The organism is Acinetobacter sp. YH12070, assembly GCF_013419625.1.
Classification (GTDB): Bacteria; Pseudomonadota; Gammaproteobacteria; order Pseudomonadales; family Moraxellaceae; genus Acinetobacter; species Acinetobacter amyesii.
In genome coordinates this window covers 1-44,028 of record NZ_VOZT01000030.1, presented here as the reverse complement: position 1 = coordinate 44,028, position 44,028 = coordinate 1, and the positions used below count along the sequence as shown (strand labels likewise).

The 44,028-nt window shown below is 40.0% G+C and carries 49 protein-coding genes; 38 read left to right on the top strand and 11 right to left on the bottom strand.

Going from position 1 to position 44,028, the window contains the following annotated elements; translation table 11 throughout:
• Window positions 1–136 precede the first annotated feature (136 nt).
• Both FTU17_RS10290 and FTU17_RS10285 read left to right on the top strand, forming a co-directional pair.
• Window positions 137–751, top strand: coding sequence for a molecular chaperone (locus tag FTU17_RS10290; protein WP_180135370.1), 615 nt, complete (start codon window positions 137–139; stop codon window positions 749–751).
• Window positions 752–755: 4 nt separating this feature from the next.
• On the top strand, window positions 756–1,766 hold the full coding sequence (locus tag FTU17_RS10285; RefSeq protein WP_180135368.1) for a hypothetical protein: 1,011 nt from the start codon (window positions 756–758) through the stop codon (window positions 1,764–1,766).
• Here FTU17_RS10285 and FTU17_RS10280 read toward each other — a convergent pair.
• Window positions 1,723–2,545, bottom strand: a protein-coding gene (locus tag FTU17_RS10280; RefSeq protein ID WP_180135366.1) for an IS5 family transposase whose coding sequence is annotated in 2 segments (ribosomal slippage) — window positions 1,723–2,163 and window positions 2,165–2,545 — 822 coding nt in all. Because the reading frame shifts where the segments join, the coding sequence is not laid out codon by codon here. The two genes, FTU17_RS10285 and FTU17_RS10280, sit on opposite strands and share 44 nt — an antisense overlap.
• An 80-nt stretch (window positions 2,546–2,625) precedes the next feature.
• Here FTU17_RS10280 and FTU17_RS10275 point away from each other — a divergent pair.
• The 14 genes from FTU17_RS10275 to der all read left to right on the top strand — a co-directional run bounded on the left by FTU17_RS10275 (window position 2,626) and on the right by der (window position 16,306).
• Window positions 2,626–3,963, top strand: a complete 1,338-nt coding sequence (locus FTU17_RS10275) for a fimbria/pilus outer membrane usher protein (protein ID WP_373684067.1) — start codon at window positions 2,626–2,628, stop codon at window positions 3,961–3,963.
• 7 nt (window positions 3,964–3,970) lie between these two features.
• Complete coding sequence (locus FTU17_RS10270) at window positions 3,971–4,384, top strand: hypothetical protein (protein ID WP_180135364.1); 414 nt, start codon at window positions 3,971–3,973, stop codon at window positions 4,382–4,384.
• A gap of 172 nt (window positions 4,385–4,556) precedes the next feature.
• Window positions 4,557–5,840: a glycosyltransferase family 1 protein gene (locus FTU17_RS10265; RefSeq protein WP_180135362.1), complete on the top strand. Its 1,284-nt coding sequence runs from the start codon at window positions 4,557–4,559 to the stop codon at window positions 5,838–5,840.
• Between the two features lie 190 nt (window positions 5,841–6,030).
• On the top strand, window positions 6,031–6,582 hold the full coding sequence (locus tag FTU17_RS10260; protein WP_180135360.1) for a phosphatase PAP2 family protein: 552 nt from the start codon (window positions 6,031–6,033) through the stop codon (window positions 6,580–6,582).
• 121 nt (window positions 6,583–6,703) lie between these two features.
• The gene (gene iscX / locus FTU17_RS10255) at window positions 6,704–6,904 is read left to right on the top strand and encodes a Fe-S cluster assembly protein IscX (protein ID WP_078189615.1); all 201 of its coding nucleotides are present in this window, start codon (window positions 6,704–6,706) and stop codon (window positions 6,902–6,904) included.
• Window positions 6,905–7,013: 109 nt separating this feature from the next.
• The gene (ndk, locus tag FTU17_RS10250; protein WP_004697669.1) at window positions 7,014–7,445 is read left to right on the top strand and encodes a nucleoside-diphosphate kinase; all 432 of its coding nucleotides are present in this window, start codon (window positions 7,014–7,016) and stop codon (window positions 7,443–7,445) included.
• 123 nt (window positions 7,446–7,568) lie between these two features.
• Entirely contained in the window at window positions 7,569–8,804 is a 1,236-nt protein-coding gene (rlmN, locus tag FTU17_RS10245; RefSeq protein ID WP_078189613.1) for a 23S rRNA (adenine(2503)-C(2))-methyltransferase RlmN, read from the top strand.
• A 15-nt stretch (window positions 8,805–8,819) separates the two neighbouring features.
• Window positions 8,820–9,623, top strand: coding sequence for a type IV pilus biogenesis/stability protein PilW (gene pilW / locus FTU17_RS10240; RefSeq protein WP_078189612.1), 804 nt, complete (start codon window positions 8,820–8,822; stop codon window positions 9,621–9,623).
• Entirely contained in the window at window positions 9,614–10,408 is a 795-nt protein-coding gene (locus tag FTU17_RS10235) for a RodZ domain-containing protein (protein WP_111884744.1), read from the top strand. The genes pilW and FTU17_RS10235 overlap by 10 nt, the downstream gene beginning before the upstream one ends.
• Window positions 10,409–10,431: 23 nt before the next feature.
• Window positions 10,432–11,553, top strand: coding sequence for a flavodoxin-dependent (E)-4-hydroxy-3-methylbut-2-enyl-diphosphate synthase (gene ispG, locus FTU17_RS10230; RefSeq protein WP_078192661.1), 1,122 nt, complete (start codon window positions 10,432–10,434; stop codon window positions 11,551–11,553).
• A gap of 3 nt (window positions 11,554–11,556) precedes the next feature.
• Window positions 11,557–12,852, top strand: a complete 1,296-nt coding sequence (gene hisS, locus FTU17_RS10225; protein WP_180005380.1) for a histidine--tRNA ligase — start codon at window positions 11,557–11,559, stop codon at window positions 12,850–12,852.
• Between the two features lie 30 nt (window positions 12,853–12,882).
• The gene (locus tag FTU17_RS10220; RefSeq protein WP_078189608.1) at window positions 12,883–13,581 is read left to right on the top strand and encodes a tetratricopeptide repeat protein; all 699 of its coding nucleotides are present in this window, start codon (window positions 12,883–12,885) and stop codon (window positions 13,579–13,581) included.
• A complete protein-coding gene (gene bamB, locus FTU17_RS10215) occupies window positions 13,578–14,723 on the top strand; it encodes an outer membrane protein assembly factor BamB (RefSeq protein WP_078192659.1) in 1,146 nt (381 codons plus the stop codon). The genes FTU17_RS10220 and bamB overlap by 4 nt, the downstream gene beginning before the upstream one ends.
• A gap of 173 nt (window positions 14,724–14,896) precedes the next feature.
• A complete protein-coding gene (gene der, locus FTU17_RS10210; protein WP_078189606.1) occupies window positions 14,897–16,306 on the top strand; it encodes a ribosome biogenesis GTPase Der in 1,410 nt (469 codons plus the stop codon).
• Window positions 16,307–16,381: 75 nt separating this feature from the next.
• On the opposite strand, the gene FTU17_RS10205 is transcribed toward der, so the two are convergent.
• Window positions 16,382–16,951, bottom strand: a complete 570-nt coding sequence (locus tag FTU17_RS10205; protein ID WP_111884741.1) for a hypothetical protein — start codon at window positions 16,949–16,951, stop codon at window positions 16,382–16,384.
• Between the two features lie 277 nt (window positions 16,952–17,228).
• On the opposite strand from FTU17_RS10205, the gene FTU17_RS10200 reads away from it, so the two are divergent.
• A complete protein-coding gene (locus FTU17_RS10200; protein ID WP_180135358.1) occupies window positions 17,229–17,870 on the top strand; it encodes a 4'-phosphopantetheinyl transferase superfamily protein in 642 nt (213 codons plus the stop codon).
• Window positions 17,871–17,956: 86 nt separating this feature from the next.
• Here FTU17_RS10200 and FTU17_RS10195 read toward each other — a convergent pair whose 3' ends face one another.
• Window positions 17,957–18,376, bottom strand: coding sequence for a hypothetical protein (locus FTU17_RS10195; RefSeq protein WP_078192655.1), 420 nt, complete (start codon window positions 18,374–18,376; stop codon window positions 17,957–17,959).
• A 165-nt stretch (window positions 18,377–18,541) separates the two neighbouring features.
• On the bottom strand, window positions 18,542–19,318 hold the full coding sequence (locus FTU17_RS10190; protein WP_180135356.1) for an SDR family oxidoreductase: 777 nt from the start codon (window positions 19,316–19,318) through the stop codon (window positions 18,542–18,544).
• A gap of 104 nt (window positions 19,319–19,422) precedes the next feature.
• On the opposite strand from FTU17_RS10190, the gene mazG reads away from it, so the two are divergent.
• The 9 genes from mazG (at window position 19,423) to yjgA (ending at window position 26,096) form a co-directional block, all read left to right on the top strand.
• Window positions 19,423–20,217, top strand: a complete 795-nt coding sequence (gene mazG, locus FTU17_RS10185; RefSeq protein ID WP_180135354.1) for a nucleoside triphosphate pyrophosphohydrolase — start codon at window positions 19,423–19,425, stop codon at window positions 20,215–20,217.
• 37 nt (window positions 20,218–20,254) lie between these two features.
• Entirely contained in the window at window positions 20,255–20,626 is a 372-nt protein-coding gene (locus tag FTU17_RS10180; RefSeq protein ID WP_257227386.1) for a ComEA family DNA-binding protein, read from the top strand.
• Window positions 20,627–20,760: 134 nt separating this feature from the next.
• Window positions 20,761–22,230, top strand: coding sequence for a polynucleotide adenylyltransferase PcnB (pcnB, locus tag FTU17_RS10175; protein ID WP_180135351.1), 1,470 nt, complete (start codon window positions 20,761–20,763; stop codon window positions 22,228–22,230).
• On the top strand, window positions 22,227–22,712 hold the full coding sequence (folK, locus tag FTU17_RS10170; RefSeq protein ID WP_180135349.1) for a 2-amino-4-hydroxy-6-hydroxymethyldihydropteridine diphosphokinase: 486 nt from the start codon (window positions 22,227–22,229) through the stop codon (window positions 22,710–22,712). Before pcnB ends, folK begins: the two co-directional genes overlap by 4 nt.
• Before the next feature lie 46 nt (window positions 22,713–22,758).
• The gene (gene panB / locus FTU17_RS10165; protein ID WP_180135347.1) at window positions 22,759–23,568 is read left to right on the top strand and encodes a 3-methyl-2-oxobutanoate hydroxymethyltransferase; all 810 of its coding nucleotides are present in this window, start codon (window positions 22,759–22,761) and stop codon (window positions 23,566–23,568) included.
• A gap of 3 nt (window positions 23,569–23,571) precedes the next feature.
• A complete protein-coding gene (gene panC, locus FTU17_RS10160) occupies window positions 23,572–24,420 on the top strand; it encodes a pantoate--beta-alanine ligase (protein WP_180135345.1) in 849 nt (282 codons plus the stop codon).
• A gap of 22 nt (window positions 24,421–24,442) precedes the next feature.
• A complete protein-coding gene (gene rapZ, locus FTU17_RS10155) occupies window positions 24,443–25,294 on the top strand; it encodes an RNase adapter RapZ (protein WP_078189595.1) in 852 nt (283 codons plus the stop codon).
• Window positions 25,291–25,560, top strand: a complete 270-nt coding sequence (locus FTU17_RS10150; protein ID WP_067763492.1) for an HPr family phosphocarrier protein — start codon at window positions 25,291–25,293, stop codon at window positions 25,558–25,560. The genes rapZ and FTU17_RS10150 overlap by 4 nt, the downstream gene beginning before the upstream one ends.
• A 2-nt stretch (window positions 25,561–25,562) precedes the next feature.
• Window positions 25,563–26,096: a ribosome biogenesis factor YjgA gene (yjgA, locus tag FTU17_RS10145; protein WP_180065878.1), complete on the top strand. Its 534-nt coding sequence runs from the start codon at window positions 25,563–25,565 to the stop codon at window positions 26,094–26,096.
• A 174-nt stretch (window positions 26,097–26,270) separates the two neighbouring features.
• Here the strand turns inward: yjgA and FTU17_RS10140 are convergent, their stop codons facing one another.
• Window positions 26,271–27,911 carry an acyl-CoA synthetase gene (locus tag FTU17_RS10140; protein ID WP_180135343.1) on the bottom strand — a complete coding sequence of 547 codons (1,641 nt, stop codon included), beginning with the start codon at window positions 27,909–27,911 and terminating at the stop codon, window positions 26,271–26,273.
• A 534-nt stretch (window positions 27,912–28,445) separates the two neighbouring features.
• Here FTU17_RS10140 and FTU17_RS10135 point away from each other — a divergent pair.
• From FTU17_RS10135 to infC, 4 genes are all read left to right on the top strand, one after another.
• On the top strand, window positions 28,446–29,726 hold the full coding sequence (locus tag FTU17_RS10135; protein ID WP_180135374.1) for a D-arabinono-1,4-lactone oxidase: 1,281 nt from the start codon (window positions 28,446–28,448) through the stop codon (window positions 29,724–29,726).
• A gap of 57 nt (window positions 29,727–29,783) precedes the next feature.
• Window positions 29,784–30,935 (top strand): alanine racemase, encoded by a 1,152-nt coding sequence (locus tag FTU17_RS10130; protein WP_168378469.1) that lies wholly within the window; start codon window positions 29,784–29,786, stop codon window positions 30,933–30,935.
• Window positions 30,936–31,262: 327 nt separating this feature from the next.
• Window positions 31,263–33,185 (top strand): threonine--tRNA ligase, encoded by a 1,923-nt coding sequence (thrS, locus tag FTU17_RS10125; RefSeq protein ID WP_180065882.1) that lies wholly within the window; start codon window positions 31,263–31,265, stop codon window positions 33,183–33,185.
• Between the two features lie 5 nt (window positions 33,186–33,190).
• Complete coding sequence (gene infC / locus FTU17_RS10120; protein ID WP_078192643.1) at window positions 33,191–33,739, top strand: translation initiation factor IF-3; 549 nt, start codon at window positions 33,191–33,193, stop codon at window positions 33,737–33,739.
• 711 nt (window positions 33,740–34,450) lie between these two features.
• Here the strand turns inward: infC and FTU17_RS10115 are convergent.
• The gene (locus tag FTU17_RS10115; RefSeq protein ID WP_180135341.1) at window positions 34,451–34,912 is read right to left on the bottom strand and encodes an Hsp20 family protein; all 462 of its coding nucleotides are present in this window, start codon (window positions 34,910–34,912) and stop codon (window positions 34,451–34,453) included.
• Between the two features lie 316 nt (window positions 34,913–35,228).
• Here FTU17_RS10115 and FTU17_RS10110 point away from each other — a divergent pair, with 316 nt between their 5' ends.
• On the top strand, window positions 35,229–35,846 hold the full coding sequence (locus FTU17_RS10110; protein WP_180093395.1) for a glutathione S-transferase N-terminal domain-containing protein: 618 nt from the start codon (window positions 35,229–35,231) through the stop codon (window positions 35,844–35,846).
• A gap of 30 nt (window positions 35,847–35,876) precedes the next feature.
• On the opposite strand, the gene FTU17_RS10105 is transcribed toward FTU17_RS10110, so the two are convergent.
• The gene (locus FTU17_RS10105) at window positions 35,877–36,290 is read right to left on the bottom strand and encodes an energy transducer TonB (RefSeq protein ID WP_180135340.1); all 414 of its coding nucleotides are present in this window, start codon (window positions 36,288–36,290) and stop codon (window positions 35,877–35,879) included.
• Window positions 36,291–36,471: 181 nt separating this feature from the next.
• Between FTU17_RS10105 and FTU17_RS10100 the strand changes: the two genes are divergently transcribed.
• Window positions 36,472–36,756: a hypothetical protein gene (locus FTU17_RS10100; RefSeq protein WP_078189584.1), complete on the top strand. Its 285-nt coding sequence runs from the start codon at window positions 36,472–36,474 to the stop codon at window positions 36,754–36,756.
• Between the two features lie 12 nt (window positions 36,757–36,768).
• Window positions 36,769–37,197, top strand: coding sequence for a YqaA family protein (locus FTU17_RS10095; protein ID WP_078192638.1), 429 nt, complete (start codon window positions 36,769–36,771; stop codon window positions 37,195–37,197).
• 58 nt (window positions 37,198–37,255) lie between these two features.
• On the opposite strand, the gene FTU17_RS10090 is transcribed toward FTU17_RS10095, so the two are convergent.
• The 3 genes from FTU17_RS10090 to FTU17_RS10080 all read right to left on the bottom strand — a co-directional run bounded on the left by FTU17_RS10090 (window position 37,256) and on the right by FTU17_RS10080 (window position 40,467).
• Window positions 37,256–37,990 (bottom strand): energy transducer TonB, encoded by a 735-nt coding sequence (locus FTU17_RS10090; RefSeq protein ID WP_180135338.1) that lies wholly within the window; start codon window positions 37,988–37,990, stop codon window positions 37,256–37,258.
• A 371-nt stretch (window positions 37,991–38,361) separates the two neighbouring features.
• Window positions 38,362–39,102, bottom strand: coding sequence for an energy transducer TonB (locus FTU17_RS10085; protein ID WP_180007234.1), 741 nt, complete (start codon window positions 39,100–39,102; stop codon window positions 38,362–38,364).
• A gap of 102 nt (window positions 39,103–39,204) precedes the next feature.
• Window positions 39,205–40,467 carry an MFS transporter gene (locus FTU17_RS10080; RefSeq protein ID WP_180135372.1) on the bottom strand — a complete coding sequence of 421 codons (1,263 nt, stop codon included), beginning with the start codon at window positions 40,465–40,467 and terminating at the stop codon, window positions 39,205–39,207.
• Window positions 40,468–40,690: 223 nt separating this feature from the next.
• Here FTU17_RS10080 and rpmI point away from each other — a divergent pair, with 223 nt between their 5' ends.
• Both rpmI and rplT read left to right on the top strand, forming a co-directional pair.
• Window positions 40,691–40,885: a 50S ribosomal protein L35 gene (gene rpmI, locus FTU17_RS10075; protein WP_065994397.1), complete on the top strand. Its 195-nt coding sequence runs from the start codon at window positions 40,691–40,693 to the stop codon at window positions 40,883–40,885.
• An 11-nt stretch (window positions 40,886–40,896) separates the two neighbouring features.
• Window positions 40,897–41,256, top strand: a complete 360-nt coding sequence (rplT, locus tag FTU17_RS10070; protein ID WP_004647525.1) for a 50S ribosomal protein L20 — start codon at window positions 40,897–40,899, stop codon at window positions 41,254–41,256.
• 68 nt (window positions 41,257–41,324) lie between these two features.
• Here rplT and FTU17_RS10065 read toward each other — a convergent pair whose 3' ends face one another.
• The gene (locus tag FTU17_RS10065; protein ID WP_180135336.1) at window positions 41,325–42,479 is read right to left on the bottom strand and encodes a hypothetical protein; all 1,155 of its coding nucleotides are present in this window, start codon (window positions 42,477–42,479) and stop codon (window positions 41,325–41,327) included.
• Window positions 42,480–42,550: 71 nt separating this feature from the next.
• Here FTU17_RS10065 and FTU17_RS10060 point away from each other — a divergent pair, with 71 nt between their 5' ends.
• From FTU17_RS10060 to FTU17_RS10050, 3 genes are all read left to right on the top strand, one after another.
• The gene (locus tag FTU17_RS10060; RefSeq protein ID WP_180020967.1) at window positions 42,551–42,931 is read left to right on the top strand and encodes a hypothetical protein; all 381 of its coding nucleotides are present in this window, start codon (window positions 42,551–42,553) and stop codon (window positions 42,929–42,931) included.
• Between the two features lie 70 nt (window positions 42,932–43,001).
• Window positions 43,002–43,553 (top strand): adenylate kinase, encoded by a 552-nt coding sequence (locus tag FTU17_RS10055; protein WP_180020965.1) that lies wholly within the window; start codon window positions 43,002–43,004, stop codon window positions 43,551–43,553.
• A gap of 110 nt (window positions 43,554–43,663) precedes the next feature.
• A complete protein-coding gene (locus FTU17_RS10050) occupies window positions 43,664–43,876 on the top strand; it encodes a hypothetical protein (protein WP_180121632.1) in 213 nt (70 codons plus the stop codon).
• Window positions 43,877–44,028: the final 152 nt, after the last annotated feature.

Below are 44,028 nucleotides of genomic sequence, written 5' to 3'. Positions count from 1 at the left end.
GGATAATCTTTTTCAGATTCAATCAATAATTGAACCGCTCTATCTCTGATTTCAGGGGTGTATTTTACTTTTTTCATCGGGACATTCTCTCAAGAAAAGTGGTCTCCGACAAACCCGGTACGGTTCACCCATTCAAATGTATCTTAAAGACCCTACAAGACAAAAAAGTACAACTGTAGTTGTGGAAAGCACGGGTTTATCGACATCAAAACTTTTTGAGGTTTTAGCTTTTAAGTGGTCTCAAGATAATAAAGGTGAAGATATATTGATCGAAGATGAATCGATCTTATTTAACCCTAAAATTTTTGAACTTAAGCCTGAGTCAAAGCAGTTGGTGCGTGTTGGATTTACTCAGCCACCAGTATTGGCAACTGAAGGTACGTGGCGAGTCATCTTTAAAGAAGTAACGCCAGTTGCTGAAAACACAGCGATTAACTTTTTATTTAACTTTTCATTGCCTTTATTTGTGGGACCTCAAGCAGACCCTAAACTTTCAGTTAATTTGAAAAAGGCAGATGTATCACAAATAATCTATGTTGAAAATAAGGGGAGCTCTCATGTTAAGTTGACTGAGTTACAGGTTATAGATGCTAAAGGTATAACGATGACCAAAATGGCACTAAGCCAATATGTGCTTGGTGGTAATACTATTGAAATACCATTAGAAGGTTTTAAAACTAATGGTGAAATTAAAATTAAAATTAAAACAGAAGATGATGAGAAATACTTAGAATTTATGATCAAAGGGTGATGCTATGATAAAAAGAAATTTTTTTTTATTTATGGTTGTTACTGTAAGCCAAGTGAGCTTAAGTGCTGAAGTGCTTACACCAACGTCAGACCAGCAGCTCAACACAGCCATTGTCAATATTTGGGTCAATGGTGTGGACTATGGAGTGGAAAGTGTTGCTTTTGATCGTTTAGGAAAAAAATTTATTGAATGTACAGCATTATCAAATATTGGAATTGTGGTTGAAAAGTTAGAAAAGGACAGTGTTAAAAAAGATTTTTGTAGTTTGGCAAGCCCTTCCATTACCTTCACTGAAGATCCATCACTCCAGAGCTTAAATATTACCATTCCCGCTGAGTACTTCGCCAATTCGAGCAATAATTTTGTGTACAACACGCCGAGTAAAGCAAGCTTTGGTGGATTTTTAAATTATAGCTTGTTGTACTCACGTGATGAGGTTGAAGAAGAGTTTAATACCTTAGCAGAGCTTGGTATTTTTAAAGATTATTGGTTATTTAAAAATTCATTTATTTATAGAAATAATCCTCTTGATACTGAGAGTAAATTTCTCAGGGTTGAAAGTGTATTTGAATTAGAATTCCCTGATAAATTTTGGCGTTTGACATTAGGAGATAACACGACATCTTTAAACAGTTTAAATAATTCATTTCGCTTTGGTGGGCTTAGTTTTGGAACCAATTATATCGCACGCCCAGACTTTGTGTACTGGAATAGCCCAACATTACAGGGGAGTGCTGCAGTACCTTCAACGGTTGATTTATATTTGAATGGAGTCAATCTGTATCGAGAAAATGTTGGACCTGGAAATTATTCACTACCAACCAGTGGTTTATTAAATAAATCAGGAAATGCACAAATTGTTGTAGAAGATATTCTGGGTAATCGGACTGTTCGAAATTTTCCTATATATATTAATAACCGTTTGTTAAAGCCAAAGTTGGATGAATTTAATAGATCTCTTGCGAAAGTCATTATTGAAAATTTATCCGGTTTACCAGTGCAGCGATTAAGTTAATGCGTAAACCGAATCTTTTCCGTCTATTTCGATAGCGTTCACTTAATATTCTAAATGTCTTCAATTGACTATTGATGTGTTCGATCACAACTCGTATTTTTCCAATCATTTTATTGTACTTTTTCTCAACATCAAATAAGGGTATATTCTTCTTTTTCTTTATTGGCATCAATAATTTAAAGCCATCTTGCTCTAATCCGTAGTACCCTAAATCGGTCATAACATATTCACAATGTTTGAATTTCTTAACCGTTTTTCTTGCCAGTTTAATGTCATGCTGACTGCCATTCGATATATCTAGCCCTATGATTTGTTTGCTCTTCGGATGATAGATCACTTGTGCTTTTAGCGTATGTTTCTTCTTTTTACCACTGTAGAACTTACTCTGATTTTTTTTTCGGGCGTTCTATTGAACATTCTGTCGCATCGATAATGACCCAGTTAAAGTGTTCGTCTGCTGTGGTAATGCTTCGTTTTGGCAGAGTAAAACATCTTGATTTCATCAATGCATCTTCAACCTTTTTAATGGTTCGATTCACATTACTTTCAGCGATATGGTAGTGTGCCGCCAATTCCAGTTGAGTACTGTAGTTGCGTAAGTAATTGAGCGTTAATAACAACTGATCCTCTATAGCTAAAGTATGAGGACGACCTGATTTCTTTTTGAGTGATTCTGCTTTTTCTAAAACCTCTACCATTTCGGTAAAAACTGGTCGAGGTACGCCAACCAAGCGTTTAAATTCAAAATCTGAAAAACGGTTTAAGTTCTGATATCTCATGAAACTTAGATTGAGGTGGTTTTTACTTTCGCAAGAGATCTAATATTTCTATAGGTAAACTTCGGTACGGATATGATGAAGTGGAAAGTGATTATCGAGATTTTTTTACTAAGCTTTTATATCGTAGAGGAATTAATGATTACTCGACGCTTGGTACGGATATGCTATATAGCGATAAAGTCCAAAATGTGAGTTTATTGTGGACTCAAGCCATTAAGAATTATGTTTTATTAGATACGATATTATCAGGAAGTAACGCAGATGATAATAATGGTTATGCAGCTTCTTTAGGAATAAGTCGTGACTTTGCTTGGTGGTCTGTGGGTATGCAAAGTCAAATATATTCAAAAGAATATAGGTATTTAGATCTTGAGGATACTCTAACGTATAAAAAAATGACCAATCTATTTTATTTGACTCTTACAAATCTTAATTATTTGGATAGTGTAGGATTAAATTATATTGATCAGACTTATTATAACAATGATGAAGTGAGTCTTGATGATCGTAAAGTGCTTAATCTGAGTTTAGGTAAGAGATTGACACCGAAGTTAGATGTCGCTTTTGGATATTTTAAAGATTTTGGTGGGGATAGCGATTCAGGATTTAATATTGTCTTTAACTATGATTGGGGTGATCGACGTCGGCTAACTTTGGATCATTATACACAAAATGAAAGTACCCGTTTGAACTATTCTCGAACCACAATTGGTCAAGAAGGGTTTGATTATACCGTGGGTGTTAACCATATGGATAATGAGGTGAATTTAAATGGATACGGACTGTGGAAAACAAATGTTGGTGATTTGAGGCTCTCGCATGATGAATATAGTGATGGACGATTAAGTCAAGTGAATTTTAATGGCGCATTGGTTTGGTTGGGTAATCAGGTTGCTTTAACTAAATATGTTAATAATTCATTTGCTTTGTTAAATGTAAGTGATCATGCAGATTTAGATATTTACCGTTCTTCATCTTTGATTGGGAAGACCAATCAGAAAGGATATATGTTTGTACATAATATTATTCCATATATTCAATATGACTTATCTTTTGATCAGAACCAATTAAATATGGATGAAACTTTTGATTATGCTTCGAAGAAAATAGTTGGTTTAGATCAGCGAGGGTATAAAGTTAATTTCCCAATTTATCAAACTAAGCGAATAGCAGTTCGTTTAATTGATGCACAAAGGCAACATTTGGTTCGTGGTGCTCAAGTCGTCGTCAACGATAAAACTGCAGAACCATATTTTGTAGACAGTAAAGGAATGGTCTATGTTTATGTAACTCAAGCAGCAGCATATAAATTTTTTGTAAATTTACAAGGAGGTCAAACTTGCCAAGCAGATGTGGTTATTTCGCAAAAGCAATTCCTAGACCCGGAACACGAGATTTTGGATGTTTTATGTAAATAGGTGAATTATGAAAAAATATATAATATTGGTGTTGAGTGCGTGGATGGCAACATCAGCACAAGCAACACAACAATGTGCAATTGATGGTTTTTTAAACTCAAATATGCGATTAAGTAGTTATAGGCATAGTCAAGCTGCAACTTCATTTAATGTGCGTTGTGATCAAGGTTATTCGATTGTTTTTAACAGCGAAAACCTTACCAATGCAAGTGGAACAAGCTATGTTTCCAATGGTCCTTATAAGTTGCGGACCCAATTAAATTTGCAAGGTGCTGGGCAAAATTTATGGGGGGTTCAATTAAGACAAGCACCATCTGAAAGACAGAAATATGTAATTGCCGTTCAACTGCAAGATAATCCCTATAATGGTGTGCCTGCAGGTGTGTATAAAGATAGAGTTTCTGTTGATATAATTTTTTAAAGAGAATGGATATGCAGTATTCATTATTTTAGTCCAAGATTTCATATGTGACTCTTGGACTTTTTATTTATAAGTATGTTAATAAGCGGGTTTTCATTAATTTATTGTGGTCATAAAATATTCACATGTGTGTTCTAAGATTGAATAAAATATAACGATATAAGAGTGTTTAATGAATCTGCTCAATTATCCAACGCAGTTTGAACAACGATCGAATAAATTATTCAAATTTTCTTTCAAAAATCAGAACCTCAATCCTAAATTTCAACATAACTATTCAATTCAAACACTAATCCGGCCCCCTCTAAAAATCGCCATTGTTACAGATACGTGGGCGCCAGAAATTAATGGTGTTGCACATTCTTTATTGCAACTGTGTAAGGGCTTGCAGCAACAAGGCAACTCAATATTTTTAATACGTCCTGAACAGTCCGAAAGTTGTCAGGATTTCAAACCTGATCAAGAGTGTTTGGTTCGAGCGCAGTCGATTCCTAGATATTCAGGTTTACAATTTGGCTGGCCGCAATTGATCAAGCTGAGTAAAGCTTTAAAAAAAGCCCAAGTCGACATTGTGCATATAGTCACTGAAGGGCCTTTGGGATTTGCTATGCTTCAACTGGCGCGTTCTTTACAGATTCCTGTGTCCAGTGGTTTTCATTCGGCCTTTCATGATTTTAGTCGATTCTTTGATTTAGCGTTTTTAATGAAGCCTGTACAACATTATTTACGATGGTTTCATAACAATACTCAACTCACCTGTGTCCCGAGCCAAGATACTGCAGATGCCCTGCATCGATTAGGTTTTAGTTGTCCATTGGTGGTGGTGGGGCGTGGTGTGGACCATAGTCGATTTTCTCCCTCACATTATCGAGCAGATCTGAGACAACAGTGGCAAGCAGATGAACATACCCGCGTGATGCTGTATGTCGGTCGGCTATCTCCTGAAAAAGAAGTGGATGTTTTAATTTCTGCCTATCGTTCGATGTTGGCTATGGATGCACGAACGAAATTGGTCATTGTGGGTGATGGGCCTGATCGTGAACGACTAATGCAACTGGCAAAATCCCTAGATGTTATTTTTATGGGAAGTTTAAGTGGTCAGGCTTTATCGGAAGCCTATGCCAGTGCGGATGTTTTTGTTTTCGCAAGTCAGGTTGAGACCTTTGGTAATGTGGTTTTGGAGGCGATGGCTAGCGGATTGCCTGTGATTGCATATAATGCTGCATGTGCCCAACTGCACGTGAGAAATCAGCAAACGGGATGGTTATGTCATTTATCTCGAACCGATGAATTTATACGTCTTATGCAGCAATTGCCGCAACGCGCTAAATTAAAAACCATGGGCATCGAGGCGGCAAAAGACGCTGCTAAAATTGGATGGCAATATCCCGTACAGCAATTTGAGCAAGCGCTATATCGCGTGGTGGATCAAGCCATGATGAGCCAATGGAGCTAGCGCTATTGGTTATATACTGGTTGAGCATCCTCATAACCAATATTCATTGAACTGTCATCAAAGCATCATTGCACTGTCAAAAAGACAACTTAAGCTGAGTCAAACACAGAACTAAACTTGTAAAAATAACAACACAAATCTAGCTCAACCCCAACATAGTCAGACTTTGACTGTAGATAGGAGATTAGCGATGAATTTTAAAAATGCAAAAACAAGAATGCTGCATCTCGATTTAAAAGGCTGTATTTATCTCAATCATTTTTCACATCAACAAGTTGTGGCTGACATATTTAAAATGGTGAGTCGACTTGGTGATGGTGTGTTTTGGTATGTCATGTTGGCGACGTTTTGGATCGTGCAGGGCATGTCTTACAGTGTACAAATCGTCTATGTATTACTGGGTGGTTCCGTCGGGACCTCGATCTATAAACTCCTCAAAAAGAAAACTGTGCGCCCAAGACCGTATCAAGTGCATCAAGTGATTCGCTTAGGTGAACGCCCTCTAGATCATTTTAGTTTTCCATCGGGGCATACTCTACATGCGGTTATGGCAACAACAGTGCTGGGCTATATTCAACCCATGTTGTTGGTCTTAATGTTGCCCTTTAGCTTATTGGTGGCATTATCTCGCATGATCTTAGGTTTGCATTACCCGAGTGATGTTGCTGTCGGTGCTGCTATAGGTGCTGCAGTGGGTGCGGCGATTATTCTCTGTGCACCTCTTTTGGGTTTGGTTTTATAGTTTGATGTGGACACCACAATTGCAAAATCTGGTAATAAAAAAATTAAAAGGGTTTATCACGTCGAATTGCTGAAATTTGTTAAAGTAAGCCATCATTCTATAGACGATGTTAGGAAGACCCATGGGTTTACGCTGGACAGATACCATTGATATCGCAATTGAGCTGTATGAAGCTCACCCTGATGTTGATCCGCAATGGATTCGCTTTACTGACCTACATGCATGGGTATGTGCATTGCCAAATTTCACTGATGACCCAGAAAAGTCGACTGAAGGTCTGCTTGAGGGAATTCAGATGGCCTGGATTGATGAGGCAAGTTAATCCCTACATCGAAAAAAGCAATTTTTTTGTATAGCAAAAGCAGAAAATAGCGCATTATTCGGTATAATGCGGCAAATTTTTCACGTCAAATTGACTTAAGGAGCCTCTCATGGCTATTGAACGTACTTTATCTATCGTTAAACCAGATGCAGTTGCTAAAAACCACATCGGCGACATCTTTGCTCGTTTCGAAAAAGCTGGTCTTCAAATCGTTGCAACTAAAATGAAACACTTGACTCAAGCTGAAGCTGAAGGCTTCTACGCTGAGCACAAAGAACGTGGTTTCTTTGCTGACCTAGTTGCATTCATGACTTCTGGTCCAGTTGTAGTTTCAGTTCTTGAAGGCGAAAACGCAGTTCTTGCTCACCGTGAAATCCTTGGCGCAACTAACCCTAAAGAAGCTGCTCCTGGTACTATCCGTGCAGACTTCGCTGTAAGCATCGACGAAAACGCTGCTCACGGTTCTGACTCTGTAGCATCTGCTGATCGTGAAGTTAACTACTTCTTCGCTCAAACTGAGATCGCTCCACGTACTCGTTAATTCGAAGTATTCAAACCAGATAAGTGGTATACTGCTTGTCTGGTTTTTTTATTCTCTGAATAATTCTTTGCTCAATAACTGAGCTTCTCCTTTGATCTTTAGACATGGTTTAGGTAATTACACATGAGTACTGAAGTAGTCGCTACATCAGCTGTTTCTGATGCACAGCAACAATCTCCATCCGCTCCGACGCAGCAAAATACTGTGGAGAAAGTGAATTTACTGGGCATGTCACGTCCGCAAATGGAAAAATTCTTCGAAGAAATGGGAGAGAAAAAGTTCCGTGCTGGGCAGGTGATGAAATGGATTCATCAGTTCTTCGTGACTGATTTTGCTGAAATGACCAATATTTCTGGCAAATTGCGTGAAAAACTAGAAAAGATTTGTGAAATTAAAGCGCCTGAAGTGGTGCATAAAAATTACTCAAAAGACGGTACTCGTAAATGGGTGTTCCGTGTAGGCGATGGTGCAGGTTCATTGGTTGAAACTGTGCTGATTCCTGCGGAAGATAAAACCGGCGCACGTAAGACCTTGTGTATTTCGTCACAAGTGGGCTGTGCTCTGGACTGTTCATTCTGTTCAACTGGGAAACAAGGTTTCCAACGTGACTTGAGCCAAGCTGAAATTATTGGACAGCTTTGGATGGCAAACTTCTCTTATATGGAAGATGTGCCAGTTGCGGATCGTGAACGTTCAGTGACCAATGTGGTGATGATGGGCATGGGTGAGCCACTATTGAACTATGATGCTGTATTGAATTCAATGCGAATCATGTTGGATGATTTTGCGTATGGTATGTCGAAGCGTCGTGTGACTTTATCAACCTCAGGTGTGGTGCCTAAAATTGATCAATTGGCACAAGACATTGATGTAGCCTTGGCAATTTCACTCCATGCGCCAAATGATGAACTACGTAACGAACTTGTTCCGATCAATAAAAAGTATCCGTTGGAACAATTGATTGCTGCTTGTCAGCGTTATATCGCCAAAGATGGTAATGAAAGTTCGCGTAAACACGTGACCATCGAATACGTGATGTTAGATGGTGTAAATGACCATCCTGAACATGCACAGCAAATGTTAAAGCTGTTGAAAAACCTACCAAGCAAAATTAATTTAATTCCGTTTAACCCGTTCCCGCATGCGCCATATGGTCGTTCAAGCCGTAACCGTATTATTTCTTTCCAAAAAACTTTGTCTGATGCCGGTTTTGTGTGTACGATTCGTCAGACACGTGGTGATGATATCGACGCTGCGTGTGGACAACTCGTGGGGCAAGTTGCTGACCGTACTCGTCGTGCGGAGCAATGGAAAAAGAAAGTTGCGCAGCAAAATGAGATACTGCGCTCACAAGGATAATAAAGAGGCAGCCAATTGAAAAAGTTAACGTATAAGTTCACTTTCGTTTCAGCTTTATGTGCATCGGTTTTGGCATTAACAGCATGTCAAACGCCTGAGATTGGGAAAAAAGACCCAGAGAAAGCCGTAAAAATCAGAACGCAATTGGCTGTTGAACATCTGAAAGCAGGGGATTTGGACTCTGCTAAACGCGCATTAGATCAGGCTTTAGAAGTGGATTCTCGCGATTCCCAAGCCAATATGATGATGGGTGTCTTACTACAACGAGAAGGCAGCCCAGCCAACTTAGAAAAAGCAGATAGTTATTTTAAGCGTGCAATTTCAGCAGACTCAAAAAATTCTCAAGCGCGTAACAACTACGGTACGTATTTATACCAAGTTGAGCGCTATAATGATGCGATTGAACAGTTCAGCATCGCAGGTTCAACTTTAGGTTATGATCAACGTTTCAAAGCATTGGAAAATTTAGGTCGAATTTACCTGAAAGTGGGTGATGTGGCGAATGCTGAAAAATCATTCAAACAAGCTTTGCAGGCTAATCGTGATTCCTATGTTTCAATGTTAGAGTTGTCTGAAATCTTTTATTTGAATCAGCAGTTCCCTGCTGCCACACAAATGTATGAACAATTTGTACGTGCAGTAGGACAAAAAAATCAGGGTGCGCGCGCACTCTGGATTGGCATTCGAACAGCGCGTGCCAATGGCGACAATTTGGGTATGCAAGTACTGGTTAACCAGTTACGTGCTTTGTTCCCAGAAAGTCCTGAATACCAACGCTATTTGCAATTACAGTACAGTACTGAGGCCGTATGGAAGTAAATCCTAATTCACCGCAATCGAATGGTTCGAGCGTAGCTCCAAATGCATTAGGAAATGTACAACGCCCAGGTGAGTATTTACGTCAAGTACGTATTACGCAAAAACTGGAACTTGAAGCTGTCGCATCAGAACTCAATATTCCATTAAAAACACTGACTGCACTTGAGCAAGATGATTATAAGTCATTGCCTGAAGCAACCTTTATTAAAGGTTACTACCGTACTTATGCCAAATATTTAAAAGTTGATGCCACCAATATCATTCAACGTTTTGATGATATTTATGCCAATGATACGGGATTGTTGCCAAATCACGCGTTAAACAATTCACCGATTAAAATTATGGGTAAATTACCCGGTTCTAACCGTGACCGTAATCGTAAATGGATCAAACGGGGTCTGATTGCATTGGCGGTGTTGGTGGTCATTGGTGCGATCGTGGCAGCGATTCAGGGCATGACCTCGGGCAGCGATAATGAAGACGCTGTGACCAGTGATGTCGCTTCAGAAGTTCAAGTCCTCGACATGAATGGCGGGAATGCAGCGGTCAGCGGTGATCAATTGACATTGACCTTTAGTAGCCCGACTTCAGTACATATTGTTGATTCGACGGGTAAGGTGTTGGCGACGGGTCGTCAAGCATCGACGCTCAACTTAAACGGTGAAACACCATTCCAAATTCGTTTGGATGATGCAACAGTAGTGTCATTAAGCTTAAATAATGAAAATATTTCATTGTCACCATATACCGTAAACGGCAAAGCAGATTTCCGTTTATCACGTTAAGGGACAACAGAGCAGACTGAACAATGATTGAAAATCCAATTAAGCGCCGTCCAACGCGTAAAATTAAAGTAGGTTCGGTGTATGTCGGTGGTGATGCGCCGATCAGCATCCAAAGTATGACCAATACTGAAACCTGTGATGTCGAAGCGACCGTGGCACAAATTCAGCGCTGTGTAGACGTCGGTGCGGACATCATGCGTGTTTCTGTACCGAGTATGGAAGCTGCTGAAGCTTTTGGTGAAATTCGTAAACGTGTGCAAGTGCCATTGGTTGCCGATATTCACTTTGATTATAAAATTGCTTTACGTGTTGCAGACCTTGGTGCAGATTGTTTGCGTATTAACCCGGGTAATATTGGCTCAGAAGCTAAAATTCGTGAAGTGGTAGCTGCTGCACAACATAATGACATCTCTATGCGTATTGGTGTCAATGCAGGTTCGCTCGAAAAAGATATTCAAAAGAAATATGGTGAGCCTACAGGTCAGGCCTTGCTTGAATCTGCAATGCGCCATATTGATATTTTAGACCGTTTAAATTTCCATGAATTTAAAGTGTCAGTCAAAGCATCCAATGTCTTTCTGACGATGGATGCTTACCGTTTGTTATCTAAACAAATTGATAACCCATTACACTTAGGTGTGACTGAAGCAGGTGTCTACCGTACGGGTTCAGTCAAATCTGCTATCGCTTTAGGCGGTTTGTTGATGGAAGGCATTGGTGACACCATGCGTATTTCATTGGCAGCAGAGCCTGAAGAAGAAATCAAAATTGGCTTTGATATTTTAAAATCATTGGGCTTACGTTCAAATGGCATTAACTTTATTGCGTGCCCAAGTTGTTCACGCCAAGAGTTTAATGTCATCAAAGTTATGCAAACATTGGAAGAGCGTTTAGAAGATATTCGTACCCCAATGGATGTATCGGTGATTGGTTGTAAAGTAAATGGTCCGGGCGAAGCCAAAGAAGCCGATATTGGTGTAGTAGGTGCAAGTCCGCGTTCACTGGTGTATCGTAATGGCGAAAAGAGCCATTTAATTGACACAAATCAGTTGGTTGACGAAATCGAAGCGATGGTTCGTCAACGTGTTAGCGATCTTGAAGACGCTAAAGCTAAAGAGATTATTCGCACAAGTTTTTCTGAGTAGATCATGAGTTCAATCGTCGCAATCAAAGGTTTTAATGACATTCTCCCTACGCAAAGCCCTGCATGGAGACGTCTAGAACAGCATCTATCTAGCCTGATGGATGCTTATGGTTATCAGCAAATTCGCTTGCCGATTGTGGAGCAGACTCATCTGTTCAAACGTTCTATTGGTGATGCAACGGATATCGTTGAAAAAGAAATGTACACATTCTTAGACAAAGGTAATCCGCCTGAGTCTTTGACTTTGCGTCCAGAAGGAACAGCAGGGTGTGTGCGTGCAATGCTTGAACATAACTTACTCCGTGGTGCTACACCGCGTGTATGGTATGTCGGCCCAATGTTCCGCTATGAAAAACCACAAAAAGGTCGCTACCGTCAGTTCCATCAATTTGGCGTAGAAACTTTTGGTGTTGCAACACCAGATCAAGATGCAGAATTGATTTTAATGACTGCACGTTTGTGGAAACGCATGGGCGTTGCAGATAAAGTTCAATTAGAACTTAATACTTTAGGTGAGTCTGATGAACGTGCAGCTTATCGTGCAGCATTGGTTGAATTCTTAGAGTCACATAAAAATGACTTAGATGAAGATTCACAGCGTCGTCTAACCACGAATCCACTGCGTATTTTGGATTCTAAAGATGCAAAAACACAAAGCATTTTGGAAAATGCGCCAAAACTTCACGACTTTATGGGTGAAGAAACGTTGGCTCACTTTGCTCAATTGCAGCAGTATTTGACTGATGCTGGTGTTGGTTTTGTGATCAATCAAAAATTGGTTCGTGGTCTCGACTACTACAATAAAACGGTCTTTGAATGGACAACTACACACTTAGGTTCTCAAGGAACGGTATGTGCTGGTGGTCGTTATGACGGTTTAGTCGGTCAGCTTAAAGGTAAAGCAGACCAGTCGGTGCCTGCTGTTGGTTTTGCAATGGGTATGGAGCGTTTGCTTCTTCTACTTGAACAAGTGGAAGACAATACCCCAGTGCGTGACTGTGAGCTATTCTTGGTTTCAGATCCTGCAACTCAAGGTAAAGCGTTGGTGCTTGCTGAACAAATACGTGATCAACTTGAAGCAGCGGGTAGTAACATTCGCTTAAAAGTTGGTTCACAAGGTTCAATGAAATCGCAAATGAAAAAAGCTGACCAATCGGGTGCTTTATTTGCTGTGATTTACGGTGAACGTGAGCAAGCAGCAGGGCAAGTGCTGGTAAAAGAGCTAGCGATTGCAGAACAACACGAAGTGAATGTGGCAGACTTTGTTGCCTTCATTATCGAAAAAATTTCTTCAAAATAATCCCTATAACATAAGGAAAAAGGTAATTTCATGAGCGCATTGAGTGAAGAAGAACAACTTGATAATTTAAAATCGTTTGCTAAAAAATATGGCTCTGCCATTGTTAGCGGCATTTTAATTGCGTTGATTGCCTTTTTCGGATGGGAATACTGGCAGAAGAAAACTTTGGCTGAATCGCAAATGCAAACAGCCAAAGTCCAGCAGTTAATGGATGATGCTCAGTCGGCGACGGGTGACGCTTTTACACAACTTTCTGCGACTGCAGATAAAATTGTAAAAGAAGCGCCAGATTCGCCACAAGCCATCCAAACTCAGTTGCTTATGGCAAAATTGGCGTATGATAAAGCGGATTATGCCAACGCTGAAAAAGCTTTGAAAAAAGTTGAAAATTCAAAAGTTGACGATGCGGGCTTAGTTCAATTGGTGAAATTACGTTTAGCGTATGCACAATTGGCACAAAAGAAATTTGATGAAGCATTAAAAACTTTAGAAGCGGTTAAAGAACCTGCTTTTCAAGCAACTGCAGATGAAGCCCGTGGCGATGTCTATGTTGCGAAAAATGATATCGAAAATGCAAAGAAAGTTTATCAAAGTGCATGGGATGCTTTGGTTGAGCGACAAGAAGAACGTCAAATTTTACAAATTAAACTCGAAAGTGTAGGCGTTTTAGTTGATGATCCTGAAATTGAACGTCCGATTATAGATACACAAGTGGAAGCAACTGAATGAATAGAAAATACAAAATTACCTGTGCGCTGACAGTTTTAACACTTGCTTTGGCTGGTTGTGCAAATAAAGGAAAAGTAGAAAAAGTAAAACCAAATCCTTTACCAAAATTGGAACAGGCAAAAACTTTAGCACCTGTATTTTCAAACAGTGTGGCTTCAACTGAAGAAGCAGATCCACTGCGTTTACGTATGGATGCAGATAACGGCGTTGTTTTTAGCGTAAATCCTAACGGTGAAGTTCAAGCCTACAAAGGCAAAGAGCGTTTATGGCAGAAGAAAATCTCTAAACAAGGTTTGACTGCAGGTGTAGAAGCTGCTGACGGTATTGTGGTTGTCGGTAATGCAAAAGGTCAATTATTTGCATTGGATCAGGCAACAGGTGAGCAAAAGTGGACGGCGCAATTAACCGGCGCGTTACTTTCACCGTCGTTGATTCAAGCAGGTCGCGTTATTTCAGTCACCAACGATGGTACGGTATACGCAAACGATGTGGCAACGGGTCAACAAACTTGGACCTATAACTTGCCAAATGTGCAATTTAGTTTACGTGGTATGGCAGCACCGGTATCACTTGATGCACGTCATGTTCTCATCGCTTCTTCAAATGCCTATATCTATGTGATTGATGCATTGAGCGGTATTCCGAAAATGCAGCGTCGTGTTGCAGTGTCAGACGGTCGTTCAGATGTACAACGTCTCATTGATATTGACGGTGAACCGACTGTAGCAGGTCAATTTTTAATTACCACCAGTTATCAAGGCCAAGTGACAGCGCTTGATCTTGCCTCACAACAAGTGATCTGGAGCAATGATGCGAGCAGCATTCAGCGTCCTGAAGTTGCGGGCAATGGTGTCTTTGTGGCACAAACTGATGGTAAAATTGTGGCTTATGAAATTACCACTGGTCAAACATTGTGGGAAAATGACCAATTGCTTAATCGTAATTTGAGTAACCCAGTGATGTTAGGTCAAGACCTTGTGGTTGGTGATCTGGATGGTGTACTTCACTTAATCAACCCAGCGACAGGCGAGTTGGTTGGTCGTTCTAAAACCAGTGGTGAAGTACGTTCACTACGTGTAATTGACAACCAATTATATGTGTCGACACGTAAGGGTGCATTAAGCATTTGGCAGAACCGTTAATTTTTCTGCGGCTTATGTTAAAATAAGCCAAACCGTATTTTTAACGCGGGGGATTGAATCATCAATGCCCCGTGTTTTTATTTATTTTAGGCATTTATCCTATTTCCATTCTTCCTAAGCTTTCTGATGTTCAGACCAGACCAAACTGGCTGATCTGGAATAAAGGTTAATCTATGAAACCCGTAATTGCGCTCATTGGTCGTCCGAACGTCGGAAAATCAACGTTGTTTAACCAGATAACCAAGAGCCGTGATGCTCTCGTTGCTGACTTTGCCGGTCTGACTCGTGACCGTAAGTATGGTGACGCGACTTATCAAAATAAATCCTTTATCGTCGTTGATACTGGGGGTATTGGCGAAACTGAGGGCGGTATCGACTCGTACATGGCAGAACAGTCAAAAACTGCCATTAATGAAGCAGATATTATTGTCTTCGTGGTCGATGCGCGCGCAGGCCTATTGGCATCTGATGAGCAAATTGCACGTGACTTACGTACGCTAGGTAAAAAAGTTTATCTTGTTGCCAACAAAGTTGATGGTGTACATGCCGAAGCAGCTTTAGTTGAATTCTTCAAATTGGGTATGGGTGAACCACTTCAAGTGGCTGCCAGCCATGGTCGTGGTGTTCAGCAAATGCTTGAAGAAGTGTTAGCTGAAGTGCCTGAAGATGAAAGTGAAGAACAACACGATAAAGACACAGGCTTACGTTTAGCGATTATTGGTCGTCCAAACGTGGGTAAATCGACTCTAGTGAACCGTTTGTTGGGTGAAGACCGTGTGGTTGCATTTGACCAACCAGGTACTACACGTGACTCGATTTATATCCCATTTGAACGTGATGGCCGTAAATACACATTAATCGATACTGCGGGTGTACGTCGTAAAGGTAAAGTGGACGAAATGATCGAGAAATTCTCGATTGTGAAAACTTTACAAGCGATGAAAGATGCGCATGTTGTGGTTATTGTTGTCGATGCACGTGAAGGGATCGTTGAGCAAGACTTGCATTTGATCGGTTATGCGCTTGAAGCAGGCCGTGCGATGGTGATTGCCATCAACAAATGGGACAACATGTCTGACTACGACCGTAAACAATGTAAATTAGATGTTGAACGTCGTTTTGACTTTATTCCATGGGCAAAAATTCACTTAATTTCTGCACTTCACGGTACAGGTGTTGGTGATCTTTATCCATCGATCCACCGTGCTTATGATTCTTCGCATTTGAAAGTATCACCTGCGAAAATCACTCAGATCTTGAATGATGCAACTGATGCGCACCAACCACCAATGGTTCAAGGTCGTCGTATCAAAATGCGTTATGCGCATATGGGCGGACAAAATCCACCGACGATTGTAATTCATGGTAACAAGGTCGATAAAACGCCAAATGACTATCGTCGTTACCTAGAAAACGTGTTCCGTAAAGTTTATAAACTTGAAGGTACGCCAGTCAAAATTGAATTTAAAACCTCTGATAACCCATTTGAAGGTCGTAAGTCGCAAATCGATGAGCGTACGGCGGCACGTAAACGTCGTTATGTTCAGAAGTTCAAAAAGGCGGAAAAGAAATTCAAACGCTAAGTTTAGATGAACAAAAAAGCCTGCAGATATGCAGGCTTTTTTATTTCACTTTATTTATCTAAAAAGATGTAGAAATTAGTTTTTACACTTTTTAGCTTGGCGGTAAATATCAATATTATCCAGATTAGCTTGAGCAATTTCCATGGCTTGCTGTGCGCTGCTGCTATCCTGTTGTGTATTTTTATTGCCAGAAAAAGCTGTCGCAAATTGTCCCATACGCGCGGCTGTTTCAGATTGACCTGAAAATGCGGATAGCGCGTTGCCAGCAAGACCAGCCCATTTTGAAACTTGATTATTTTGCTGTGCAGACGCTTGGCTTAATGCCAGTTGCGATGCTTCCAATGTGCGTTCGAAAGTTTTACGTTCAACGCTCAGATCAGTGCAATCTAAGGTTTTTAAATAACTGGTGCTATAAACACTATTGTTGGTTTGGTTAGCTTGATTGAAATTTGAGGCATAGCCACGGTCTGCTTGAGCTACAGCATTGGCAGCTTCTTGACGGCTTTGATTCATACGCGCTTCAGCTTGGTCCATAATCGCGCCATTTTTGGCACCCATTACTGCAACAGCTGCATCCAATAAGCCTGCTTGAGCGAAACATGGTAGGACACAAAGTGAACTGATTAACGTGATTTTTCTTAGCATGTGGTTTACCCCGAGTTTTAAATTAAAGTTATAAGAATCTAGAGTATTTTATCTAATTAAAGATGTATTTGAAATATTTATTATACTTAAGTATTTGAATATATTTATAATATTAAGTATTTCTTAAGTGGTTTGAAATATTTTTAAACTGAGTTTTAAAATCTCGATAAGTCAAAGGACCGATGCGCTCATCTGTATTGTGGTGTATTTTGTGTCGGAGAGTCGCATAGAATATAGCGTCATGGACGTAGTGTAAAAGATATTGGATCAATAACTTATGGCGAAAATTCAGCTTGAATATAGTGCAATTACTGACTTCTTTGTGGAGCCGCATGGCTTGAGTCGTCAAGAGGTAATTGCCGTGCGTAAACAAGCCATTTACCAATATCGCAATCAATTACTTGGGCAGCGGCTAAATAGGTCAGTTGAAAATTCAGATTTTTCAAAGTCTGCATTTGGTAAGCCTTTTCTTCCTGATTTTCCACACTTTCATTTTAATCATAGTCATAGCCAGCAGCATTATGTTTTGGCCAGCAGTGAAAAAATCGCCAATATTGGTGTGGATATTGAAGATTTAAATCGAAAAGTTCGTTTTGAAGCGATGGCTCAACACAGCTTTCATCCCGAAGAATTGCTTAATTGGGAGAGCTGTGAGCATGATCCTGATTTTTGGTTTAAAGTTTGGACCACCAAAGAGGCGGTACTTAAAGCGTCAGGTTTAGGGATTCGAGTGAACCTGTATGAACTGAATACACAGTGTCATCCTGAGCACAATGGTGGGATGTGTAGTCATCCCGCAATTGGCACTTTTGCTTATCAGAATATTCAACTACCGCATGTGATGTTGACGGTAGCATGGCAAAGTGAACAATCTTGCCGAGGCTTTCATTTGCCGAAAATTGAGTTGAATGTCTTATAAATCGGTATGAAATAAAATCATCATGAAAAAAGCCCTGTTCTGGCTGAACAGGGCTTTTTTTTAAATTAATCTAAACTTGCTTTAGATTAGATTTTGCATTTTTTAGAACCTTGGTAGATACCAATGTTGTCGATGTTTGCTTGAGCAGCAGATTTGTTCGCTTGTTGAAGTTCAAGGTTGCCTGCATCAGAAGTATCTTGCTCACCAGCCAAGCTGTTTGCAATGTTGCCTGCACGAGCAGCTTTTTCAGAGTTACCACCGAAAGCAGCAAGAGCGCCACCCGCTAAACCAGCAAATTTGCTCAATGATTTGCCTGGCGCTTGAGCAGATGCTTGGATGTTTGCAATGTTTTTGTCAGCAGCTTCTAAAGAGCGCTTAGCATTCGCTTTTTCAACAGCAAGAGTTGCACAATCCATCGCTTTTAATTCTGAAGATGCGAATTGAGTTGTAGCAAAAGCAGAAATTGAAATAGAAGTAACAGTTGCAAGAACAAGTAATTTTTTCATGAAATAATTCACTTTTATTGTTAGAAAATAAACGCCCGAAAGTAATGGGCCGGTGAATATTATTCAAAAAAAGGAATTTTGTCCTGTTAAAATGTGACAATTGTGTAACTTTGTGTAATTTGCGTACAAATATGATTGCAAAATTAAATGATTAGTAACACGTTGCTATTTGGGTTTTTGTGCAATCCAAATATTACTTAAGCGGTTGACAAATTGCGGGCTAAACTTCGATAAATTAAATAAAAATTTAGCTTTCATCCCCACAGGTGTATGTGTGGCCATTAAGACCGTATCCTTTTTTTGTACCAATGCATAAATTTGCTGAGCGACATCGCTCGGTTGAAGATTGACGCCCATTTTCTTAATGCTTTGGGCATCCATGTCTTGCACCATCGCGGTTTGAACAAATAAAGGCATCACATCTAAAACGCGAATATTGTATTTTTGCCATTCAATATCTAAGCTTTCAGTGAGCCCACGTACAGCAAATTTAGATGTGGCATAGCTGGCTAAATCTGCTTGTCCATAAATAGCTGAAGCCGAAGAGAGGTTAATCACACGAGCAAAATTGCTTTGTTGTAAATAGGGGAATGCCGCATAGCAACCGTTTATCACCCCTTTGACATTGATATCAATCGTTCGGTGGTGTGCAGACAGTTCCGTATGTTCAAAGCTGCCTGAATACAGAATTCCGGCATTATTGACTAAGATATTCAGCTGACCTGCCCAAGCAACAAATTCAGCTAAAGCGCTTTGCCATTGCTCTGGTTGTGTCACATCTAAAAGCCCAGCTTTGGCATGGCTACCGAGTTCAGCAGCTAATGAGGTGACTTGAGATTGGTTAATGTCGTAGAGTCCAACTTTATAGCCTTGTTGTATGAACAGTCGTGCAATTGCTGCGCCAATCCCTTGTCCTGCACCGCTAATAAAAATACTTTGCATGTTATGCTTCCCTGAATTGAGTTGCTCATTCCTTGAGTGAATTTTGAGCATATCAAATTCTGTAATCGAAACAATGTACTGATGAGTAAATAGCTGGAGTTCACATGGAACAATTATTAGCAGTGATGGAAGAATTACGTGAAAAATGTCCATGGGATCAAAAGCAAACCCCAGAAAGTCTGACTCGTTATGCCATCGAAGAAGCCTATGAAGTGGAAGCGGCAGTTCGTTCAGGTCAGAGTGATGATGTACGAGATGAACTGGGAGATTTGTTACTGCAAGTGGTTTTTCAGTCGCAGATGTATAGCGAACAAGGCGCATTTGATTTTCAAGATGTGGTGCAAGCCATTACAGATAAATTAATTCGCCGTCATCCCCATGTGTTTCAGGCAGAGCAGTTCTCAGCACTCAATGCGGATGATGTGGCAACACTATGGAAACAGATTAAACAACAAGAAAAAACAGGGAAATCAGCATCAAGATTAGATGAAGTTAAACATGCACCTGCTTTAAGCCAAGCAGATGAAATTCAAAAAAATGTGGCGAAAATAGGCTTTGATTTTCCAGATATTGAAGGGGCCTATGGCAAGCTTGAGGAAGAGTTGGGGGAATTAAAAGAGGCCTTAGCAGGCAAAAAATCCGACGAAATATTTGATGAATTTGGTGATTGCTTATTTTCACTGGTGAATGTTGGACGTAAGATTGGCATCTCAAGTGAGATGGCACTGTTAAGTACCATTCATAAATTTAGAAGCCGCTTTGCTTATATTGAAGCACAGGCCACATTACAACAAAAACATGTAGAAGACCTGTCTCTGACTGAAATGGATCAGTTGTGGGAACAGGCAAAACAACAATTAAAACAACAGGCTAAATATGTACCACATCCTAAAGAATAAATACTTTACGCAACTACTTGTCTTGGTTTTGAGTTTAATGGCAGATTTAACTTTTGCGCAAAGCCCTTCGGGCTACGCGGAATGGAAAGCCATGCAGCAAGCTCAAGATCAACAATTAAAAAAGCAATCTGAGGCCACTAAGTCCAAAGCGACAACTACACCGAGCAATGCCAACTATTATTTGTCACGCCCCAGCACCCAACAAAATAGTCGAACAGATCAGGTACGCTTAAATACAGCCTCAGTCGATGAACTGCAAACATTACATGGAATTGGTCAGAAAAAAGCAGAAGCCATTGTGCAATATCGTAAAAGTAATGGCTTATTTAAAAGCATTGATGATATTCAACAGGTTAAGGGAATCGGTCCTGCACTGTTTGCTAAAAATAAAGCAAAATTGGCACTTTAAGTGAAGTGTAAAAAAAAGAATTAGGTTAAGCTCAGCTTGAGCATTGAGATAATCAAATTGCCCTTTGATTGTGTTAGAGATATCATTAGCGACATCTTAAGAATTTTACGTTCAGACGTAGGAGACAGCGTCTTTTGCAAACTTTGCGCGCGTCCAAATGTGGTTTATCAACCACACAATTACCTTCTTCCATTTTAGATGTGATTGATGCCTTAACTAAGGCAGGCTATGAAGCTTATATCGTGGGTGGCGGTGTCCGTGACCTAATGTTGGGTCATGCACCTAAAGATTTTGATGCCGTAACTAATGCGACACCAGCTCAGGTGAAAGAAGTCTTCGGGCGACGTTGCCGAATTATTGGTCGTCGTTTTGAGCTGGCGCATGTCTACTCAGGACGTGAACTGATCGAAGTTGCGACCTTCCGTGCGCCACCTAAAAAAGCCGTGACTTCTGCTGCGGGCATGATTTTACGTGATAATAATTGGGGTACGATTGAGCAAGACTTTGCACGTCGTGACTTCTCGATCAATGCAATGTATTACCAACCACGCAAAGGTGAAGTGCTAGATTTTTGTCATGCAGTAGATGACATTAAGCATAAAACGTTGCGTTTATTGGGTGATCCACAATTACGTTTTGAAGAAGATCCTGTGCGGATGCTTCGGACTTTACGTTTTGCAGCCAAATTAAACTTTAATATTGATGAAAAAATTCTGGATGTCTTTACTCCAGAACTTACTCAATTGCTGCGTGATGTGTCTCCACATCGTTTATACGATGAGTCACAAAAGCTCTTTACTATGGGGCATCTAAATCGCGTCTTACCGATGCTGATCGATTTTGGTATTTGGTATCAATTATTTGCAGATATCAAACCAGTCGTAACGCCATTTATTGAGTTGGCTGCAAAAAATACCGATCATCGTATTTCGATTGGGAAAACTATTAACCCTGCATTTTTCTATGCCGTGTTATTGTGGATTCCGTTCCAAGAGCGTTGTACGTTCTATCTAAATAAAGGTGTTGTTCCTGCTGAAGCACGTGCTCAAGCGGGCTTAGATGTATTGAAACGCCAAGCTACACGAACTATTATTCCACGCTTTGCCGAAACGTTTATTCGTGAAGTTTGGGAAATGCAAACCCGTTTGCTGAATCCAAAACCACAGCAAATTGAAGCACTTTCAGGTCATGCGCGTTTCCGTGCAGGCTTTGACTTCTTGCTGCTGCGTGAAAAATCGGGCGATACAAGCACGCAAGGCATGGGGCAGTGGTGGGATGCTTATCAGCAGATGAGCACTGACGAAAAAGAACGAGCAATTAGCCAATACAATCGTCAACGTGCCAAGAGTCGTCGTAAAGCGGCGCATGAAGATGTGGAAGCCAAAACTTCTACTCATCAGCAAGTTGAAATTGAACCGCTGGTGAATGAACCAGAAAGCAGAAGTCGCCGTCAACGTAAGCCTAAATCACATGCCAATAGTCTAGAGACAGTATCAATTGTTGCAGCGTCAGCCAGTGGTGAAATTGGTGCAGATCATCCGATTTTAAAACGCAAACGTGTGAAACGAGATTTGACTCAGGTTATTTTTGGGCCAACACAATGACGCTGACATATATTGGTTTAGGCAGTAATTTAGGTGATTCTCTACAGATCCTCAGTGAAGCGGTGCATAAACTTGCAACACTCGGAAAAGTGAAAGTCTCAAAACTGTATCAAAGCCCGCCAATGGGGCCACAAGATCAGCCGAATTATTTAAATGCAGCGGTTGCATTAGAAACGGATCTAGCGCCTTTGGCTTTGTTGGATGAATTGCAACGCTTTGAACAAGAGTCGGGGCGTGTACGCCTACGTCATTGGGGGGAGCGTACACTGGATTTAGATTTACTGATTTATGGTGAACAGCACATTCAAAATGAACGTTTGACGGTGCCTCATGTTGGTGTTTTAGAACGTGATTTTGTGTTGAAGCCTTTGTTGGATTTAGATGAGAATCTACATATTAAAGGACAACCATTAAAAGATTTACCTATTTTGAATAATCCAAATTTAACTGTATTGGATGCAGGAAACTGGGCCCATCTTTAATTTTTGTATGACCACTTGAGAAAGCCGTCATCTGAGGAATATTGAAATGATTAGTCTAAGTGACTTGAAAAAATTTAAAGCGGAAGGCCGCAAATTCTCCTGCCTGACTTGCTATGATGCGAGCATGGCAAAAGCAATGGAAGTTGCTGAAGTCGATAGTATTCTGATTGGTGATTCATTGGGGATGACCATTCAAGGTAATGACTCAACCTTACCTGTCACTGTTGAAGATATGGCATATCACACTGCGGCAGTGCGTCGTGGCAATAAACATGCGTTTATTTTGACTGATTTGCCATTTATGACCTATGCCACTTTGAATGACGCTTTAGTAAATTCAAAGATCGTGATGCAAGCAGGCGCGCAGATGGTCAAATTGGAAGGTGGTGCATGGTTGTCAGAAACAGTTGAAGTATTGACCCGTAATGGTATTCCAGTGTGTGTGCATTTAGGGTTAACTCCGCAATCGGTTCATGTGTTTGGCGGTTATAAAGTGCAAGCACGTACACGCGAAACCGCGGATCAACTCATTGCAGATTGTAAAGCTGTGGTTGATGCAGGTGCAGCAATTTTACTTTTGGAGTGTGTTCCTGCCCAAGTGGGTAAAGAAATTAGTGAATTATTCCCAAATACACCTGTGATTGGGATCGGTGCCGGTGCAGAAACGGATGCTCAAGTCTTGGTTCAACAAGATATGTTGGGACTGACGTTTAGTCACGTGGCGAAATTTGTTCGCAACTTTATGAAAGAGCAAGCAGGGGAAACGGCAATTGTGAATGCGTTTAAGGCGTATCATGCTGCCGTACTTGATGGTAGTTTCCCTGCCAAAGAACATACATTCCAAATTGAGCTGTAAGACATGAAAACTGAAACAACGATTCAAGGTTTAAGTGCATCGCTAAATCCAGCACGTGCTGCGCGCAAAATCATTGGTTTTGTACCAACGATGGGGAACTTGCATGAAGGTCACCTTAATTTAGTTCGTGAAGCACGTAAACTGTGTGATGTCGTGGTGGTGAGTATTTTCGTTAACCCAATTCAGTTTGGTCCAAATGAAGACTTTGACAACTATCCACGTACTTTGGAACAAGATCAGCACTTATTGGCTGAAGTGGGTTGTGACATCGTATTTGCACCGACTGTTGAACAAATGTATGGCAACAAACCGCGCTTAACCAATATTAGCGTGGGCGGCATTACCAATGATTTGTGTGGCGAACAGCGTCCGGGTCATTTTGACGGTGTGGCTGTTGTTGTGACAAAACTCTTTAATATTGTTCAACCGAATTTTGCATTCTTTGGGCAAAAAGATTATCAGCAACTTGCAGTGATTCGTCAGTTTGTACGTGACTTAAATATTCCACTAGAAGTGATTGGTGTGCCGATTACTCGTGCTGAAGATGGTTTGGCATTGAGCTCACGCAATGGTTATTTAAGTGCGGAAAATCGTGCGATTGCACCAACGATTTACCGAAGCTTGAAAACGGCTGAGGCGGAATTACATGCTGGAACTCAACTGGCAGATGTGTTAGCTAATATTAAAGCAACATTGACAGCAGCGGGTTTTGTTGTGGACTATGTTGAAGCACGTACACCTGAATTACAGAAAATTGAAGAATTTGATCAAGACGTGGTGTTGTTTATTGCGGCTAAATTAGGCGCAACACGTCTTATTGATAATATGCAGGTTAAATATACTGCAGTTTAAAACGGCTATGGGGTAGCAAGCGATGAAGCGCATTTTAATTGTTACAGGACAATCTGGATCTGGAAAGTCATCTGCATTACAGATACTTGAGGATTTAGGCTATTACTGTATCGATAATTTGCCATTGGCCTTACTCCCCGAAATTGTTGAAAAACTTGATTCAGAAAATAATCTTGAACAATTGGCACTGGGTGTGGATGTCCGCAGTACACGTGCAGATTTACAAGAGTTCGATTTGGTTTTTCAACAGCTACAACGCCATGGCTCAGTCGATATTATTTATTTGACCACGCGTGATCAGGAATTGATTGCGCGATTCAGTTCATCTCGACGTCCCCATCCGTTGGCAAGTCGTTTCAAAAGTTTAAATGAGTGCATACAGGAAGAAAAATCTTTACTGTTGCCGATTCAATTACGCTCGACAGTACATATTGATACTACAGATAAGAGTGTACATGATTTAAAACATACCTTGCTGTCTAAACTTGGACAGGCAGATAATTTAATTTTGATCTTACAGTCTTTTGGCTATAAGCATGGTATTCCACTCGATGCAGATTATGTTTTTGACGTCCGTCATTTGCCCAATCCGCACTGGGATATGGAATTACGCAAGTATTCAGGATTAGATGAGCCAGTTCGTCAGTTTTTACAACAAAGTGAACAAACCAATGAAATGTTCCAAGATATTTATAATTTTTTGGATAAATGGCTGCCGGCATTTGCCGAAGGACATCGTCATTACATGACGGTGTCGATCGGTTGTACAGGTGGGCAACACCGTTCGGTATATATCGTAGATAGACTAAAAAAAGCACTTGAGGCAAAATGGTCTATTCAGGTTCTACATAGAGAAATGAAGCACTGGTCATGATCGACACAACTGTTGACGTAATTAATAAACTGGGTTTACATGCGCGTGCATCTGGCAAGCTAATCGAAGTCACGACCAAATTTCGCTCGTCGATTCAAATTGGTAAGGGTGGAAAATTAGTAGATGCCAAAAATATTATGTCTTTGCTGATGCTTGGCGCAGGCAAGGGCACAACTTTACGCTTAGTGATTGAAGGTGCAGATGAAGAAAAAGCTTTATCTGAAATTCAAGCACTGTTTGCAGCAAAATTTTACGAGGCAGATTAAACGTGGCACGTCGACCGAACCGCTATACCGAAGAAGACTTTGAATCCTTAGAAGGACGTGCAAGTAAAACTGAGCAAAAGAAAGCTGTACAACGTATGGCTGCTTTGGGCGAGGAACTTGCAAAACTGAATCCTAAACAGATTAAAAATCTTCCTGTAGAAGAGCGTCTGATCGAAGCACTACTTGATGCACAAACCATTACTTCACATGAAGCACGACGTCGTCAGTTTCAACGTGTAGGTAAATTGCTGCGTAATGAAGATGAAACCATGATTTTATCTTATTTGACTCCGCAGCAAGGTGCGAAAAAAACAGCGCAGCTTCAACGCTGGACTGAACGTATGATTGCCCAAGGTGATCCAGTCATTAAAGAGTTCATGAAAGCGCATAATGCTGCTGAACATCATCCTATTCGTCAGCATATTTTGCGTATTCAACGTGATATGGCAAAAAATGTAAGTGAAGAAGAACTGACTGCGTCGAAATTGAAATTGTTTAACTACATTCAACAAGTGGCTTTATTGTCTGATAACTAATGCATGATTAGATAGCCAAGTGCTTAGATAGCTCAATGATCAGAGATTTCAACATGATCTGATCATTGATGCAAATGTGAAGTTATAGACTTCACATCAAAAAACCGACCTGATCAGGTCGCTTTTTTTTGTTTGAGTGTTGAAAAATTCAAGCTTGGCTTTTGGGTTTTAACATTAACCAAATTCACCAACAGCGCGCTCTTTAGCCCATTCACGGAGAACGAACTTCTGAAGTTTACCTGTCGAGGTTTTTGGAATTTCGGTAATCACCACATCTTTTGGCACTTTGAAACGTGCAAGATGTTGTTTACAGAATTCGATCAGTTCTTCAGGTGTTGCCTCTTTGCCTGTTTTCAATTCAATGAAGGCACAAGGCACTTCTTGCCAACGAGGGTCAGGTTTTGCAACCACTGCAGCGGTCAGTACAGCAGGGTGTTGATATAGAATTTCTTCTACTTCGAGCGATGAAATGTTTTCACCCCCTGAAATGATCACATCTTTAGAGCGGTCAGTAATTTTGGCATAACCGTCAGGTTGGCAGACTGCTAAGTCGCCGGTATGGAACCAGCCACCGGCAAAGGCTTCAGCCGTTGCTTCTGGGTTTTTCAAATAGCCTTTCATTACGATGTTGCCACGGAACATGATTTCACCCATGGTCTGGCCATCATGCGGAACAGGTAACATGGTTTCAGGATCAATGACTTTCATGCCATCTTGAAGCGGGTATGGCACACCTTGGCGAGAATGCAACTGTGCTTGTTCTTGAATGGAAAGATCAGACCAACCTGCTTGCGATGCGCAAAGTGCCGATGGACCATATGTTTCAGTCAAACCATAAACATGTGTGACATTGATACCAATATTACGCATCCCTTCAATAATCGCTGCAGGTGGCGCTGCACCAGCAACCATCACTTCAACGCGATGGTCAAATTGTGCTTTTTTCTCTTCAGGCGTATTGATCATCATTGAAAGTACGATTGGCGCACCGCAGAAATAATCTACTTTGTGTTCTGCGATCAGTTTGAAAATCAGTTCAGGGTCGATTTTACGTAGACAAATATTGGTTCCACCATTGGCTGCCATTGTCCAAGCAAAGCACCAGCCATTACAGTGGAATAGAGGAAGCGTCCACAGATACGTTGCACGTGGCGTCATGCCGCAAGCAATGATGTTACTCGCTGCATTGATATATGCGCCGCGGTGATGATACACCACGCCTTTTGGATTCCCTGTGGTACCCGAGGTATAGCTTAAACTAATCGCATCCCATTCATCTTGAGGTAAGTGCCACTCAAAGTTGGCATCGCCTTGCGCCAACCAGTCTTCAAATTCAATTTGTCCAATCGGTTGTGCTGTGCCTTCAAATTCAGCATCTGCAACATCAATGACATAAATGTCTTGATCGATCAAAGCTAAAGCTTCGGTGGCAACTTGAGCAAATTCAGGGTCAACCAACAGGACTTTGGTTTCTGCATGTTCCAGCATGAAGGCAATGGTTTTCGCATCAAGGCGTGTATTTAGCGTATTTAGTACAGCACCCGCCATCGGTACGGCAAAGTGTGCTTCAACCATAGCCGGAACGTTCGGTAATAACACAGACACGGTGTCGTTTTTGCCAATGCCTAATTGTTGCAACTGATGTGCAAATTGACGACAGCGGTTATATGTTTGGCGCCATGAAATATGACGATTGCCATGGATAATGGCATCCTGATCAGGATAAATATAAGCTGCACGCTCTAAATAACGTAGAGGCGAAAGTGCCACAAAATTTGCCGGGGTCCGTGGCAATTCATCGTATGCGCTAACCATCGTGGTACTCCAAGTCCATGTATATTTGTTTTAAATCTGACTTAACAATAATTCAGTCCGTAGCTTCTCTGCATTTATGCTTTAGTCGAGTATTTACACTAAATTTTTAAGTGATTGAAATTGAATAAAATAAAAACAGTAAAGTGACGAAAATGAACCCTGTGGTTCTCAAAATTGATTTTTTAGCATAAATAATTTAGTTGAAAAATATATAGGTGTTGTTGGTTTTTATACTGATTTGGCAGATATTTCTGTGTGTGATCTTTTTTATTGATTCGGTTTGAATGATGCTTAACGAATAATGTAGAGCGCCTTGAATAGTCTTTGTGGGGATATAAACGAATGATATTTTCTTTAATTGATCGTGGATTATTTGCTGTTTTATAACAATAAACTTAAATTTGAGTAGATGCTGAACTTCGTATAATCTAAGTAAAAAATCAAGATGGCTTGTGCATCAACATTGCAAAAGCGGAAATCAAAAATAAAACAATACGGCTGAATACAATAAAAAGTATGGCGATAAGGATGAATATGACAATTCAACACGACATTGCATGGGAAAATTGGTCAGGTGCTCAGAAGTCGATCCCGAAGTCATTTATACAACCGAAAAATCTTGAGCAGTTAATGGAGGTGGTTCAATCCCAACCTAAGATTCGTATGGTTGGCGCAGGGCACTCTTTTAGCCCTTTGGCAAAAACTACAGATACCTTAGTAAGTTTAGATCATCTCAAAGGTATTCTAGATATCGATGCTGAACGCTGCCAAAGTACCGTCCAAGCTGGCACACGATTATTTGATTTGGGCGAGAAGCTCGCGTCTTTTGATCAGGCACTGATCAATCAAGGAGATATTGATCGTCAAAGTTTGGCTGGAGCTATCGCAACAGGGACACATGGCACAGGACTCGAATTGCCGTGTTTATCGGCACTGGTTAAGGGGTTTGAGTTATTAACCGCGCAGGGCGAGTTACTACAATGCAGTGCTGAACAGAACAGCGAAATTTTCCAAGCAGGGCGTGTTTCACTCGGGAGTTTAGGCGTGCTGACGCATGTACAGCTGCAAAATCGACCGATGTATAAACTCAAAGAACAGACGCGATTATGTCCGTTGAAAGACGTCATGCAGAATATGCAGCAATGGCAATATGAACATCGACATATTGAGTTCTGGGCATTTAGTCATGCCGATCAGGTTATTTTAAAAACCTTAGATGAGACGGAAGATAACCTTCAACCGCGGAAAGAACAGTGGTTAGATGACGACGTATTACTCAAATTTTGTGCAGAATTGACGCGATTCTTTCCACCACTGAATCCATGGCTACAAAAATTATTAGGTGTTTTTGTCAAACCTTCGATGAGCGTAGACTGGTCAAGTCGAATTTTTCCTTCTGCTCGAAATACCAAATTTAATGAGATGGAATACCAGATTCCGCTGCAACACGGGATGAATTGTTTAGAAGAAATTTTGCATACCCTTCGACGACATAAGGTTCCGATGTTTTTTCCGCTAGAATATCGACTTGTACGTGGGGATGATATTTGGCTCAGTCCGTTTTATCAGCAAGATTCGGCCTCAATTTCGGTGCATCAGTTCTATAAGCAAGATTATCAAGTCATCTTTAAGCTCGTGGAGCCGATTTTTTTAAAATATGGCGGGCGTCCGCATTGGGGGAAATTGCATAGCCTAAATGCGCGGCAGCTTCAAAATGTGTACCCCAAGTGGCAAGATTTTTTGAATATTCGACAAGAATTAGATCCTCAGCAAAAGTGGCTCAGTCCAGAGCTACAGCAATTACTGATTGAATAAGCGTCGTGGAAGGTTAAACACTGAAGACCAATTGAACGATATGAAAAAGGGGATGGCATGGATGCATATTTTCAACAGTTGAATACGCTGCTAAAGCAAAACGGGACGGGGATGCCGCAGTTAATCGTGGATGTTGATGCATTAAATCACAACTTGGTGATCACTCAGCAGCAAATACCACATAGTCTGCATCCGCGCTTGGTAGTGAAATCCTTGGCGTGCATGGCATTGCTTCAACACTGTGCTACACAGCTCAAGACACAGCGTTTCATGCTATTTCATTTTGCACATCTGAAAACACTTTTCGAGTCGATGCCACAAGCCGATGTGTTGTTTGGAAAACCGATGCCAATTCAGGCCTTGAAGCATGCAGACAAGGCAGTTTTGCAGGCCACGCAATCGCAAGTGCAATGGCTGATTGATAGTGAACAGCGTTTAGCCCAATACCTCAAATTTGCTGAGCAGCATCAACTGTGTCTACGCATCAATATTGAAATCGATGTGGGTTTACACCGCGGTGGTCTGAAAACGATCGATGAGCTAAAGGCTATTTTGGATGTAATCGTTCAACATCCTCAACATTTAAAATTTTCAGGATTGATGGGCTATGACGCACATGTGGCGAAGATTCCACGACTGATTCAATCTGCTGAACAGACTTATCAACAATCCCAAAAAAGTTATCAACAATTCAAAGCTTATGTACAACAGCGCTATCCAACTTTATGTGATGAACACACCTGTTGGAATGGTGGTGGTAGTCCTAGTTTTAGTTTTCATTATCAGCAGAGCGTCTGTAACGAAGTCTCGTTTGGCTCGATGTTATTAAAACCCGCAGATTTTGAACTGAAAAATTTACAAGCTTTCCAAAGTGCCTTGTGGCTCGCCACACCAGTGTTAAAAGTGTTGCCGCGGACTGAATTACCACAGTTAGAATGGCTCAGTCGTTGGGCAAAATCTCAGGCTGTGTTTATTTATGGAGGCTATTGGCGAGGGGACTATGTTTATCCTCAAGGCAGTCAGCCCCATGCATTATATGGTCGAAGTAGTAATCAGGAACTTGTGCAAATTCCGCAGACAAGTAGCATAGACATAGATGATTATATTTTTTTACGCCCTGCGCAAAGTGAAATGATCATCCCTCAATTTGCACAGCTTTGGTTGTATCAATCAGATCAATTGATCGCCTTAGAGACATTCAGAGAATAAAAAAGCGTCCTTACGTTCTTTGGTTCAATTGTTTCGCAATTTTTTTTTACGTGCGTAACATCAGTTATGAATGAGAACGTGATTATTATGTTGACAGCATAAAGCGCATTTCAGTTGAAATCTGCTTGAATTATCAGGAGTCTTGTAAAAGGCGGTAGAAAAATCAACTTCCATGGGATTAGAGGTTTATTAAAGTTGGCAGGGCGTGTAAAATTTAGGTCGAATTTTATTTATCCACCGTTTTTATCTTTTGGGGGGTCTCCCTCGATCATAATCTCGCGGTGACATGCTCCATTGTACGGGGCATCACTCCTTAAGGATTTTTATATGCCAATTATCACTTTGCCAAATGGCGATCAAAAAGAATTTGATCATGCCGTGTCTGTGATGGAAGTTGCTCAAAGCATCGGTCCTGGTCTAGCAAAAAATACAGTTGCGGGTCGTGTAAACGATCGTTTAGTTGATGCGTGTGATTTAATTACAGAAGATGCAAGCCTACAAATTATCACGCCTAAAGATGAAGATGGTATTCACATCATTCGTCACTCTTGTGCGCACTTGGTGGGTCATGCCGTTAAGCAATTGTTCCCAGAAGCAAAGATGGTCATTGGTCCTGTCATTGAAGAAGGTTTCTACTATGACATCTGGATGCCACGTCCGTTTACTTTAGACGACATGGCAGCAATCGAAGAGCGCATGAAAAAGCTCATCGACCAAGACTACGATGTCATCAAAAAAATGACTCCACGTGATGAAGTGATTAAAGAGTTCACTGCACGTGGCGAAGAATACAAACTGCGTCTGATCGAAGACATGCCTGAAGAAACTGAAATGGGCTTGTACTACCATCAAGATTACTTGGATATGTGCCGTGGTCCGCACGTTCCAAATACCAAATTCTTAAAATCGTTCAAGTTGACTAAAATCTCTGGTGCTTACTGGCGCGGTGATGCGAAAAACGAACAGCTACAACGTATTTACGGTACAGCTTGGGCGGACAAAAAACAGTTAGCTGCCTACATCAAACGTATTGAAGAAGCTGAAAAACGCGATCATCGTAAAATTGGTAAAGCGTTAGACTTGTTCCATATGCAAGAAGAAGCGCCGGGTATGGTGTTCTGGCATCCAAACGGTTGGACTATTTACCAAGTGCTTGAACAATACATGCGTAAAGTTCAACAAGCCAACGGTTACCAAGAAATCCGTACACCGCAAGTGGTTGATTTCACGCTTTGGGAAAAATCAGGTCACGCAGCAAACTATGCTGAAAACATGTTTACGACTCACTCAGAGAACCGTAACTATGCAGTAAAACCAATGAACTGCCCATGTCACGTGCAAGTCTTCAACCAAGGTTTGAAATCTTACCGTGATCTTCCAATTCGTTTGGCTGAGTTTGGTTCATGTCACCGTAACGAACCATCGGGTTCATTACACGGTATTATGCGTGTACGTGGCTTTACACAAGATGATGCGCATATCTTCTGTACGAAAGAACAAATCGGTACTGAAGTTGCAGACTTCATTAAATTGACTTTAGATGTTTATAAAGACTTTGGTTTTGAAGAAGTTCAAATGAAATTGTCGACGCGTCCAGAAAAACGTGTAGGTGATGACAAACTTTGGGACATGGCAGAAAAATCTTTAGCAGATGCTTTAGATGCTGCAGGCCTAGAGTGGGAACTTCAACCGGGTGAAGGTGCATTCTACGGTCCGAAAATTGAATTCTCATTGAAAGACTGCTTAGGTCGTGTATGGCAGTGCGGTACAATTCAATGTGACTTTAACTTACCAGAACGTTTAGATGCGTCTTATGTGACTGAAGATAACGACCGTGATCAGCCTGTAATGTTGCACCGTGCAATTCTTGGCAGTTTCGAGCGTTTTATTGGTATACTTATTGAACACTATGCTGGTTTCATGCCACCTTGGTTGTCTCCAATTCAAGCATGTGTGATGAACATTACCGATTCACAAGCTGAAGCATGTGAGTCAGTCGTCGCTAAACTTAAAGAAAGCGGTATCCGCGCGATTTCAGACTTGAGAAATGAGAAAATCGGCTTTAAGATTCGTGAACGTACTTTAGAGCGTATTCCTTACTTATTGGTTCTTGGAGACCGTGAAGTTGAGGAAGGTACTGTAAACGTCCGTACTCGCTCTGGAAAAAATTTGGGTACTATGTCAATTGATGCATTCGTTGACCTAGTAAAAGCAGCCGTAGCCGAACGCGGCCGGTACATTGTGGAGTAAAAGCGATTAAACAGCCTGACCGTAATCAACAGGGCGGAAAATCAAACCGTCCTGCCTTGAATGATGAAATTCGTGCAAAAGAAGTCCGTCTAGTAGACGAAAATGGCGAGCAAAAAGGGATTGTATCTCTTGCTGACGCTTTGCGTGCTGCAGAAGCAGTAGATCTTGACCTTGTTGAGATTGTTGCTAATGCTGAGCCACCAGTCTGCAAAATCATGGATTTTAACAAGCATTTGTTTGATCTAAAACAAAAGCAAAAAGAAGCGAAGAAAAAACAACATCAAGTACAGGTGAAAGAAATCAAGCTACGCCCTGGTACTGATGTTGGTGACTACAACGTTAAACTACGTGCCATTATCAAGTTCCTTGAAGAAGGCAATAAGGTAAAAATCACGCTTCGTTTCCGTGGTCGTGAAATGGCACACCAACAGTTAGGTTTGGCTCAATTGCAAAAAATTGAAGCTGACGTGGTTGACTATGGTGTTGTTGAACAAACACCAAAAATGGAAGGCCGTCAAATGGGTATGCTGCTTGGTCCTAAAAAGAAAAAGTAAGTATCCATTAAAAAAGCACTGCATTTGCAGTGCTTTTTTTTGCCTATATTTTGGTTTTTTAATCTCAATGATGTTCAAGGGCACCAATAATTTTTGCTGCGTATTGATTGGAAAATAGAGCAAAATTCATGAATGCGAACTTATGTCTGAGGGTATTAAGTAAGTTTCTTTAAGAAAGACAAATTTGATTATATTTTAATTGATATTCAATCGTTGTTTCGATTCAGACGTTTTGAAATGCTTTAATTTAGTTTTAATGTAGGTATAAAGTGAGCAAAGCTTTTTATTGAGCTAACTATGTGAGATCTATTTACATAAAACAGGCTGTGAAATAGGAATTTTCAGTACCCTCCAATAGATTTTCATCTTGGTAATATTAGGTCGTATATTCCATGTCATAAAAGCAATCAGAACAAAGTACATTTCATATAAATAGATAGTAATACAGAGTAGGATTATTTTTTGCAAGATACGCCAAAATTTAAAAAGAGTAGATGAACAGCTTGTAAGCCAGACCCACCAAGGATTCATTAAAAACACCTATGGGTAAGATTAAGTTGAGAATAGATAAAAAACGAAACATATAAATTGGAATCAAGACACTATATTCTTGAGATGGCATGATTTTTTATTCTTGTTTGTCATGTTTTGAATCTAACTAATTTTCTTAATATAAAAAAGACCCCGAAGGGTCTTTTTTTTTATGAGGGTTTACTCAGTGATATTTTCTTGGACAGGACTTTCTATCAATGCCTTTTTGCCAATTGGAATTTGGCGTGGTAGTTTTTCTTCAGGAATAATACGCTGTAAGTCCACTGTCAATAAACCATTTTCATATAGGGCTTGTTGCACTTCTATATGTTCATCTAAGCGTAAAGACAGTTTAAATGTACGACGAGCAATGCCTTTATGCAGGAATTCCACAGTTGTATCTTGCGCTTCAGTTGGTTTACCTGAAATGCTTAGCACTTGATTTTCTAAGTTTAGCGAAAGTTCATCTTCTGTAAAACCTGCGGTTGCCACCACAATGCGATAGCTATTTTCAGCCGTTTTTTCAATATTGTATGGCGGGTAATTTGGTGTGTCGCTTTGCATGGCATAATCAAATAAATCGTTGAAACGATCAAAACCAATGCTACGACGGAAAAGTGGGTTAAGATTTAAACTACTCATAATTAGAACTCTCTTTAATAAGCAAAGTTGTAACAATAAGAAATGTTCAGTGATGCTTGGCATCCACTGTTCACTAACAAGATCGTTTGATCCTTGTACATGTATCAATATCGGTCTGTGCTGATTTTTTTCAAGGGATTTTTATAAAAAAAATTATATTTTTTGAATTTTTGTATCTTAAGTGATTTTAAAAGCAAAGTGATAATTCACATTTTAACGTTACTTTTCAGAAAAACTGACAAGCTTTCACTGGATTAAACATGTTATACATAAAGCAAAATGAGATTGCCTTACTGAAAATTAAAAAGGAATATAGATGATTGATCTCTACTATTGGGGTACACCCAATGGACATAAAATTACCATCGCTTTAGAAGAAATGGGTTTGGAATACCAAATTTTTCCGATTAATATCTTGGAAAATGATCAATTTCAGCCAGACTTTTTGAGAATTTCTCCGAACAATAAAATCCCTGCAATCGTGGATCAGAATGGCCCACGAGGAGAGTCAATTTCAGTTTTTGAGTCTGGTGCGATTCTGCAATATCTTGGACGTAAAACAGGTTTGTTTTATCCAGAAGATGAGTTTGAGCGCGTTGAAGTTGAACAATGGTTGATGTGGCAAATGGGCGGTTTTGGGCCCATGTTAGGACAAAATCATCATTTTAGTCGTTTTGCACCTGAACGTATTCCTTATGCAACTGAACGTTATGTAAATGAATCTAAACGCTTATATAAAGTTTTGAACCATCAGTTGATTGGTCAAAAATTTGTGGCTGGAGAGTATTCGATTGCAGATATGGCTATTCTGCCTTGGGCGCTGCGTCATGAATGGCAGCAAATTCAGTTGGAAGATTATCCATACGTGAAAGACTATATCGATCGACTGACGGCCCGTCCAGCGGTACAAAAAGCCTTAACAATACAGGTTTAAAAAAAAGAGCATGGAAACATGCTCTTTTTTTTATGAAATGAATAGAAGCTTTTTCCACCAAGGTCTTTGGTTTTCTTTCAGGGTCTTGAGTGAAAAGTGTTGTACCGCAATAAAGGGGTAGGCTACGCCATTTTCGGTATAAGGTTTGAGCTTGGTACGTAAAAGTGACTGTTCAATCCGCTTATCAATGTGTGTTAGTCCAGAGCTTTTGATTAATTCAGCTTTTTGAACTTCGCCAGTGGCTAAAACATACAATTTAAAACTAAGGTCACGATTTTGATTGCCCAGATCGTCATTGTTGAAGTTAAAAATAGGTCGCTTTTTCCAAATAATTTGATCTTGTGTAATCACGTGTTGTTTGGCAACTTCAGAAGGACTTTGTGCATATAAAGTGGACAAAATTTGTAATAACACGATAAAACTTAAGCAAAGAATTTTTTTCATAAAGTGAGTTAAAATTATTCAATATTTGCGTGGCAGATTAGAAGTCTCATGTATAAATGTAAAGTGCGGAAAGACTCACCTTAAGATTTTAGATAGGACGGAAGAAAATTCTAACGCTGTGTTAGAATGCGGCGCTGTCGAAAAGAACACGTTGTTGACGGCTTAGTTGGACGATTTTGCGATGAAAGACTTTTTCTTAAATTTTACCCGTATTGTTGAAAATAACCCAAGAATCTATTGGAGTATTATTTTTGGTATTGCAGGCTGTTTAGTGCTATTTGTCGCGGAAATTGTGCATGTGCAAAATATTCTTGCAGATTTACATACCAAGGATCAAAACTTGATGCGGGCTGCGATTGAACCGATTTCTTCACAATATAAATGGTCGAGAATCGTTGTGATTATTGCCGCAGTGCTTTGGTCAAATTTTGAATATTTGAAGTCGAAGAAAAAATTAGGTCTCTAAGCATTCGTTTCGATGTGGTCATTTTTAGTTTTATTCTTCGCGGCATTTGGGGCTGCGACCTTACTTCCTTTACAGTCCGAAGCCGTATTGCTCGGCTTGTTGAGCTATGGTCAACATAATCCATGGCTGCTGATTGTGGTGGCCAGTATTGGTAATATTCTCGGTTCTTGTGTGAATTGGTGGCTCGGTTTAAAAGTAGAACATTATAAAAATAAAACATGGTTTCCCGTGTCAGAGCTGAAAATGCAGCAGGCACAGGGTATTTATCACAAATATGGTTATTGGTCTTTGCTACTGAGTTGGCTGCCGATGATTGGAGACCCAATTACTTTAATCGCGGGTTTAATGAAAGAAAACTTCTGGCGATTTGTGTTCATGGTGACCGTAGCGAAAACCGGGCGTTATCTCTGTATTTATCTTATATTTTTAGGTTTCTTCTGAGATAAAAAAACAGGGCATTGAAAGATTCAATCCCTGTTTGAAATGTTGCATCTATTATTTATTTACAGCCGTTCACTTTAAACTGAATTTCATCTTTAAAGTTCGACTTTTTGTAGACCCATAGGGTGCTCGCAGTACGTTTAACCGAGATTTGACTATTTCTCAATGCTTCAACGACTTTCTGATCGAGTGCATAAATGCCAGAGCCTTGCTTGATCTTGACCCTTTTCACTTGTCCGTGTTTATCCACTTTAAAGTTAAATTTGACTTTACGATCATGCTGTTTCAACTCATGACTAGTGAGATCTAATTTTGGTTGAGATACATATTGGAATGGCGTTTTCTTATCTGCACTTTGTGCATTCCAAACTTTTGAATCAAAGTTGAAATCACATTCAGGCGTATTGCCTTTAACTCTCAAATTAAACGCTTGATAGCCAATAATGGCTTTGGCTTCACCATTTTCTAAATGTGGTTTGACTTTAGCTTTTTTGACAGCAGAAATTAAGATTCGGTCGAGTTGATCGACACCTGTACTTTCTTCAACACTTGCATCGGTAATTGTACCTTTTGCATTCGCTGTGACACGAATAATGGCTGCGCGATCACGTTGCTTGAGGTCTTCATTGGCATATAATGGTTTTGGGAAAACCGACCAATTTAAACGCGTGGTTAAATGCGCAGGAGCAACTTCAATATTCTGTGCCGGAAGTTGATGGGTTTTGGTTGAAGCACTAAACGCTGTAGAAAATGGAGCGCAGGCCAAAAGGGTTAAGCACAGATATTGTTTCATAAGTCTATTCTTGCATCACGTCGTAGAGTGATATTGAGTCGATATTGCTGCGCAGTATTTCCTGTATTGAAAATACTGGCAAGGTGTAAATGAAAAATATTCTCTTATTTTTTCGACTGGTGAGTAATGTCCACGCCAAATAAATCACGTGTTTTCGCCCAACTGATTGCTACTACAGCCATTGTCATACAGCCACCACATAGGAAGATTGGTCTTTGCCGATGAGCTGGATGCTCATGATTCGCGATCCCATGAGGTTTATAGCAGGCATAGTAAATGAAAAAAATGGCGACTTTTATTCATGGTCACTCTAGCAAATGCAGGTAGATATATTTTTATCAAGCTACATTTTATAGGCTAATTTTAATGATTTAATTATTTTCACAATCACTGCTATCGAGACGAATTTGATCTGTAGCTGTCATTTTAAAAAATGGAAACCATGATTTTTTAGATTGAACTGCTGTATGGGAAATGATTTGTTTGATTTGTTCATCGATATATTGATTACCAGAACTTTCTATCAGTGTAATGTCTGGAGTGGTTACTGTATTTTTTTTCATTGTGAATGTTATGGAGATAGACGGACTAGTTTTAGTGAACAGACTTCGATCTAAATAGATAGATTGCAAAGTTCGTTGATATTTAAATGCGGTTTTTGCGCCTTTGTCTTGAGCTTCATAAACATTTGAATGAAGTTCTATTTTGCATTGAGGTGAAATACGACTTGGGGAATCAGTATTTTCTTCAATAGTTTCTAGTTTAATAGGTAGGTCAGCAACAAATGAAGTGGCTTGACCATGCTCTATATAAGGCTTAAATCTTGCATATCTTAAGGATACGCTGATTTTTCGATCCAAAGCATCTAAGCCTGTACTTTTGAGAGTTTCGACTTGAGTCACTTTACCAGTCTCATTTACATATAAACGTACAAGAAATTCACGAGACTTACCTTTTAGATCATTTGCATTAAAGTCAATTCTTGGTGTTCTAAGCCAACTAACATCACTAGATTTTAATTTAACTTCTTTGGGCATGGTGTTTAGGTTAGTATCAGCATAGGAATAGCCACATAAAATACTGCTCAGTAAAATCAATGTTTTAATTTTCATAAAATAAATCTTAAATTATTAAAATAAAGGAGAAAAATAGAGTGTAAATCATCCATAAAAAAAGGGCAAAATGAATATTTGCCCTTAATATGATCGGTAAATTTATTTTTTTAAATTTTCATTACTTTGGGTGATATCTACTTTAAATAAATCATGTGTTTTTGCCCAGCTGATTGCAACAACAGCCATGGTCATACAACCACCAAAAAGTGTCGCCATGATCGTGCCCATGTATTTTGCTGCAAGTCCCGATTCAAAAGCTCCAAGTTCATTACTGCTAGAAACAAACATGCCATTCACCGCAGCAACACGACCCCGCATATTTTCAGGTGGATAAAGTTGCAAAATGGTCTGACGAACCACCACAGACACGCTGTCACATGCCCCAGTCATTGCCAGTGCAAAGAGTGATAACCAAAGATTGCTTGAAAATGCGAATAAAATGGTAAATACACCAAAACCCGCTACAGCCAATAACATATTACGCCATGCATGATGAGTTGGAGGGAATTTGGTCAATGCAATCATGGTGATCAGGGCGCCAATAGACGGTGCTGCCCGTAAGTAGCCTAAACCTTCAGGCCCCACTTTTAAAATATCTTCGGCAAAAATCGGTAAGAGGGCAATCACGCCACCAAAAAGCACAGAAACTAAATCGAGTGAAATCGCCCAAAGGACAATTTTGGTTTTCCAGATAAAACGAAAACCTTCACTTAAACTATCTTTTAAATTGTCAGATTCAATTTTAGGGAAGCTGCGTTTACTGAGCAGATTAATGAGAACGAAGCAGACCGTTAGTAGTGCTGCAACACTGAGCAAACTGGTTTCACGGCCTAAAAATGCCAACATAAAACCGCCAAGCATTGGCCCAATAATCACCCCACTTTGCCAACCAATCGTTGTCCATGTTGCACCATTGGCATAGAGCTCCCGCGGGATTAAAAAAGGTTTAAGCGACGTTGCCGAGGGATTATAGAAACCACGGATCGTTCCAAGCCCAAAAATGACCGCATAAATCCCCCAAGACAGTTGGGTGACATCAATTTGGCCGAGACCGTATTTGTGAAATAACCCCCAAAGAATCAGTGGCATCGGTATAGAAAAAAACAGACAAATTTTCATAATGGTCTGTTTATTGAAACGATCTGCAAAGTATCCTCCCCACAAAGAGAGAGCAATAAAAGGAATTGCTTCGGCTAAACCAATTAAGCCCAGTGTTAGCGGGTCTTTAGTGATTTGATACAGTGAGTAAGCAACAATAATTTCTTGAATCAAAATGGCTAAGGTCAGACAAAATTGATTGAGCGTAACAATCGAGAAATCCCGATAACGTAGGGCTGCAAAAGCATCCTGTGCAGGTTTCATAATGGACAGTAATAGTTGGCGTGCCGACATTATATAAGCCTTATTGGGCATCGCTTATAAAATCATCGGAAAATCTATATCAGAAAATTAATTAAGATCGATATTCGGTAGAAAGATTCGCTTTTGTTTTGAGCAGAGATGCTTTAGAATACTCGCTCCCTTACCTGCAGGGCGTCTTTGCAATGGTGCAGACGTGCCGAACAGGTGTTCAAAAGAGGTTCTTATGCCTAAGATGAAAACTCGCCGTGGTGCAGCTAAACGCTTCAAGCCAACTGCAAACGGTTTTAAACGTCACCAAGCGTTCAAACGACACATTTTGACCAAAAAATCTGCTAAGCGTATCCGTCAATTACGCGGCTGTGTAATGGTTCACGTAAGTGACGTTGCTTCAGTTCGCCGTATGTGCCCATACATCTAAGGAGATTATAAATGGCTCGTGTTAAACGTGGTGTACAGGCTCATCGCCGTCATAAAAAAATTCTTGCTCGTGCTAAAGGTTACTACGGCGCTCGTTCACGCGTATATCGCGTAGCGTTCCAAGCAGTAATCAAAGCAGGTCAATATGCTTACCGTGACCGTCGTCAAAAGAAACGTCAATTCCGTGCTCTATGGATTGCGCGTATCAATGCTGGTGCTCGTCAAAATGGTTTGTCGTACAGCCGTATGATCGCTGGCTTGAAAAAAGCTCAAGTGATTATCGACCGTCGCGTACTTGCTGACATCGCTATGCATGACGCAGTTGCGTTTGCTGCTTTAGCTTCTAAAGCTAAAGATGCATTAGCTGCATAAGTCTTTATGACTTAAAAAAAGACCGCTTTTAGCGGTCTTTTTTTTATGGACGAATTTGATTAGACATCTTATTTTTTCGACCATATGGCTAAAAACACAATGATGCCAATTGTGATTGCGGCAAATTTTATAAACTCAAATTGTTTAAAAAGTAAATAAAAGCCATAAAGTAAAGCGAATAGCATGGCAAAAATTAAAACTAAAGAAAAAAATGCAACCCATGGTTTTTCAGGCTCTTTATCTGTTGAAGTGTTGGTGGCGGAAAGAGCTTGATCAGATGTTGCCTTGAAATAATTAACTTTGGGGTATTTTTTCTGTAGTTGTTTGAGTAAAGCTTTCTCTTCATCATTGACTAAATTTTCGTGCTTGAAATGATTGGCTGTATAGCACGTGACATCTACATGGTGTTCTGACAGTTTGTACTCATAATCCAATAGTTGTGCATATTCTTCGGTTGTAAATAAATGGATCGGTGAACTTTCGTTTTTTACATGTTTTAAATTTTTGATAGCAGCTTCGATTGAATTGAGCATTTTAAGCAGACTTAATCCAACTTGAGGTGAAGCTTGATGATTCTCCAAAAGAAGAGGGAGTGAATCATCCTGAAGGTCATAATAATACAAATTATGGATCAGTTTAAATTGAGGCTGAGTGTGGGTAGAAAACGGATGTTCAAATAAATCCAGTTGAATGCTATTTACTAAACTGCTCCAACTCGATTTTTTATCAAAGCAAAAGCATTCGTTCCGCTGTTGTTGATTGAGCTCAATCAATGTAAACAGTCCGAATGCGTCATGAAATTGTGTGGAACTTGCACCCCAAAACTCCCGAGGATCACCAATAGGGCTGATATCTAAAATTTTCGTTTCAGATTGGATTTGAACCAGTGCAAAGGCTTGATTTAAATTGTTGTGGAAAACAGCAAGAGGGTAGTTGGTTTTTACAAAGTCAAAATGAGGATGTTGATTAAGTTTTGCATGCTCAAAAAGAAGATCAAATGGATAAAGTGAGCATGTTCTAATCCGCTTTTCAGCCATATACATGATCAAATGATCAACTGAGTCATGTAGTAATGCATTGGTTTTAAAATCGCGAATCAAGAAAATGTCGCAAGCTTGGCCGCACCATGGGTGCAAAATCTCGTCATAGTAAATTTTCTGGTTAAAAAAGCGTTGAGCGTTATATTGCAAACCAAGAATAAATTGCTCGTAATGATCTAGCATAATGAATCATTTTTTTATTTTTCAATTGTAAGTTATCTTAGCTTGAATTTGATTCAAAAGGTAACGGCCTGGTGCGCAAACAGTATCACTTCCGCCAAGTAGGTGATGATACGTATATTTGGGATGTACATCGTTTAGTAAAACTCAGTCAAAATTTTAAGATTCAGCAAATCCCTGTAAATGACATTCAAGAGTTAAATGAAGCATATTGGTTTCCAAAATCTGTACCGACCACACAGCAAATTATTGAACATCTGCAATTGGTAAATGATGCAGACTTAAGTTATCCCATTATTTTATGTGCCAGTGGTCGAGTGATGGATGGGATGCATCGAGTCGCGAAAGCCTGCATTTCTAATCAGTCAGATATATTAGCCGTTCAATTTGAACAAACCCCAAAGCCTGATTTTATCAATATCGATGCAGATCTTTTGGATTATCGTAAAGAATAAAAGTTAACCTACAGATCCAATGCTGTTATCTTGGAGTAGATTCACCAGACTCAAGTAGATCATCATGACAATGAAAAGAATAAACGTAGTCGGTACATCAGCCACTGGAAAATCAACCTTTTCCAGAGCTTTGGCGGAAAAATTAAGGTTACATTATATTGAACTGGATAACCTATTTTGGCTGGATGATTGGCAGGAGTGTCCTGACGAAATCTTTTTTGCACGTATCGAAGCTGAAATTGCCAAAGCAAAAAATGGTTATGTTATTGATGGCAACTATACTCGGGCGATTCCGGTGAAATGGTCGGAAATAGATACGGTGATATGGTTAGACCTTCCGTTTCCAGTCAATTTATACCGCTCTGTAAAGCGCGCATTTTCTCGGGCTAAGTCCAAACAAGATCTTTGGCCAGATTCAAATAATCAGGAAAGTTTATGGCGGATGTTTGGTCGAGATTCCATTGTCTGGTGGATGATTAAGACCCATAAAAAGAATCGTGAAAAATATCTACAGATGATGAATGCACCTGAATATCAACATATTCAATGGATTCGTTTAAAGTCTGCAAATGCAGTTGATGCATTTTTAGAACAATTGGACTCTTATGTTTTTGATGTTTAAGTTTTGATGTTTTATCAATAAAAAGTGCAGTTAAGTTACAGAAATAATCTTTATACCGCGCTTTGCGACATGCCTAATGTATGGATAGAAAAGAACAAAAGGAAAATAAAATGTTGGCTGAAATAGTTGGTATGGGTCAAGGTAGCATTACTGTAGAGCTCGAAATGATTCCCCGCAAAGGTGAGGCAGTCAAAATCATGTATGGTGCAGACGCAGAGCTTGAGGGGGAAGTAGTCTCTGTCAGTCATTATATTAATCAACATGCCGATCAGCATCGCGTTCGATTAGAAATTCGTCCATTTAATTATTTAATTACCTCATAATTTTGAGGTCTTTTATACATAAGCATGTCTTGTCCTGAAATAGATTGACAGTATTCCACTTCAAACCGAGTTAAGCAATTAGCTCGGTTTTAGTTTGCTCATACGTCTGATTCGGGGTGTTCATATTTAAACTTAAATGTGGTCTATAACAA

What these genes read in the sequence shown, in the direction of transcription:
- FTU17_RS10290 (WP_180135370.1), top strand. Translation starts at nt 137, where the DNA reads ATGTATCTTAAAGACCCTACAAGACAAAAAAGTACAACTGTAGTTGTG.
- FTU17_RS10285 (WP_180135368.1), top strand. Translation starts at nt 756, where the DNA reads ATGATAAAAAGAAATTTTTTTTTATTTATGGTTGTTACTGTAAGCCAA.
- FTU17_RS10270 (WP_180135364.1), top strand. Translation starts at nt 3,971, where the DNA reads ATGAAAAAATATATAATATTGGTGTTGAGTGCGTGGATGGCAACATCA.
- FTU17_RS10265 (WP_180135362.1), top strand. Translation starts at nt 4,557, where the DNA reads ATGAATCTGCTCAATTATCCAACGCAGTTTGAACAACGATCGAATAAA.
- FTU17_RS10260 (WP_180135360.1), top strand. Translation starts at nt 6,031, where the DNA reads ATGAATTTTAAAAATGCAAAAACAAGAATGCTGCATCTCGATTTAAAA.
- iscX (WP_078189615.1), top strand. Translation starts at nt 6,704, where the DNA reads ATGGGTTTACGCTGGACAGATACCATTGATATCGCAATTGAGCTGTAT.
- ndk (WP_004697669.1), top strand. Translation starts at nt 7,014, where the DNA reads ATGGCTATTGAACGTACTTTATCTATCGTTAAACCAGATGCAGTTGCT.
- rlmN (WP_078189613.1), top strand. Translation starts at nt 7,569, where the DNA reads ATGAGTACTGAAGTAGTCGCTACATCAGCTGTTTCTGATGCACAGCAA.
- FTU17_RS10235 (WP_111884744.1), top strand. Translation starts at nt 9,614, where the DNA reads ATGGAAGTAAATCCTAATTCACCGCAATCGAATGGTTCGAGCGTAGCT.
- ispG (WP_078192661.1), top strand. Translation starts at nt 10,432, where the DNA reads ATGATTGAAAATCCAATTAAGCGCCGTCCAACGCGTAAAATTAAAGTA.
- hisS (WP_180005380.1), top strand. Translation starts at nt 11,557, where the DNA reads ATGAGTTCAATCGTCGCAATCAAAGGTTTTAATGACATTCTCCCTACG.
- FTU17_RS10220 (WP_078189608.1), top strand. Translation starts at nt 12,883, where the DNA reads ATGAGCGCATTGAGTGAAGAAGAACAACTTGATAATTTAAAATCGTTT.
- bamB (WP_078192659.1), top strand. Translation starts at nt 13,578, where the DNA reads ATGAATAGAAAATACAAAATTACCTGTGCGCTGACAGTTTTAACACTT.
- der (WP_078189606.1), top strand. Translation starts at nt 14,897, where the DNA reads ATGAAACCCGTAATTGCGCTCATTGGTCGTCCGAACGTCGGAAAATCA.
- FTU17_RS10205 (WP_111884741.1), bottom strand. Translation starts at nt 16,951, where the DNA reads ATGCTAAGAAAAATCACGTTAATCAGTTCACTTTGTGTCCTACCATGT.
- FTU17_RS10200 (WP_180135358.1), top strand. Translation starts at nt 17,229, where the DNA reads ATGGCGAAAATTCAGCTTGAATATAGTGCAATTACTGACTTCTTTGTG.
- FTU17_RS10195 (WP_078192655.1), bottom strand. Translation starts at nt 18,376, where the DNA reads ATGAAAAAATTACTTGTTCTTGCAACTGTTACTTCTATTTCAATTTCT.
- FTU17_RS10190 (WP_180135356.1), bottom strand. Translation starts at nt 19,318, where the DNA reads ATGCAAAGTATTTTTATTAGCGGTGCAGGACAAGGGATTGGCGCAGCA.
- mazG (WP_180135354.1), top strand. Translation starts at nt 19,423, where the DNA reads ATGGAACAATTATTAGCAGTGATGGAAGAATTACGTGAAAAATGTCCA.
- FTU17_RS10180 (WP_257227386.1), top strand. Translation starts at nt 20,255, where the DNA reads ATGGCAGATTTAACTTTTGCGCAAAGCCCTTCGGGCTACGCGGAATGG.
- folK (WP_180135349.1), top strand. Translation starts at nt 22,227, where the DNA reads ATGACGCTGACATATATTGGTTTAGGCAGTAATTTAGGTGATTCTCTA.
- panB (WP_180135347.1), top strand. Translation starts at nt 22,759, where the DNA reads ATGATTAGTCTAAGTGACTTGAAAAAATTTAAAGCGGAAGGCCGCAAA.
- panC (WP_180135345.1), top strand. Translation starts at nt 23,572, where the DNA reads ATGAAAACTGAAACAACGATTCAAGGTTTAAGTGCATCGCTAAATCCA.
- rapZ (WP_078189595.1), top strand. Translation starts at nt 24,443, where the DNA reads ATGAAGCGCATTTTAATTGTTACAGGACAATCTGGATCTGGAAAGTCA.
- FTU17_RS10150 (WP_067763492.1), top strand. Translation starts at nt 25,291, where the DNA reads ATGATCGACACAACTGTTGACGTAATTAATAAACTGGGTTTACATGCG.
- FTU17_RS10140 (WP_180135343.1), bottom strand. Translation starts at nt 27,911, where the DNA reads ATGGTTAGCGCATACGATGAATTGCCACGGACCCCGGCAAATTTTGTG.
- FTU17_RS10135 (WP_180135374.1), top strand. Translation starts at nt 28,446, where the DNA reads ATGACAATTCAACACGACATTGCATGGGAAAATTGGTCAGGTGCTCAG.
- FTU17_RS10130 (WP_168378469.1), top strand. Translation starts at nt 29,784, where the DNA reads ATGGATGCATATTTTCAACAGTTGAATACGCTGCTAAAGCAAAACGGG.
- thrS (WP_180065882.1), top strand. Translation starts at nt 31,263, where the DNA reads ATGCCAATTATCACTTTGCCAAATGGCGATCAAAAAGAATTTGATCAT.
- FTU17_RS10115 (WP_180135341.1), bottom strand. Translation starts at nt 34,912, where the DNA reads ATGAGTAGTTTAAATCTTAACCCACTTTTCCGTCGTAGCATTGGTTTT.
- FTU17_RS10110 (WP_180093395.1), top strand. Translation starts at nt 35,229, where the DNA reads ATGATTGATCTCTACTATTGGGGTACACCCAATGGACATAAAATTACC.
- FTU17_RS10105 (WP_180135340.1), bottom strand. Translation starts at nt 36,290, where the DNA reads ATGAAAAAAATTCTTTGCTTAAGTTTTATCGTGTTATTACAAATTTTG.
- FTU17_RS10100 (WP_078189584.1), top strand. Translation starts at nt 36,472, where the DNA reads ATGAAAGACTTTTTCTTAAATTTTACCCGTATTGTTGAAAATAACCCA.
- FTU17_RS10095 (WP_078192638.1), top strand. Translation starts at nt 36,769, where the DNA reads ATGTGGTCATTTTTAGTTTTATTCTTCGCGGCATTTGGGGCTGCGACC.
- FTU17_RS10090 (WP_180135338.1), bottom strand. Translation starts at nt 37,990, where the DNA reads ATGAAACAATATCTGTGCTTAACCCTTTTGGCCTGCGCTCCATTTTCT.
- FTU17_RS10085 (WP_180007234.1), bottom strand. Translation starts at nt 39,102, where the DNA reads ATGAAAATTAAAACATTGATTTTACTGAGCAGTATTTTATGTGGCTAT.
- FTU17_RS10080 (WP_180135372.1), bottom strand. Translation starts at nt 40,467, where the DNA reads ATGAAACCTGCACAGGATGCTTTTGCAGCCCTACGTTATCGGGATTTC.
- rpmI (WP_065994397.1), top strand. Translation starts at nt 40,691, where the DNA reads ATGCCTAAGATGAAAACTCGCCGTGGTGCAGCTAAACGCTTCAAGCCA.
- rplT (WP_004647525.1), top strand. Translation starts at nt 40,897, where the DNA reads ATGGCTCGTGTTAAACGTGGTGTACAGGCTCATCGCCGTCATAAAAAA.
- FTU17_RS10065 (WP_180135336.1), bottom strand. Translation starts at nt 42,479, where the DNA reads ATGCTAGATCATTACGAGCAATTTATTCTTGGTTTGCAATATAACGCT.
- FTU17_RS10055 (WP_180020965.1), top strand. Translation starts at nt 43,002, where the DNA reads ATGAAAAGAATAAACGTAGTCGGTACATCAGCCACTGGAAAATCAACC.
- FTU17_RS10050 (WP_180121632.1), top strand. Translation starts at nt 43,664, where the DNA reads ATGTTGGCTGAAATAGTTGGTATGGGTCAAGGTAGCATTACTGTAGAG.